Source organism: Winogradskyella sp. ABM4_392, from assembly GCF_056160445.1.
The window spans coordinates 1-57,671 of record NZ_JBSWXE010000008.1 but is presented as its reverse complement, the minus strand read 5'-3'; the positions used below and the strand labels follow the sequence as shown (position 1 = coordinate 57,671).

The window sequence follows — 57,671 nt, the reverse complement described above, 5'->3', positions numbered from 1 at the left end:
TATGAGCTACATAACCACCTTGGTTAATACCTAACATCAATCTAATAACATCCATAACCACAAAGAAAATAGCAATATGCATCCATCGTACAGTAAAGGTGTTAAATAATCTAATTTCAGAATTTGGCATGTAAATAGCTATGAACATTAGCAAGGCACTAACACCTGCAGATGCACCAACCATAATACCATTTTTAGCACCAAAGAAATTAGTTGGTATGATATTAGTAACAGCGAGATAAGCCAAACCTCCTGCTATGATACCGAGTAAATAGATGTTTAAAACCATTTTAGTTCTAAACAAATTTGATGCTGCTCTTGATAGGTAGAATAAAAACAGCATATTGAATAACAGATGAAAAAGTCCGTTGTGAAAAAAACCATAGGTTATTAATGACCAAGGCTGAAGAATAAAATCGTTAAAACTAGATGGTAGCTTAAAGTATTCTGTAATGTGTAATTTAAAAAGACTTGTAAGGACAAGTTCTATAATGAATATGACAACATTAACAGTGATAATCTTACCAAAAACATCAAGGTTATTGTAGCGATATTTTAAATTTTCAAACGTAGTCATTTTTAATTCCAACGGTATTTATCCATACTATTCTTTTTCCAATACCACATGATTATAAAACCAATGACTGCACCACCAACGTGAGCCATATAGGCTGTATTACTTGGGCTAAAAAATGATTGACCTGTAATTGCTGAAATTAAATCCAAAATAATTATCCCAGGTATGAAGTATTTCGCCTTAATTGGTATTGGTAAAAAAATCAACATTAATTTTGCATTAGGATTCATCATTCCAAAAGCAGCTAATATACCCATTATACATCCTGAGGCACCAACCATAGCACTTCTATTAATTACATTTAAATCAAAAAGTGCCTTAAATTGATTAGCATTAATATTAGTTGTATAATTATATTCACTAAGTAAGGGAGCCATTTTCTGTTGTAAAATTTCACCTCTTATATAATTACCATCTAAAGCGTTTATATTTAAAATTTTATTTAACAACTCATTATCCATTCCCAATTCAGATACTATCTGCATAGCTGGGATATAATCGAAATAATAATATCCTAGTTGAAATAAAAGTGCACCAAAACCAGCTGAAAAATATATAAACAAAAACTTTTTTGTTCCTAAACGTTCTTCTACAGGTGTTCCAAACATCCAAAGTGCGAACATATTAAAAAAGAGATGGGCAAATCCACCATGCATGAACATGTGTGTTAATACTTGCCAAGGTTTAAATAATTCATTTGTTGGGAAATACATCGTAAACAAAGAATTAAATAATTGTCCACCACCAAGAGACATAGTCCCCAAAAACATCAATACATTAATAATCAATAGATGCTTTACAGCTTCTGTTATTCCTTGTCTCATACTACATAAATTTCTTTTCAATGTCGTCTGTAGACATTGTTATGAACGTTGGTCTATTGGTTGGTGATACACTAGGTTCCTTACATGCAAACAAACTATTTACCAAATGCTCTTGCTCTGTATTGTTTAAGGCTTGTCCGTTCTTAATGGCAAGGCTTTTTGCCATAGATTTAGCCAATAAATCTGCGGCACTAAAACTCGCGTCTGGCACATCATTTTCAACATCACTAATAAGTTGCTCTAATATTATAGACACTTCACTCTCTGGCACTCCAACAGGAACACCAGTAATAGTTATTGTTTCTTCTTTAACGTCTGAAAACACAAAACCTGTATGTTCCAAATCTTCTTTTAAGTCTACTATGATATTAATTTCATTAGGTGTAAAACTCAATTGTAAAGGAAACAACAATTGTTGACTCGTAGCTTCTTTAATAGTAATGTGCTTAAGAAACCCTTCATACAAAATACGTTGGTGTGCCCTATTCTGGTCTATAATCAACATACCAGATTTTAATGTGCTTACGATATATTTTTGCTGAAGCTGAAATGTGGTTTTACTAGTTTCAACAGAAGCATCACTAAAAATTGTTTCGGTTTTTACCTCTTTTTCAAAGTTAACTTCAACTAAGTCTGCTTTTTCAGAATTTCCTTTAGACTCCAATCCTACATATAAGCTTTCCCAATTAGCTGTTGGAGCTGATTTAAAACTTGTTCTCGTTGAAGCAGATTTAGTAGAAGAGCTACCAGAAGTACTTCCCTCATCAGCAAAAGGATTAAAACTTCGATCTACCTCTATCGTTGGTGCTTTACCAGCTTTATCTTTGTAACTGTATGGCGTATCAAAACTACTTTGCTGTTCAAAATCTAGAACTGGAGCTATATTAAATTGTCCTAAACTATGCTTTACTGCTGATCTTAAAATAGCGTAAAGTGTATGCTCATCATCAAACTTAATTTCTGTTTTTGTCGGATGAATGTTAATGTCTATTGTTTTTGGATCTACATTAAGGTTTAAAAAATAACTGGCATGATATCCATCTTTTAACAAGCCTTCAAATGCTGCGCTTATAGCGTGATTTAAATACGGACTTTTTATAAACCTTTGATTTACAAAAAAGAATTGCTCAGAACGTGTTTTTTTAGAATATTCTGGCTTGCCTACAAATCCTGAAATTTTTAAAACTTCAGTTTCTTCCTCAACAGGCACTAATTTTTCATTGGTTTTATTACCAAAAATATGAACAACACGTTGTCTGTAGTTTTCATTTGGAAGATTAAAAAGCTCACTCCCATTGTGATAAAATGCAAAAGCAATATTTGGATGTGCTAATGCCACACGATGAAACTCATCTGTAATATGTCGTAATTCTACAGTATCGGACTTTAAAAAATTTCGTCTAGCCGGAATATTAAAAAATAGATTTTTAACCGCAACAGATGTACCTGTAGGTGTCACAGCAACCTCTTGAGATTTCACTGCACTACCTTCGATTTCTATAGCAGTACCCAACTCATCATCTGGTCGTTTCGTTTTTAACTCTACATGTGCAATTGCCGCAATACTAGCTAGAGCTTCGCCTCTAAATCCTTTGGTATTAAGCTGAAATAAATCTTCAGCAGATTTTATTTTTGATGTGGCATGACGCTCAAAACTTAAACGTGCATCAGTAACACTCATACCTTTGCCGTTATCTATTACCTGTACCAGTGTTTTACCAGCATCTTTGATAATGAGTTTTATTTCGTCTGCACCAGCATCAATTGCATTTTCTAAAAGTTCCTTAACTACAGAAGCAGGTCGCTGTACTACTTCACCAGCTGCAATTTGGTTGGCAACATGGTCTGGTAAAAGTTGAATGATATCTGTCATTAAAAAACTGAAATATCTAAATAACTCAAAGCAACGTATGCAGCTAAAAGAAGAAAAGCTAAGATTACTAAAAACCTAATTCTAGAATTATTATTACTTCGAATTTTACTATTCTGACTCCATTCATCCCTAAAGTTTGTTCTATGGAATCGTTTTCCATTACTATCATCCTCTATCAAGCCATGCTTCTTTTTCAAATTATCTAATCGCTCTTTTCGCTCATCATAATAGCGTGGAGTATAATTATATTGTTTATTCTTTCTTTGCTTGAAAAATGTAGAAAACATACCTAAAGGATTTAATCAAAGTTACTGAAAATAAGAGGAAATCTTCTTTAAAGATTCCTTAAAATTATCAACAAAAAGAATGCCACTATTGAACTTGGTTAGTAATTAGTGTAAAGTGATTAGCGCATAACAATAAAAGAACAGTCACTAATTACTAAAAACTAGCTCCTTGAGACTAATGTGTCTGTTTTCTAAGCTGTGCCATTTTAATGGCAGTAATAGCAGCTTCGGTACCTTTGTTACCATGCTTCCCACCAGAACGATCAATAGATTGTTGCATGTTATTATCTGTTAGTACACAGAAAATGACAGGTATATCTCCTTTTAGATTGAGATCCTTAATACCTTGGGTAACACCTTCACATACAAAATCGAAGTGTTTGGTTTCGCCTTGTATAACACAGCCTATAACAATAATAGCATCTAACATACCAGATTCGGCATAAATGCTTTTAGACATTCTGGCAGCTCCATAGGTCAACTCAAAAGTTCCTGGCACATTCCAACGTACAATGTTTTCTTTTTGTGCACCACAATCAATTAATGCATCGAAAGCACCTTGCCAGAGACCTTCTGTAATAGTATCGTTCCATTCTGAAACAACAATCCCAAACCGAAAGTCTTTCGCGTTTGGGATTGTTGCTTTATCGTAATTCGATAAATTATGATTTGCAGTAGCCATGTTTTATAAGCTTGCTTCTACTTTTCCGATTAACACATCAACTTGACCAGCTTCTGTAGAACTGTCAAATTCGGTTTCAATACGCTTTAAGTAATCTAATGCTTTTTGGTTTTCACCTAGATCCATCGCAACTCTTGCTGCTTTTAGTAAATACATAGGTGTTGTAAAATCATTAACGTTAGACTTAAATGCTTTTTCGTAGTATTCTAAGGCTTCTGGTAATTGCTCTAATTGAACAAAAGCATCACCTATTCCGCCCTTAGAAATTGGTCCTAACATCTTATCATCACTAGAAAAATCACTTAAATAACTGATAGCTTTTTCATAATCCTTTAAGTTTAAGTATGCCATACCTGCATAATAATTAGCAAGGTTTCCTGCTGGTGTACCGCTATACTCTCTTGCAATATCTTTCATACCAAACTTTCCTTCTCCGCCTTCGATAGCCATAAGGTAAAGTGAATCTGAAGAAATACCATTAGCAGCATCTTCAAAATATTTTTTTGCAGTGTACATTTCATTCATCGCCTCTTTTTCTTGAGGTTCAGCAATGAATTTGTTATATCCTAAATAACCTAAAACTATGAGTGCCACAGCTGCAATTACACCAACGATGTAATTTTGGTTTTTAACGAACCACTCTTCTGTTTTTGAAGCTCCTTCATCTAAAGTATTAAATACTTCTGCTGTTGTTGAATTTTCTTCAACAACTACTTCCTTTTCTTTTTTAGTTTTTGGTTTATAGCCTCTTTTCTTATACGTTGCCATATCTTGTCTATTATTGCGTGCGCAAAAATATAATTTTTATTGGGATTTAAAAGCCTAATTATTTGTTATTTTTCAATAATTTGCGAGAATATTCATTACATTAAAACACCGCTAAATTCAAGCAAAGGACATTTATTTTTTATGGTTCTAAACGCATTATCTTTAGTTAATTACAAAAATTTTGAAAGTCAGGTTTTTGATTTTGACAGCAAAATAAACTGCTTTGTTGGTGCTAATGGCATTGGGAAAACAAACGCTTTAGACGCTATTTATCATTTGGCTTTTGGCAAAAGCTATTTTAATCCTGTCGCTGTACAAAACATAAAACATGGTACAGAATTTTTTGTGGTTGATGGTAATTTCACAAAAAATGAGCGCAGTGAAAAAATTATTGTGTCGTTAAAAAGAGGACAGAAAAAAGTTATAAAACGCAATGGTAAAGCTTATGAAAAATTTAGCGACCACATTGGTTTTATTCCTTTGGTAATTATATCTCCAGCTGATAGAGACTTAATCATTGAAGGTAGCGACACAAGACGTAAGTTTATAGATAGTGTGATTTCGCAAAGTGATAAAGCATATTTATCTACGCTTATAGCCTACAACAAAGTACTTTCGCAACGTAATGCGCTTTTAAAATATTTTGCGCTCAACAACACCTTTAACGCAGATACGTTAGCTATTTATAATGAGCAGCTAAATACGTATAGCGCTGAAATATTTAAAAAACGTGATGAATTCTTAAATGTATTTATCCCTATTTTTAAGGAACGTTACGAAGCTATAAGTCAAAGTAAAGAAGCTATAAATTTAAAATACAAAAGCGATTTGTTTGATGGTGAATTAATTGATCTTTTAAAAACCAACATCAACAAAGACAAAGCTTTACAATATACAAGCGTAGGAACACACAAGGATGATTTAGTGTTTACAATTGATGATTTTCCCATAAAGAAATTTGGAAGTCAAGGACAGCAAAAATCTTTTTTAATTGCTTTAAAGCTCGCTCAATTCGATTTTATAAAGCAACAAAGCGGTGTCTCGCCTATTCTACTCCTCGATGATATATTTGACAAGTTAGATGAAAATAGAGTTTCGCAAATTATCAGTTTAGTAGATAACGATCATTTTGGTCAGATTTTTATTAGCGACACACATGCCGAGCGAACAGAAAATGTAGTTAAACAGATTCATCAATCTTATAAAATTTTTAAACTATGAGAAAGTTTAGCTTTATCCTACTGATTCTAATTTTCAGCTGTTCAAAAAATCCTGAAACATACATAGAACACCTTAATGGCTATTGGGAAATTGAAGAAGTCACTTTAGCTAATGGTTCCGTTAAGCAATATCAATTTAACGAAACTATAGATTATATAAGCATTAGCGATAGCCTGAAAGGGTTCAGAAAAAAATTAAAACCTGGTATTAACGATACCTATTTTACTTCTGACGATGCCGAAGCGATTACCTTAAAAATTGAAAACAGCAAACTCAACATGTATTATAAAACTTCCTATGCTGAGTGGAAAGAAACCGTTTTAGAAGCTTCAGAAAAGCATTTAAAAGTTAGGAATGAAAATAAGGACGTATATTTATACAAGCGTTATGTACCAATAAAATTAGATATTGATTAATTAAAAGAGATTACCGCTTTCGCGACAACTTTTCATGGCAAAACGAAACAACGATAACCGTCCAATTGAAGAAATCCTAAAAGAATTTGTACAAACCAATAATTTAGAAGCTGGTTTAGACAAAGTAAACATTCGTGAAGCTTGGGCAAATCTTATGGGAAATGGAGTTAACAATTACACCACTGCTATAGAGCTTAAACACGAAACACTTTATGTACAACTAAGCTCTAGCGTGTTGCGTGAAGAATTAAGCTACGGAAACGAAAAAATTATAAAAATGCTTAATGAGTCTGTTGGCAAAGAGATTATAAAAAAACTCGTTCTTCGTTAATAAAATCAATTTTTTAGGCTTAAGAATTATTTAGTATTTTTCAAAAGCAATTATTCAAGCTTTATGAAATACGCCAAACTCATCATTTCCTTCGTATTAACCATTAGTGTATTCTTTATCCTCAACACCAAACTAGGCTCCATTCCGCCAATTGGTAAATTTTTAAATCCATATTCTGGTATTTGGCAAAATGAATCAACCGAATCTATTTCTGGAAATGTTAGTATTCCGGGATTAAAAGACAAGGTTACAGTACATTATGATGATCAATTAATTCCACATGTTTTTGCTCAAAACGAAAGCGATCTCTACAAAGCGCAAGGGTACTTAACAGCCAAACATCGTTTGTGGCAACTCGAGTTTCAGACCTTTGCGGCATCTGGACGTTTATCTGAAATCATTGGCGAAAAAGCGTTGAGTTATGACCGTACAGAACGTCGCAGAGGTATGGGTTATGGAGCTGACCAAGCCATAGCTTATATGGAAAAGCACGACAAAGAAACTCTAGGCTACATTCAAGATTATGCAGATGGAGTTAATGCCTATATCAGTCAATTAAAACCTGAAGATTATCCTGTTGAATACAAACTACTAGACTATAAACCTGAAGCTTGGACTCCTAAAAAAACTGCGTTGTTATTGATGTATATGACCAAAATGCTGGCTGGTAATGATGATGATTTAGAATACACTAATGCATTACGTTTACTCGGAAAAGATAATTTCGATTTATTGTTTCCTGATTTCTTCGACATTACAGATCCTGTAATACCAAAAGAAACTGATTGGAGTTTTATAGATGTACCACAAACACCTTTGACAAACAGTCAGGCTGTATTAGATACCATCACAGAAACAATTTCAAAACCAAATCCAGATAATGGTAGTAATAACTGGGCGGTATCAGGAGCTAAATCAGCAACCGGAAATCCTATTTTGGCAAACGATCCGCATTTAGGTCTTAACCTACCTTCTATTTGGTTTGTTATGCAGCTAAGCACACCAAATCATAATGCGTTTGGAGCAACTATTCCAGGTGCGCTGAGTGTTATTTCTGGCTTTAACCAACATATAGCTTGGGGAGAAACCAACGCAACCAGAGATGTAATTGATTGGTACAAGGTTGAATTTAATAAAGACCGTACCAAATATAAGTATGATGGCCAATGGAAAGATGTTTCTATACGCGTTGAAGACATTAAAATAAGAGGAAAAGAAAACTATAAAGACACTGTACTTTATACACATCATGGCCCTGTAGTGTACGATAAAAACTTTAAGTCTGATATGGAATTGGCAGGCTATGCTATGAAATGGATTGGACACGAAGGAGGAAACAACCAAAAAACATTTATAGAACTTAATAAAGCAAAGAATTATGATGAATATGTGCAAGCATTACAATACTGGAATGCTCCTGCTCAAAACTTTGTTTTTGCTTCCACCCAAGGAGATATTGCGCTTTGGATACAAGGAAAGTTTCCGAATAAATGGGAAGGACAAGGAAAATTTTTAATGGATGGCAGCAACCCTGAAAATGATTGGCAAAGCTACATACCTCAGCAATATAATGCACATACTAAAAATCCTGAGCGTGGTTTTGTGAGTTCTGCCAATCAGCATCCTGTAGACCAAAACTACCCTTATTTTGTATTTAATGATGGCTACGAAACGTACAGAAACAGGGTTATTAATGATTACTTTAATTCTAAAGAGAAATTCAGTGTTGATGATTTTAAAAATTTACACAACAACAACTACAATCTTAAAGCTGCTGAAATTGTACCATATATGTTAGAACACATGGACACTTCGCCACTAGACGAAGAAGAAATGTCTATATACAATGAAATAAAAGCATGGAAATTTAATAATGATATAGACGAAGTTGGTCCAAGTATTTTTAGGCAATGGTATGGAAAACTCTATAATTTGGTTTGGGATGAGCTTGACTCTGAGGAATCAGAATTGGATACGCCATTTACCTATCAAACAATATATCTATTGAAAAATCATGGCGACCACAAATTTATGGATATTGTTGAAACTGAAGATAAAGTTGAAACTGCTAAAGATTTATTTTTAATTGCTTTTAGAAGTGCCGTATCTAAGCTAATTGAAATTAGAGAAGAAAAAGGCGACTACAAATGGGCAAATTATAAAGGCACCTATGCTGGTCACTTATTACAGGCACTACCTGCATTTTCAAGATATGACATTCCTGTTGGTGGAGATCGTAATATTGTTAATGCTACATCAGAAAATCATGGTCCTTCATGGCGAATGATTGTTGAGATGACCTCACCACCAACTGCCATAGGTATATATCCTGGCGGACAATCTGGAAATCCAGGAAGCAAATACTACGATAATTTTATAGATGATTGGGCTGCTGGAAAATACCATCAACTTAACTTTTTGCAATCTAACCAAGCAACTGATTCTATAATTAGCACACAAACCTTAACACCAAAAAACTAATGAAGAACAATATCATTAACTTTTTCGCAACAATATTCCTAGCATTTATACTGTCATTTGTTTTACCGTGGTGGTCCGTAATGACAGCTGGTTTGATAACTTCATTATTTATTCCGTTAAAAAAAGCTTCTGTATTTTTTGTACCCTTTTTAGCAATTCTTGTGTTTTGGGCAGTTTACAGTTTTGTTCTAAGTAGTAGTAATGATTACACTTTAGCAAAACGTATCGCTGAGTTATTACCTCTTGGAGGTAATCCTTATGTTTTAATGCTAGTGACAGGAATTGTTGGCGGGTTAGCTGCTGGAATCACAGCTGTATTTGGAAAGCAATTTGCTGCTTTAGCTGTTAAAAAATGATAAACTTTTAATTTTGACTATTGATATCAACCAGCACTCTGCTTTTTGCCCATTGAATAGCCGTTTCTAAATCACCAAACCGTCTAATCTTTTTACTGAAGAATAAATTTTCTACAACGGTATTTAAAAAACTAAAACTGTTATAACCGATAACTCCGTATCCCTTGAGATTGAAGCTGTTCTTATAAAAGTATAACCAATCCATTGGTTTAAGAGAATATGAGTTTATTCTATGAGATAAGTACACGATTTCACTACCATCATTTTTAGTGTAATCAACTACATCTGCAACAATTCTTTGTGCATGGTCTTCCCAAGAAAAGACAATTCCCTCTTTAATTTCAGAAATAACAAAGCCTTCAAAAATATAAATAACAGCAAAAGGATAGTTTATTTCCTTGAGAACATCTTTATAAAACTTTGTTTCTTTGAGGCTTAGCATGAATTAATATTGATATACCAATAACTGTTATTTTTTTTTAAATTAAAAATTTTTTCTGTGAAAAGCAGTTTTCTCTATTTGTTTATCTATCATGAGATATAATTTAACTTATCATGTAGTTAGCAAATACCAATGTAGATGTATAAAGCTATAGATCTGAATTATTTATAAAAAAACACCCACACTTTCGTGTAGGTGTTTCAACTAACAAAAAAACTCAAAAAGTATCAAGATCTCTCATGATACCGATTAACTGTAATCAGCAGTTAATCTTTCTTGCTAGCAACCAATCAATCAACCTTAATTTGCTTCCCCACAAATTAAAGGTTGACCCCTAAAAATTGTAGGTTATAATTCCTTTTATAAAAAATGGTGTTCCTGGTGTAAAATGAATTTCTTCTACAGACTCTGCTTCGTTTTGCAGACGAGATTCTGTTGCAAACTGAGTTTCGTTCCAGTCTACGTCAAATAAATTTTCTACCATGACACCTAGTGTAATATTTTTCATTCTATAATTAAGGTTAAAATCTGCCACTGTATAGCCTTCAGCTACGATAGAATTGTCTTCGTTAGCTGGTCTATCATTCAGATACCTAAATCGCAATCCACCAGAAAATCCATTTAAATCATCTATGGACAAACCACCTGTAAAAGTAAAATCTGGTGCTAATGGAATATAATCTTCACCTTCTGGTTCATCTATGCTTCTTGCATGTGTATACGTTGCATCAGAGTCTAAAAACAACCAATTGTTTATCTGATATCTTAATCCTAAATCTAGTCCGTAACGTCTTGTTTTACCACTAGGCTCCACAACACCTGCATCTCCTACATAAACAAATTCTTGTTCTAAGAATAAATACCAAAGTGCAGAGTTAACCACCAATTTTGGAAATGGTTTCCAGATAGTTCCTAAATCGGCTCCGTAGGAACGTGGTAAAATATCTTTGCCATTGTTTGCTACAACAACTCTTGCATCGTTGGAGTGAAATCCTAAACCTGATTTTAAGTACAATTGCAGATTATCTTTAGCATTGTAATAGAAATTTAACTTAGGGCTAACTATTGTCTTTGTCTCAGATTTTGTTTCATAATTGGTCTGTAAGGCATCGTTATACATAAACTTGAAATGATCTAAACGCAAAGCAGGTGCTATTCTGAATTTACCAAACTCAAAGTCTGCTTTTACAAAGGCATCAATATTAGTTTGATTTATATCTCCTAACTGAATATTTTCTAACGTAGTAGTTCGGTTTAATGTTCTAGATAATTCCACACCATCAATAATATCATGTCGTAAACCAAAACCTGAGGTTAAATTCAACTCTGTACTACTTAAAAACGTTGAATAATTTAACGCTACATTGGCACCAAAAATCTGTCTGTCTTCTTTTTGTTTTATTTGGTCTCCATTCACAGGATCTTCTAAGAAAAATGTAAAGTTAGAATACAACTCAAAAGCATATTTAGAGTAGTAAGCGTTAGCCTTTAATGTTGTATTGTCGGTAATGTATTTATCATACGTTACATTTAAATTTGTTCGAGAGGTTTCACCACCTTCGGTATCATCTATAGCACCAAATCTTGTAATATTACCGTTATCAACTTCGCGCTGTGGTATTTGCCCAGAAGCATCCCAACGACTTGTAAAATGTGAAGCTGTAAGCGTTAACTTATCATTCTCTGGAGAGTACATTACATACTTTCCAAATAAGTTAAGACGATTAAAATTTTGAGGTGAATCAAACGGTCCGTCTGTGGCTATATATTCCATAGCCATGTAAGCATTCTGATTTTTGGTATTCCCTAACAAATCAAATAAACCTACTGTTCTTAGTGTATTAAACTGACCAAGAGACAACGACACACTACTTTCATCTATATAATCTTTAGTTTTAAAGTTTACATAACCAGCAGTATTAAAATCTCCTTCAGAAGCATAGTAAGCCCCTTTACCAAAATCTATTTTATTCACTGTTTCCGGTATTACAAAGTGCAAATCACTATAACCTTGTCCATGTGCATGAGAGACCATATTTACTGGCATTCCATCTACACCTATCGCTAAATCTGTACCATGATCTATGTCAAACCCTCTAAGAAAAATTTGCTCTGCTTTACCTCCACCAGCATGCTGACCAATAAATAAACCTGGTACTTTTCTTAGCACTTCTTGTGAAGAATTTACTGGTGTAACATTTAGATCTAATCTAGTAATTGTACTTACAGGATTTAGCTCTTCTCGTATTACCATTTCATCTAACTGAAATACTTTTTCTTGTAGAATTATCTTTAAATCATTCGCATCAGTCACTTGCACTATAGCTGTCTTGTAGCCCAAAAGGCCAACTTTCAATGAATCTCCTGCTTTAGTCTGGCTTATAAAAAACACACCATTTTCTGAAGTATGTGCGTGAGTTTCTGAATTTAAGTTGTATACATAAGCTGCTTCGAGAGGTTGATTAAGTTCATTGAGAACAACACCTTTAACATTTTGTGCTTGTAAACCAAACACAAAGAGGCTTAAAAAAATGGAAAATAATGTTAACTTTTTCATGATTATAATTGATTGATTTTAGATTCCATTGTAGGCCCAAGTTCATAGAGACTGGCGACCAACTCATTTTTTAATTCTGAAACTTGATCTGTTTTGCCCACCGCTTTATATATCTCGGCAATGTGGTACAAAACAGCTGGCTCAAAAGTCTGACCTTCTACATGCTTTTCTATGATTGCATTTGCCTTTTTTATGTTTCCTTTTTTAAAATAGCTCCATGCCAATAAATCGTAAGATTGTGGTGTAGGTCTGTTTTTTACCTCAAGTTCTGCTATTTCTATGGCTCTTTCTGGCAGTAACATCTCATCTGTATACACTACAACATTGTAAGCATTATACATGTCACCATAATTTTTATCCCTTACCATATCATTGTAACGACCTATAGCAGCAATTTTAGTTGATTCATCTTCATTATACTCAGCTATTTCTGCTGTTAACAATTCATAATCAGGTGCTGTGTAATATGTCTTTACTGAGTCTAGAATTTTTTGCGCAATAATAGGATTATTTTCATGAGAGAAAGTAATCCATGCAATCCCTTTTTTTGCATACGCATCTGTAGGGTCTAGCGCTAGAGCTTTTAAGTAAAGATTGTAAGATTTTTCTATTTCGCCAGCATGACCATAAAAATCTGCAAGGTTGGTATACGACCACTGTTTCATGCCTTTTAGATTAGATGCTTCAGCTATAGATTTTGCTTTTTCCATATTTATGATAGCACCTTCAAGATTCCCTTTATGGTCTTCCCATTTTGCTAATCGAATTAAGTAATCAAAATCAGACATATTTTTAAATCCCTTTAAATAAGATTCTGCCAAAAGATAATTTCCTAACTCAAGATGCACATCAAAAAGCATTTTTTGAGTACCATTTAATTTATCTCCATTTTCTTCGGCTTGTTTCAATAATTCTAGCGCTTCTTTAAATCTATGTTGAGAAATGTAGTTTGAAGCTAAACTTTTTAGGTATGATGTGGTTTTTCCTTTAGTAATTTCAACAGCTTTCCTTAAGTCTTCTTCTGCTTTTATTAGATAATCTATATCGCCTGTAGCATCAAAAACTGTAGTATAAGCAGCAGCACGTTTTCCTAAATATGGATATTGATTTGTGTTTTTATTAAGCCTATCTGTCCATTGTTGAGCATTTGCAATAAGTGCTGATTTGTCTGCTTTTTCTGAAAGGTATTCTGAATAATCATCACTATTGGTTACTGTGTTATTACAGCTAAACATTAGTAATACTAAAATAATGGGAAAGTTTTTTTTGAGTATCATGGTTTGCGAGTTTTTGTTGTTAAAATATTCCTGAGGCAGATAAACAATCTACCTCAGGAATTTGGGTTCAGTATCTTACCAAGGCGAAGCCAAGTAAGGGAAAGAGGTTAAAAATGCTTTGTCATTGGCATCTACATTATCATTAGACAATCCTGGATTTTCAGAGAAATCCTCTCCTCCAAAGATTAGTAATAGCTCAACAGTTATAACATCATCAGCCAAAGCCCTTCCTGTTAACACGTTTGTACCATCATAAAATGTAGTTGTACCATCTAAAGAAACATTAAGCACATCTGTTGCTAACAAGCCTGTAAAGGTTGCTGCATCTAAACCTAAAGCATTAGTATCACCAGGATTTGCATACGCAGGACTTAGTGCTTCTAGGTTATTTTGAAACATTGCCTGAAACGATGCATTTTGATTTGAAGGTATTGTAGTATTAAAAGCGTCTTTCATACCAGAAGACACAAATACTGTATTTACAGCTGGTCTTCCCATTTGGTCTTGCTGTGCATAAGTGCCTGAGAAATCAGGTCCCATTGGCTGCGAGATTGAGTCGTCATCATTATTACAATTAAATGCCACTAAAGACATTAGCATTGCAATAGCATATAGTTTTATATTATTAGTTTTCATCATTATAGTTTTTAAGTTTGTTATTGTCTTCTTTTAGATTCTACCCAAGTATTTATTGTACCTGAACCACCTATCATAGATTTTGGTACCTCAACAACAACAGAAAGCACATTAGTACCTGCAAAAGTGTCTGCACCAGGATTATTAAAACTTGTAGCGTTACCTGCTATAATTTGGCTATATTGTGCAAAGTCCATAAAGAATGGATCATCTCTTGGGCCAGCAAAAGCCATCATTCCACCAGAAGTTTCTACAATAGCCGATTGTCCATAAGGTGTAATGTCTACGGAAAACTGATTGGCTGCATTAGTTGCAATTGTACTGTTTAATCCAGTTTGAGAAGGTGCAGTTGGTCCAAATACATACATTTTACCATCTCTGGCAACAGCTTGTATTACCAAATCTTCTAGATTGTCTCCTGTATTATCGATATTAAATTCAATTAATACATTTTCATCAAAAGCTGCATTTTGTGTATCGCTACCAGAACCTAAAAGTCCTTGCACATTAGCTACAAATGCAATGTTTGAAGTGTTCTCGCCCTGAAAGGCATAAAAATCTGTGATATCACTAGTACCACCTTGTACAGCAGGAGCATCTATATGATCTGCTGCAATAGCAACAAAAGTTGCAATTGCTACAATTGCTGCTGCCATTAAAAATTTTGTGTTTTTCATAATTTGAGATTTTGTTAATTATTGTGTCTCTGTTCTACCTACGGAAAAATGGAGAAGGCGGTTTTATATTTTTTTCAAAAAGTTTGAAATCTGGTTGTTTTTTGGAGATAAAAAGTATCTTTATATCATAATAGCATTGCCATGAATCCATCAGCAAAAGGCTGGATAAAAAAACTACTCAAAGACCTATCAGATAATAATCTGGCTGATATAGATACCTTAGATTTTTATGATAAGCTGAGACAAACTGGTTTTATTTATGGCAGTAATATTTCTACTTTAAAATTTATAGATCAGTCTTTTGATTTTACCGAAGAAGAGCGAAGTAAAATAAATCTGCTTCTGTGTTTTTACCATATCCATTTAAGCGAAGGGCATTCTAAAGACACCTTTATAGATAAGCTTGTGACTTATTACAAAACTGTAGGTGAAAACGAACGTTCTTTTTTTGAAGAGCTTTTTGGAGAATCTTCTAGTGATAAGTTGCTAGAAAAAATGATTCATAAGCGTATTCATATAGATGATAATTTTATTTCTAAAAGCTTCAACTACTTCTTGGTTAATGCCTTACTTTTTATAGATGTATTAGGCTATATTCAGTTTTTAAATGGTAAAAAAGATATTGAAAACTACGTAAACAATTTAGAATCTGCTTTAGAGTCTGTGGTTATTTCTGTTATGGAAACTAAGCCTGATAAATCAGATTACGACGAAAATTTAATGAAGCTTTTTGAAAGCTCCATGCGTCAAAAAGATACAGATATCAACACCTACGATGATGTAATTAAACTCATAAATCATCCTTTAGAAAAGCAATACCTTGTAGATTTGGTTTGTATGGCATCGTGGAGTGATAAAGTTATTGATACAGCTGAACAGAACTTTCTAAATAAAATGAAAGATGATCTCAACTTAGAACAGGAGGTCATTGATAAATCTATTGAATCTATAAACTCATTTTATGATGAGCATAAAGAAGAAGTTGCTTTTTTGAGTTCTAAAAACTTGGCACAGAGTTTTTATGATAACAGCAGTAAACTCGTATCTAAGCTAGTAAATCGTAACAAAAAACGTCTTTTAAAAGAACTATCTGAGAGTAAAGAAGCGATGAAATTACTTACTGCATCAACCTACAGAACACTCAATGACGAAGAACAAAAAAAGATACAGCAACAACTACTAGATATTTTTAAATCTATACCAAGTTTGGCTATTTTTATGTTACCAGGTGGTGCAATTTTATTGCCACTTTTTGTGAAAATTATTCCGAAATTATTGCCTTCTGCTTTTGATGATAATAGAATTGAAGAGGAATAAAATGTAACATTCAGTTGCAAAACAAGACATATGGATAACATCTAATGTTCAGACTATGATCACTAACTACTACCATATCTTAAAGATTGATAGATCTGCTACAAGCTATGACGTAAAAAAAGCATTTAGAAGAGAGATTAAAATATATCATCCTGATAATAATTCTTCACCTGAAGCAAAAGCACATTTTGAGAAATTGGTTGAAGCTTTTGAAATTTTATCCGACGACGCTAAGCGTTACCACTACAACCAAATGCTAGATAAAAAAGCTACCAATGAGCTCATTGCCATAGAACAAGAAAGTCAGTATAAAGAATGGCAAACAGAAGCTAAAAAGAAGTCAGAAAAATATGAACGATTAGGACTTGATGATCTTTTTGTTCTGGACACATTTAACACAGTTGATGCAGATATTACAGATAGTCTAATATCTGGAACCGAAGATATAGTCGATGGTCTAACCGAAGGGTTAGGAGATATTTTTGATTTATTCTAACCAGTTTTTAAAATCTTTAACACGCTCTCTTGCTACAATAATATCTTGCTCATTAAAGTGACTGAGCTTAATTTGTAATCTAGAGTTGGTATAGCTAATGATATCTTTTATGGCATTAATATTCACATAAAATTTTCGGCTTACCCTAAAGAACACATGTGGCTCTAACTCATCTTCAAGTTGATCTAAAGTTAAGTCTAACAGATAATTTCTACCTTCATTAGTGTATGCGTAAGTCCCTTTATTTTCGCTGTAAATACATTCTATATCTTCAATATTTATAAGCTTTAAATGTTGTCCTACTTTTACCGAAAAACGCTTTTTGTATTCACGTTCTATTGGATTAACTAACAGTTTTTTAATATCGTTAAAGTCTAACGTAACAGATTGCTTTTGTGGTGTTCTACCTTTAAACTTATTTACTGCAATTCTTAAATCGTCATCGTCAATTGGTTTTAACAGATAGTCTATACTATTAAGTTTAAAAGCCTGAAGCGCATATTCATCATAAGCTGTGGTGAAAATTACTGCAGAATTAATATCTAAAGTTTCAAAAATCTCAAAAGACAGACCATCGCTTAATTGTATGTCTAAAAAGATTAAATCTGGATGCTCGTTGTTTTGAAACCATTCTAAGGATTCTTCAACAGAATGCAGCATTGTTTCTGCTTCTACATCCAAAGATTTTAGCATACGTTGTAGTCGTCTTGCTGATGGTTTCTCGTCTTCTATAATGATTACGTTCATTTTGTATGGTTATTTTTTTGGTTGGTTAGTTTTATTCCCACATTTTGGTTTCTTCAGTTTCGTCTTTCTTTAAATAAGAGGCAATCTTTTTGTCTTCCCAGCTTTTCCTGAACACTGTTTTTTCTTTAAAAACTTTCCAGGCATGTATTATTATAGCCATTGTCCACAATACTAATACAGAGAGATTAAGACTAATTATATCATTCTTATAAACACCTTCTACAATGTAAAGGTTATATACTAATAGTGCCACAACAACGAGGTAACCTGTAAAGTGAATGTAAAAGAGTTTTAAGCGTCTTAAGCGCTTCTTAGCATTTAGTAATTTTTGCTCTTCATTATTGTGAGGTTCCATAAACTTCTGTCTTTAATGGTAACTACTCCCAATTACGTTCTTCCTTGTCCATAAATTCTTTAAGCTTACGCTTTTCCCAGTCCTTACCAAAAAAGAAATCTGGTCCAAATACTCCTATAAAGTGAAAGGCTAATCCTATTCCCCAAAAAACTGCAGTGGCATATGGACCAAAACCTCTGAAACCTTGCTCAGAATTAAGTCCTATTAACAGTATTAAAAACACATTGACAACAATATATACTGCAAAATGCCAGTAAAATCCAATTAAGGCATCGACCTTTTTCTTAGCTCTTAAATAAGCCTCTTCTTTTCTAAAATCTGAAACCTCGTCTTTATCTTTATAAGGTTCTAAACTATATTTTTCCATCTCTTTAATTTTTTAATGTGAATCGTTAGACAATTCCTTTTTCATGTATTCTTCAATCTTTCGTTCTTCCCATTTAGCACCAAACTTATATGATACAAAATGTAGAATTAGAAATACTCCCCAAATAGTCCAGGAACTCAAAACGTTAATGGTTAAAAGCGCATCAACAAAGCTGTCCCAGCTATTAAAATCTCCCCAAACTTTAACTACAGTAAGTACTGTGTTTACTAAAAAGTATATGATAAGATGTGTGTAAAACCCTTTCTCTTTTTCAACTCTGCGTTTGGCTTTTATGTAATTTAAATTCTGATCTTTCATGACTCTTAATTTTTTTAATTCCAACGATTCTTTTCATCTTCCTCACGCATATATTCTTCAATTTTGCGCTGTTCCCACTTTGCTCCTAAAGCTCCGTTGTCTACATAAACTCGGTATGCTTGAAACACCAAACTAATTCCCCATCCAAATATTGGAAACCAAAACCACTGAATGGTGTGTTGCGAATATTTATACCAGATGAAAATTAAAAATGGTATAACTAAGACATACGATATTAAACTATAGTAGAAAGCCTTTAGCTCATCTACACGCTTGCGAGCCCTAACGTAGTCGTCGTTAATACGCTCTTTTGATTTTTGTGCTGTTCTCATGATTGATACTTGTTTTGTGAGCATCGGAATTGCAACTGCAAAATCCTTCTCTCTTTGATTGATGTAAACTTTTCGTTCTGTAAGAAGTTGATAGCGTTGTTTTATGTTTTCTAAACCAACTCCACTACTCTTCTTTACAATTTGTTTTGGTTGAAGATTGTTCATCACTACTAAATGATTTCCATCTTCATAAATTTTTATATGCAATGGCTTACTCGAGGTTACCATATTGTGCTTTACAGCATTTTCTAACAATAGTTGTAGCGATAAAGGCACAACTTTACTTTCAGGATTTGAAGCCTTGTCTGGTATTTCAAAAATGATGCTGTCCTCAAATCGCATTTTTAAAAGCGACATATACGTTCTGGCAAAATTCAATTCTTCATCTACCGTCACTAATTCTTTATTTTTCTGCTCTAAAACATAGCGATACACCTTAGACAATGCTGTTGTAAACTTCTGTGCGCTATCAGGATTCTCTTCAATTAAACTGGTTAATACATTAAGACTGTTAAACAGAAAATGTGGATCTAACTGATTTTTTAAAGCATCGAACTTGGCACTGGCAGCACCTGCAATAACCTTTTGTTCTTTTATTTTACTCTTTTGATAGTGATTGTAGAAGTAAATAACATAGAATACCGAAACTATAGTTAAGGTAATCCACAACCCGAAAGAATAACCGCTCCAAGTTTCATTTTCAATGAAATGATCAAACGAATCTCCAAAAATCACAACCTCAACGATAATTCTTAGTACAAAGATGGTTAGTAAAGTCACTATTGTACTCCCTAAAATGCCATATACAATACGTTTAATTACACTGTATGACTTGTAAGTTCGCTTTTCTAAAAATTCAAAGACCAAAGTGTTAACATAGCTGATAACAAAGGTGTATAGTTGATAGATACCAAAGTATATTAAAAACTGATTAACACTTTCAAAATCAAATCCTGTAGAAAAGTAAGATCCTATTACAAAGACTACACAACCTATAAGAAATGTGGTAATAATATTTTTAATTGACTTTGACATAAACTCTAAATAATTTATTCTTTACACTCAGCTAATACTTGTTCTGCACGTTCTTTTCCCCAATTAGGATGAAAAGCGCTCTCTGGCTTAAAGGTATCAAAAAGTTCTATTGATGCTTCAATTTCTTTGCAGAATGGTTCTGTATCCTGACCAAAATATTTAGCACTTCCCATTCCCCAATCTGCTTTACAAAATGCTGCTCTGGGATTTGTTGGGTCTAATTCTAAAGCTTTTGCATAAAGTTCTGTGACCTTGCCAGCATACTTCATCCCATAGGTTGCACCATCGTAGGCTACCCAATTGGTATAAACCTGAGCTTGCATTACCAACAATTCTGAATTGTCTTCGCTTCTGGTCATTGCAATGTCTAAATGCACTTGTGCTTTGTCTAACTGTGCTTTTAAAACGGTTTCATCTTTTTCGCTCCAGCTTTTTAGGCTGTTCATTTGTGCAATGTAATAGTTTGGTAGCCACTCATCTTCTTCAGCGTTTGAAATACGCTCAAACATATTTTCGGCCTCGTCCCATTTGCCTGCTTCCCAAAGTTCAAAAGCTTTAGACATTCCTTTTTCAAAATTGGTTTGTGCTGTAGTTTGATGACTAACTAAACTCAAAACCAATATAACTGCGATTTTTACTAGTGTGTTCATGATATTTTGATTGACGTTTTATGATTACGAGACAAATATCTTTCACAACACTAGCTTTTTAAAATAGCAATTACCGAATTGTCAATTTTTAATGACGAATTGTAATTTTCTGAAAATTTCCTTTAAAAATCAGTAACTTAGAGAGTCTTTTTACTACTAACCAAATAGTTAACAAGATAAACCGTCAGTTCGAGTGTCAAGATGTTCGCATCTTGATGTATCGAGAACAAGGTTTATCAAAGAAATTCTATTCTCGACAGCTCTGCTGAGTTTATCGAAGTGCAATTTTTCATTATTTCCATAATGAAAAACCACTCGAACTGACGAATTTCAACTAAAGTTTAAAACCAAAAACCAACCAAAAAATGAAAACCAGATTTCTCATCGTAGCCCTAATCACATTCCTATCCTTTGTCTCAGCACAAACCGACAAACGTCTCAAAGGCATTGAAAAAGAATTCAATTCCGTGTTAGAATCTACAAAAGCATCTGGATTTGCAGTTGCCATTGTAGAAGGAGATAAAGTTATCTATGCCAAAGGTTTTGGCTATGCAGACTATGAAAATAAAATTCCTGTAGATGCCAATACATTGTTTGCTATTGGCTCATCTACAAAAGCTTTTACGTCTGCTTTACTCGGTATTTTAAGAGAAGATGGAAAATTATCTTTGGACGACAGCCCAATAAAACATGTACCAGACTTACGCTTTTATAATGACGAGATGAACAGCAATATCATCATTAAAGATTTGATGCGCCACAGCACAGGCTTACCAAGACACGATGGTGCTTGGTACTTTTTCCCTTCGCACAATAAAGACTCATTGGTAGCACGTATACAATACCACGAACCGTTTACAGGTGTGCGCCAACAATGGTATTACAACAATTTTGGGTTTTTATTACAAGGTGTTATTACCGAAAAAATTACAGGCGAAAGCTGGGAAAAAAATATTGAAGACAAATTCTTTAAACCCTTAGGCATGGACCGTTCTAAAACCATGATTGATGGCATGAAAAACGGCACAAACACAGCCATTGGTTACCGATTAGATGACGACCGAAACGTTAAAAAAATGGACTACTACGATATTGCAGGCATGTCGCCAGCAGGTAGTATTAACAGTAGCGTTAATGATATGAGCAAGTGGCTAATGACCTGGATTAACAAAGGTAAGTTTGGAGATACTCAAGTGATACCAGAAGCTTATGTAAAAGAAGCCATGAGCTCTCAAATGGTAGTTTCTGGTGGTATGCCAAAAGACGAAATGCCAGATGTACAGTTTGCTAATTATGGCTATGGCTGGTTGTTGCACTCATACAAAGGGCATTATATGGTAGAACATGGTGGTAATATTGATGGATTTTCTGCAAGTGTGGCATTGTACCCAACCGATAGTTTGGGCATTGTTGTACTGTCTAACCAAAATGGCTCTGCTGTACCAAGACTAATTAGAAACATTGCTGCAGATCACATGCTAAAGGTTAATAAAACCGAATGGGCAAAAGAGCACAAAGACAATGTAGAAAAAGCACTAAAAGCCAAAAAAGACACCGAAGATTTAGACAAGTCTGGTAATGTAAAAGGCACAAGACCATCGCATACCAAAATGGACTATACAGGCACTTATGAAAACAAAGGCTATGGTAAGTTTGATATTGTTGTAGAAAACGATAGTTTGTTTGCCACACTCGATGGCGAAAAAGTATACATACATCATCACCACTACGACACCTTTGAGCTAATAGATTATTCTGAAGGTAAAGCAGATACCACACAAATTGGCAAAGCCCTAAAAGTGAGTTTTACTACAAACACTACAGGAGATATAGATTTTCTTAAAGCCGATTTAGAACCTATGACAGATGCTATTGCCTTTAAGCGTACACCAAATACCTTAGATTTAGATGCTAAAACCCTAGAGCAATATGTTGGCACATACGATTTAATGGGTACTGAGATTAAAGCCTACATTAAGGACGAAAACGTACTCTATGTATTTGTGCCAGGACAGCCAGAATATGAGTTGATACCAACAGCATTACACAAGTTTAATTTTAAAGTGTTAGAAGGTTTTAAAATAGAATTTGTAGAAACCGATGGCAAAATAAACCAGGTAAAGTTTATACAACCTAATGGGACGTTTGTGGCGAAAAAGAAAGTGGATTAAGAATAAAACATAATTTAGTGATAAACAAAAAGGTAACTATAAATGATAAAATTATAGTTACCTTTCTGGTGTAAATATAATGTGGAAATATTTGACACATGTATTCTATGGGTATCAAACATTATGACTCAAAACAATATGAAAATAAAGACATTATTGTTAAGCATTTTAATATTAATAACTTCTTGTAATATTCGAGGTAGGAAACCTGAAACAAAGAAAGCCAAAACGGATTTAGATTATCATGATAAAGAAAATTTAAATTATGACCTATTTAAAGATACAAAGTGGGTTACTGGAGAAATTGGCCTAAATGGAGAAAAACCAGATACTATAATATTCAACCATCCTAAAACATTGACGTATATTAGTACTGACACTGGAAAAGAAAGTTATAAATATTCATTTGTAAGTGACACTCTTGTTTTTACATCATATGAAACTGAATATGATATAGACTCTGGTAGAGATATAACTTCTGAAAATATAAATAAGTTCCATTACAAAAATAACACCTTCAAGTTTATATTTTGTTATCAAAAAAAAACAACGCAAAAAGAATTCCAAATTACTAATATGGAAAAGTATAATTTAATATTTCGGAAAATAAAATAATGTTCGTAAACATTTTTTAGTCCAATACTTCTGATTTTCTCTTAGAAAATCCTTTCACTAAATTATAGCCCTAGTTTTTTCACTAAATTAGTCACTGTAACAAGTAACGAAATCTTACGCAAACTGGCAGCAATTTTCATGAAGCATATCCTATACATATTAATATTAGTTTTACCAACATTTTCTATCAGCCAAGAAATATCAATAGAAATTGATACTCTTAAGATTTCAGATAATGGACGCCTAGCTGAAACTGCACTTTATAAAAACAACTTTTACTTTCTATTCCATACAAATAGAAAAAATACTACTGCTGACTTCAAGACAATGAAAGTTTATGATTTGAAAGGAAAATTTGTTGAGAACGTATTTCTTCCAAAATCAGCTATTTCAATGCCATATTGCGACTTAAGAGTTAACAATGAAAGATTGTATTTAAAACAGGAATACTCATTCAGGGAAAAAACTTTTTTACTTGAAAAATATGTTGCAGATTTTAATGAAATCCAAGACACAATTGTGAACATCTATGAAGATTCAAGCTATAGAATCTATCCTAATTGCAACGGAGAATGGGGAGCTTCAACTTATTTCGAAAACAAAACAGACAACAACGTTTATGAATTTTCATCATCTTGTAATTTCAATTTTGAAAAAACAAATCAGGGTTATTTATTGACTAATAGAAATGAAATTTTAATAATTAGAAATCCCGAGAAGCTTTATAAATCTCAAATTACATTTGATAGAAGTTATTTAGACAAGGAAAATCAAGGTGTTGAGACTTTTTTCAAATCTGACTTTGATTTATACACAACATTCTCAAAAAATAACGAATTGAATGTTATTTATGGAGATTCCACAAATTCCCATATCGGGAAACTTAAAAATGGTGAGTTAAAATCAATTTATGATTTTGGACAACCTTTTAGGTTTTCATATTGGTTTAAAGACAACAATTCAAACACTCAAATTTTGAAAATGTATACTTATGAAAGTGAATCTGATTTTGGAATTCTGGAAGGATATAAAATTTTAGGGCTTCTATTGATTAAAGACGAAAAAATAAAACTGTATTTTATAAAATAAACACTTTAAAAGTCTAGTATAGCCATAAATAATTACTTGTTCTAGCCTACTTCCAAAATAACAAAACAAAAAGACCATCCTAACAGATGGTCTTTTTAATATTATATAAAGTGTATGCTCTTAAAACATCTCTCTACCAGCAAAGTGAAACGCACCTTCAATAGCAGCGTTTTCATCACTATCACTACCATGTACAGCGTTTTCACCAATAGAAGCTGCATATAACTTACGGATAGTACCTTCAGCAGCATCCGCAGGATTTGTAGCACCAATTAAAGTTCTAAAATCTTCAACAGCGTTGTCTTTTTCTAAGATAGCTGCAACGATTGGGCCACGTGTCATGTACTCAACTAGTTCACCAAAGAATGGACGCTCTTTGTGGATTCCGTAAAATTCCTCAGCATCTGCCTTAGTCATTTGAGTTAACTTCATTGCTACGATTCTAAATCCTGAAGCTGTAATTTTTTCTAATATTGCGCCAATGTGTCCTTTTTCAACAGCATCTGGCTTTAACATTGTAAATGTTCTGTTAGTTGCCATGTGTAATTTTTTAATTGGGTGCAAAAGTAATGCATTTCTTTAATTTATCAAGCACCTCAATTATTAAATTAATGTTACTACATACTGTCACACTGAGCGCAGTCGAAGTGCAATTGAAACAAATAGCTAATTAGGCTTCGACTGCGCTCAGCCTGACACCAAAATCAAAGAAAATAAAGGATTCTTAATTTCATATTAAAAACGTTTTCAAAAACACTAAAAATTGTAAATTCGCTTCCTATGATTAAAACACAAATTCCAGAACTAAAAACACTACTTAGCACACCACAAGACATTGTGATTGTGCCACACAAAAATCCAGATGGTGATGCCATGGGTTCTACATTAGGCCTATTTCATTATCTAAAAGCTTACAATCACCAAGTAACCGTTATTGCACCTAACGATTATCCAGATTTTTTAAAGTGGTTACCTGGAAATGACAGCGTTTTAATCTTTGAGTCTCATCAAGACCAATGCGAAGCCTTAATAAACAAAGCGCAGCTTATTTTCACTTTAGACTTTAATGCTTTTCATCGTGCTGGTGATATGGAAATATCTTTAGAACAGTCGTCGGCTACCAAAATTATGATAGACCATCATCAACAACCAGATGATTATGCTAAGTACACCTACTCTGATGTGAGTATGTCTTCTACCTGCGAAATGGTTTACAATTTTATAGAAATGCTAGGCGATTTAAATAAAATAGACAGTGCTATTGCGACCTGTTTGTACACAGGAATTATGACAGATACTGGCTCGTTTCGTTTTCCATCAACCACGAGTAGAACACATCAAGTAGTTGGAGACTTAATGAAGCGTGGTGCTAAGAATTCAGACATTCATAATAACATTTACGATACCAATAGCTATAGTCGTTTGCAGCTTTTGGGCAGAGCGCTTCAAAACCTAAAGGTCATACCAGAATTACGCACAGCTTATATTACCTTATCGCAGGCTGAGTTGGATGAATTCAACTTTAAAAAAGGAGATACCGAAGGATTTGTTAACTATGGATTATCATTAAAGGATATCATCTTTGCTGCCATCTTTATTGAAAACCAGCAAGAAGGTATCGTAAAAGTATCATTACGAAGTAAAGGAACGTTTTCTGTAAATGAATTTTCGAGATCACATTTTAATGGTGGAGGCCATACCAATGCTGCTGGTGGACGCAGTGAAGACAGCTTAGAAGCTACGATTGAGAAATTTATTAGTATATTACCACAATATAAAAATGAATTGTCCCAGTAATGAAACACCTACTCTACATACTAATTGCGGCTTTTCTTTTGGTGGGTTGTAAATCGCCCGAAGCCAGAATGCCAGAAACGGTACAGTCTGGTTCATTCCTTAAAGAATCGGCAGAGCGCAATAAAAAGCTAAACGAAAAAGAGCAAGAGATTATTCAAACGATTATAAAGAATAATCCAGATAAAGACTATATCGCTTCAGAAAGTGGTTTTTGGTACTACTACAATACTAAAGCAGAAAAAGACACTATTCAACCAGATTTTGGAGACATTATTAATTTTGAATACAACGTGTCTGACCTTAGTGGAAATGAAATCTACGCGAATGCAGAAAGAACCTATGTAATGGATAAGCAAGAACTATTCACAGGTCTGCGTGAAGGTTTAAAACTAATGACTGCAGGAGATGAAATAACATTTATCTTTCCATCACAAAAAGCCTATGGCTACTATGGTGATGAAAACAGAATAGGAACAAATGTTCCGTTAATATGTGAAGTAACTTTAAACACTATAACCCAAGAAAATGATTAAAAAAGCACTTACAACGTTTATAATATTAGTTGTATTGGCAAATATCTCTTGCCAAGAGAAGTATCCTAATTTAGAAGACGGACTTTATGCAGAATTTGTTACCAATAAAGGTACAATGGTAGCAGAATTATATTATGAAGATGTACCTGTAACAGTAGCAAACTTTGTGGCTTTAGCTGAAGGTAATCATCCTATGGTATCTGAAGAATACAAAGGAAAACGTTATTATGACAGTGTTACTTTTCACAGAGTAATCGACAAATTTATGATTCAAGGTGGTGACCCAACTGCTACAGGTATGGGAGATCCTGGCTATAAATTTGCAGCAGACTTTAACAAAAAATACTCTCATGATGCTCCTGGAATGTTATCTATGGCAAATGGTGGGAATATCAATACAAACGGAAGTCAATTTTTCATTACAGAAGTACCGATACAACGTTTAGACTTTTTTGATGCAGAAGGAAATTTAAAACCATGTGATCAACCTAGAGTTAGTTGTCACTCTGTTTTTGGTAAATTGGTAAAAGGTCTAGAAGTACAAGATTCAATTTCTAATGTAAAAGTTATTGATCCTGCCAGAAGAAACCATAAACCAGTGGAAGATGTTATTATTACAGAACTAAACATTATTAGAATCGGTAAAGACGCTAAATTCTTTGATGCACCAAAAGTATTTGAAGAAGGCATGCCAAAAGTAGAAGCAGAATTTGCTCGCATTAAAGAGGAAGCGAAAAAAGAAGCTGAAGAAAAAGCTAAAATTGCTAAAGAAGAGTTTTTAAAGAAAAATGAAGAATTAACTGGTCGTCGTATTGAGTCTCCAACAGGAATGGCTATGATTTTTACACACGAAAGTGATGGTGTGCAACCAAAATCTACAGACCGTGTAAATATTGACTGTGCTGGTTATTTTGAAAACGGTGAGTTATTCTGGACAACTTGGGAAGAAGTTGCCAAGAAAAACGGTAAGTTAGACGAGAGACAAGCGCAATCAGGACAATATAAACCTTTTACAATGCCTTACAATGAAACTGCTAGTTTAGTTGCTGGTTTTAGAGAAGCAATGTTAAACATGAAAGTTGGTGACAAAGCCAGAGTATTTATTCCGTATTACTTAGGTTATGGAGATGCTGGTAGAGCACCTTTAATCCCACCAAAAACAAACCTAGTTTTTGACATAGAAATTGCAAGTATTGCTGAATAAGTAAACAACTTAACAACAATATAAAAAGGCAGCTGGTCACTGAGCGTAGTCGAAGTGCAGCTGCCTTTTTTTGTACTATCACTATGTCATGCTGAACTTGATTCAGCATCTAAAAATATTAAGCTCTCTTAGGAATGTTTTTCAAAATCTCTAAAACAAACTCCCAATACTTTTGAGCTGACGAAATTTGAGCGCGTTCATCTGGTGAGTGTGCTCCTTTAATATTTGGACCAAAACTAATCATATCCATTTCTGGATAATTCTGCCCAAGAATTCCACACTCTAAACCTGCATGGCAAGCTGCAACATGAGGTTTATCTCCATTATTAAGGCGTTCGTAAATTGGAACCATTACTTTTAAAATAGCAGAATCCATATTTGGTGTCCAACCAGGATAACTTCCTGAGAATTCAACCTCACAACCAGCAAGTTCAAACGTAGACTTTAAAGCATTTGCCAAATCCATTTTAGAAGACTCTACAGAGCTACGTGTTAAGCAACCTACTTTAATATTACCATCTTTTACAATTACTCTAGCTATATTATTAGAGGTTTCTACCAAATCTTTGATATCTGCACTCATTCTATATACTCCATTGTGTGCAGCATATAATGCTTTTAATAATTGAGATTGCGCTTCAAATGGCATTACGTTTTCTGGTAAATCAGTTTCTGTAAAGACCATTTGTAAATCTGACTCCATAGTTTTGTATTCCTTCTTAATCGTTTCAGATAAAGCTTTTAAGACATTTAACAGCACCTCTTCTTTATCTGATTTTAAAACTACAACAGCAACACTCTCTCTTGGTATGGCATTACGTAAACTACCTCCATCAATCTCAGCCACTTTAATATCTTCGATAATAGCATAGAGCAAGCGATTCATAATTTTATTGGCATTACCCAAACCTTCATGAATTTGCATACCAGAATGACCACCTTGTAAACCTTTCACTTCAACTTTATAAGCTTTGTAGCCATCTTTAGAAACCGGTTGCTCATTATATGAACCTGTTGCTGTGACATCTACTCCACCTGCACAACCAACACCTATTTCATCATCTTCTTCGGTATCTAAATTCAGTAGTATTTCACCATTAAGCAAACCACCTTTGAGTCCCATTGCACCTGTCATACCAGTTTCTTCATCTATGGTAAACAAGGCTTCTAAAGCAGGATGTACTATACTATCACTTTCTAAAATGGCCATAATTGTAGCCACACCCAGACCGTTATCTGCACCAAGTGTAGTACCTTTTGCCTTTACCCAATCACCATCTACATACATGTCGATACCTTGAGTATCAAAATCAAAAACGGTATCGTTATTTTTTTGATGCACCATATCTAAATGCGATTGCATCACAATGGCTTTTCGGTCTTCCATTCCTGCTGTTGCAGGCTTTCTAATGATGACGTTACCAACCTCATCTTCTATAGTTTCTAAACCTAATCCTTCACCAAAATCCTTCATAAATTTTATAACACGTTCTTCCTTTTTTGAAGGACGAGGTACAGCATTAAGATCTGCAAATTTGTTCCATAGTGCCTTTGGTTCAAGGCTTCTTATATCTTGACTCATATTACTTACCCACAGAAGTGGGTATCTTTTTAAATTAATACTTAATTTTTCGATTACAAAAGTACAAAAAGACTTATTGTTTTTTGTCATCCTGAACTTGTTTCAGGATCTCATATAGATATTCAACCTTCTGCAAATATAGATTCCGCATCAAGTGCGGAATGACAAGTTTTTCCTATTTTTGAGTCATGCTGAAAAACAAAAAACTCATCATTGCGCTTTTCTTGATTGTTCAGATTGTTGTTATTCAAATCTTAAAGCAATTTCCTGTATTTGTAGAGCAATTTTATAGTAATGGTGTTTATGTTTTCACCTCTAAATTAATGCGCTATGCCTTTGGTTGGTTGCCATTTTCAATAGGTGATGTTTTTTATACTTTAGCTGGTATTTATATAATTCGTTGGATTATCATTAACCGAAAACGTCTTTATAAGGATACTAAAGACTGGTTATTAGACATTTTAGCAACCTTGTCCTTGGCTTATTTTGCGTTTCATGTGTTGTGGGCATTTAACTACTACAGACTTCCACTATACAAATCGTTAGATCTTGAAGCCGAATACACCACAGAACAGTTGGTTAATTTCACAAAGCGATTAATTGAAAAATCGAATAATCTACATCATCAATTAGCCATAAATGATTCAGCAAAAGTGGACATGCCTTTTACCAAATCTGAAGTTTTTGATATGGTAAAAGACAGTTACAAAACATTGTCTGAAACCTATCCGCATTTAGATTATAATCCTGTAAGTATCAAAAAATCAATTTACAGCGTACCACTAACTTACATGGGATTTTCAGGGTATTTGAACCCTTTTACAAATGAAGCACAGGTAGATGGATTAATCCCAACCTACAAATTTCCAACCACATCGTGCCATGAGGTTGCGCATCAATTGGGCTATGCCGCAGAAAACGAAGCTAATTTTATTGGTTGCTTGGCCGCTATTAATAACAATGATCTTCATTTTAAATATTCTGGTTACACCTTTGGTTTACGCTACTGTTTGGTAGAAATCTTTAAACGCGATAAAGATTTATACTACGAGATTCTTGCTACAGTAAATAAAGGTATTTTAATGAATTACCAAGAGGTGCAAGACTTTTGGAAATCTTACGAAAACCCAATTGAACCTCTTTTTGAAAAAACCTTTGATAATTTTCTTAAAGCAAATAATCAAGCTGACGGTATGAAAAGCTACAGTTATGTTGTAGCCTTATTGGTAAACTACTTCGAAAATAAATCGCTTTAAAAGTTAAAAAATCTTAATTCAATTTTTCAATAGCCTTTAATCGCTATCTTTAGAATTCAAATTAACTAACCATTTTATGACAAAAGTATTTTTACGGCTGCTCATTTTTATGTGCAGTTTTTCGCTATTTGCACAAGATTATTTTCCTAGTAATACTGGTGTAAAATCTAAAAACACTAATTACACTGCGCTTACAAATGCTACAATTTACGTTTCTCCAACAGAGGTTTTAAACAATGCCACTTTATTAATTAAAGACGGTAAAGTTGTAAACGTAGGCACTTCAGTAAACATTCCGAAAAACACCACAACCATTGATGTTTCAGGAAAAACCATTTACCCTTCTTTTATAGATATCTATACAACGTTTGGTGTAAAAAATCCAGAACGTGGTGGCAATGGCCCAAGATATGGTGCCAGCAGAAGTGGCTTTTACTGGAATGACCACGTGATGCCAGAGCAAGATGTGATGGCAAGTTTTAACTACGATTCTAAATCAGCAACAGAACTACATCAACTTGGTTTTGGTGTGGTTAACACGCATATGCCAGATGGTATTGTAAGAGGAACTGGTGCTCTTATTGCCTTAAATAATGATGCGGATAATTCACTACGCGTTGTAGATGGCGAAACCACTCAGCATTTTTCGTTTCGTAAAAGTGTAAAATCGCGTCAATCTTACCCTTCTTCAATTATGGGAAGCATGGCTTTATTGAGACAGATGTACAACGATGCCAAATGGTATGCAGGTGGCAATGTAAATACTAAAGATTTATCATTAGAAGCCTTAAACAAAAACACATCGCTTTTACAAATTTTTGAAGCTGGTAGTAGAGCCAATCTTTTAAGGGCTGACAAAGTTGGTGATGAATCTAATGTGCAATATACCATTGTTGGTGGTGGTGATGAATATGAACGCATTAACGAAGTAAAGCAAACTAATGCTACAATTATTCTCCCAATTGACTTTAGATTAGCTTACGAAGTAGAAAATGCACACTTAGCTTCAACATTATCATTGAGCGATATGCGTGCTTGGAATCAAGAGCCTCATAACCCAAGATTATTGGCTGAGAATGGTATTAATTTCGCCTTAACAACACATGGTTTAAAGTCTAAAAAATCATTTAAATCTAATTTACTAAAAGCCATAGAAAGCGGACTTTCTAAGCAAAAAGCACTTGAAGCGTTAACTACAGTTCCTGCTTCGTTATTAGGAAAATCTGATGTTTTAGGTACTTTAAAAGCTGGTAGCTATGCCAACTTTTTAATTACTTCTGGAGATATTTTTGAAAAGAACACAAAACTCTTCGAAAACTGGGTTCAAGGTGAAGCGCATGTAATTGAAGACATGAACAACAGAGATATTGATGGTGATTACAAATTTAAATTAGCAGGCGAAGATTACAAACTCTCTATTTCTGGAAGTACATCAAAACCTAATGCAAAACTTGAAAGTGGAGACCATCAATTAGGCTCTAAATTAAACTACGCGAATGATTGGGTTAACCTAACCTTTAAAACTGCAGATAGTACAAAAAGTGAATTTATTAGAGTAGTAGCCAATGCTGCAAATAGCAATAGCCTAAATGGTAAAGCCATTTTACCAAATGGTAATGAATTGTCATTTTTTGCAAGTAAGGCAAGTTCAAACGAGCAAAAGGACTCTAAGAAAAACGATAAGAAAGCCTCAGAAGCTTCAAGCGAAAGTATGCATCCTATTACCTATCCTAATTTAGCTTTCGGGTTTACTGAACAACCAAAATCTGAAACCTTATTATTTAAAAATGCAACGGTTTGGACCAATGAAAATGATGGTGTTTTAGAAAATACCGATTTACTCATTAAAAACGGTAGGATTTCAAAAATTGGTAAAAACCTTTCAGACAAAAATGCTACCGTAATTGATGCTACAGGAAAACACATTACTGCTGGAATCATTGACGAGCATTCACATATTGCAGCTGCTTCTATTAACGAAGGAGGACAAAATTCTTCTGCCGAAGTTACTATAGAAGATGTTATAGATGATGAAGACATCAACATTTACCGAAACCTTGCTGGTGGAGTGACTTCGATTCAGATTTTACATGGATCTGCAAATCCAATTGGTGGTCGTTCGGCAATTATTAAATTAAAATGGGGAGAATCTGCTGATAACCTCATCTACGAGAATTCACCAAAGTTTATAAAATTCGCTTTAGGTGAAAACGTGAAGCAATCCAGATTTAGTAATAATGAGCGTTTCCCACAATCTCGTATGGGAGTTGAGCAAGTGTTTGTAGATTATTTCACAAGAGCAAAAGCTTATGACGATGCCAAAAAAAGTGGTAAACCTTATCGTAAGGATTATGAGATGGAAGTTTTAGCTGAAATTTTAAATAAAGAACGTTTCATTTCTTGCCACTCTTATGTGCAAAGTGAAATAAATATGTTGATGAAAATTGCAGAGCAATTCAACTTCAACATTAACACATTTACACACATACTTGAAGGTTACAAAGTTGCTGATAAAATGAAAGATCATGGTGTTGGTGGCTCAACCTTTAGCGATTGGTGGGCATACAAATACGAAGTAAATGATGCTATACCTTACAACGCGTCTATAATGCACAATGCTGGTGTAGTTACTGCGATTAATAGTGATGATGCTGAGATGTCTCGTCGATTGAATCAAGAAGCTGCAAAGTCTGTAAAATATGGTAATGTTAGCGAAGAGGATGCATTAAAGTTTGTGACTTTAAATCCGGCGAAACTACTTCATTTAGATGATAGAGTTGGTAGTCTTAAAGTTGGTAAAGATGCTGATGTTGTTTTATGGTCAGACCATCCACTTTCAGTATACGCAAAAGCAGAAAAGACAATCATTGAAGGTGTAACTTACTTTGATTTAGAACGCGACAAACAAATGCGAAAAGCCGTTCAAAAAGAAAAAAGCGAGCTTATTAACAGCATGCTTCAAGAGAAAAATAAAGGGTTGAAAACACAGCCTATCCAAAAGAAAGAAAAAGAGTTATTGCATTGCGATTCTATGGATGGAGAGCATACAACACATCACCATTAAAACTTATTAAAATGAAAACATTAAAATCTATAAATATTGTTCTTTTAATGCTGTGTGTTACTTTCAATTTTGCACAGCAAACACCTGCACCAAAGCAAACTAAGGATTTTGCTATTGTTGGTGCAACAGCACATATTGGCAACGGAGACGTTATTGAAAACAGCATCATTGTGGTGAGCAATGGTAAAATAACAACGATTGGACCTGAAGCTTCTACTCCACTAACCAGACAAGCTATGGATATCATTGATGCCAAAGGCAAACACGTGTATCCTGGATTTATAGTTTCTAACGGAACCTTAGGTTTGGTTGAAGTCGATGCTGTAAAAGCGTCTAACGATCTTTCGGAAATCGGTACTTTTAATCCTAATGTTCGTAGTATCATTGCTTATAATGCAGAGTCTAAAGTTATAGAATCTATGCGACCGAATGGTGTTTTACTTGGGCAAGTAGTGCCTCGAGGTGGACGTATTACAGGAACCTCTTCTATTGTACACTACGATGCTTGGAACTGGGAAGACGCGTCTATTAAAACAGACGATGGTTTACACATTAACTGGCCAAGTAGTTTTAGTCGTGGTCGTTGGTGGCTAGGTGAAGATCCTGGATTAAAACCAAACAAAAACTATAGTACTCAGGTAAAAGAATTATCAGACTATTTTGCTGAAGCTAAAGCTTACAATAAAGGCAGTAAAAAAGACAAACACTTGCCGTATGAAGCGATGTCTAGTTTATTTGATGGTTCTAAATATTTATATATTAATGCAGATGATGCTAAAAGTATTACGGACGCTGTAAACTTTGCGAAAAATCAAGGTATAGAAAAGCTAACTATTGTTGGTGGTTACCAAGCTGGCGATGTTGCCGATGTGTTAAAACAAAATAATGTATCTGTTATGTTGCAACGCGTACATTCATTACCAGAATTAGAAGACCATGATTATGATTACACATTTAAGCAAGCTAAAATATTAGTGGATGCAGGTGTATTGGTATCTTTAGAAACTAGCGGACAAATGGAACGTATGAACTCTAGAAATTTACCATTTTACGCAGGTACTACAGTAGCTCATGGCTTAACAAAAGAGCAAGCGCTTCAATTAATAACATTGAATCCTGCAAAAATAATGGGTATAGACGATATGTATGGTAGTTTAGAAGTTGGTAAAAGTGCAACACTTTTTATTAGTGAAGGTGATGCCTTAGATATGCGAACCAACAAATTAACTCATGCCTTTATTGATGGTAGAAATGTTAGTTTAGAAACACATCAAACTAAGCTTTGGAAGCGTTATTCTGAAAAGTATAATCAACAAGATTAATCCAAAATGTATCCATAACATTGAAAAAAGTTTTAGGTTACTTTATGTTAATATTTGGCATTTTATGCTTTCTTATCATTGGAGGTGGCTCAATGAGATATAGAAACAAGAGTGTCTATTTTGGTTATGACATAGATGAATTATTAATTATTCTCTTATTTTACATTCTTACACCTATTATTGGATTTTTCTTGATAAAATTTGGGCTTAAGTTCATTAATAAAAAACAAAGTTAAAAATTGAAAGCGAGCTGAACAGCTCGCTTTTTTATTTGTTATCATTCTGAAATGGTTTTAGAATCTAGAACAAAAATGAGAATCTGAAACAAGTTCAGATTGGCAGATTTTCATCACTTTACGATATTGGCACCTTCTGGCATTTTAAACATTGTTACTTCTGGTGCTTTTTTAGACAACAAAACATCGGTAAACGCTACTGTATTTCGCTTTTCTGTTGGCAAGCTGTTTTCATACTTATACCAATCTATTGATTTAGGTAATTTCAAACCATTAATGGTTTGCCAATTGTTATAACGAATAAAATGAAAATCTTTACTCTTTTCATCCTTACCGAAAGTTACCGTATATCCTAACCATGCCATTTCACCTGTGGCTTCATCATAGTAAATTTTATATTGGTCGTCTGGAGACTCACCAACTCCAGATTCGTAAGAAATTAGAATTCCTGGATAGGTTTTTCCATCAAAAGTAAGTGATTCAATATCATCATATATAATACCATCGTCACCTAAAACAAAAGGCATCGCATAAAAATAAAACATTAGACCTTTGTAAAACTTAGCATTGCCTTTGTACGGTTTATTATCCTTCTCTAAAACCCATTGCGCTGTACCATCATAACCCATTTTATAATCTGGTGTTTCAATAACTTCTGCTCTGGTTTTTAGATTTAAGGTGGTCACTTCTTTTCCGTTTGGTTTTTCCATTGTAAAGGAAAGTGACTTCATGGTATTCCAAGCATCTATTCCGCCATGTGCATTAAACACTTTGGTAATTGATTCAGGATAAATACTTGTAATTATGTCTTCTTTTGATATTTCATTTACAACTGTAGATTCTGTTTGTTTTTCATTTTTACATGCTGAAAATAATACGGTAAAAAGTAAAAGATAAATTGCTTTTTTCATGGTTAGATTTATTAATTGCTGAATTGGACGAAATCTATTTTTAAACATTACAAAAAAAGCTTCAGAATTAATCTGAAGCTTTTTGTAAAATATTATAATCTAACGTTTATTCAATAATCAACTTTTCAATAATTAAGTTGTTTCCACTTCTAAGTTGAATAAAATACAAGCCAGCATTTAAAGAGGACACATCTAATTCTACAGTACTATTAAATTCCTTTTTTGGAATATTAATCGTCTTACCTTGAATGTCTACTAAAGATACCGTTGTTGTATTTAAAACATTTTGACTTAAAGTAACCTTTACTTTGTCTTTTGCTGGGTTTGGATAAATCTGCACTTCAACATTATCAAAGTCATTGATAGATAATGGCTCTACAAATTCAGAATCAAAACGGTTGGTTATAACTGGTGCATTGAAATCAAAATAAATAGCTGCAGTATTTGGTATAATATCACCAACTGCATAACCTGGAAGAGGCTTTATTCTAAAGTATACAAAACCTATACTTCCTGCCGCATCATCTTGCTCTGCTGGTAAATTAATATTGTCAAAATACCACTCTAAATCTCTTCCTGTTCTAGTAACCACATAATCGTGGCTAGAGCGCAACATTTGAAATGTTGACTCATCTAGTTGAGCATTTAAGGCATCTTCAATTCTAACAAAAATGGCTTCTGCTGTTCCTAAGTTTTGGAATCGTATCGTATAATATAACCACTCATCTGAAACTACAAAATCATCATATACTATATCTGGTCCGTGAGCTTCCATTTTATCATTTGGATCCCAAGACCCAACTACAACCTCAGACAATGTTGAGTAATTATTATCTGGTACTAAATCATTAGTGTCAGTAAGATATGTTGCAGTATTTGTTACAATATCATCTAGTGCTACACTTGCAGGACACGTCATTGAAATTCCAATACTCTCAACGTCTCCTGGTTGTAGGTTTACAAAATCTACCGTAAAACCATTGGCAGTATTTGTTATGGTGTAAGCAGGATTTACACTAAATGTATTATTAAAAATTAGTTGAGAATCTAGAGTAAACTCAACAGATCCAGAAGCTATAGTCGTAAAGCCTAAATTCTCTAAATACAAGTAATTAGTGTGAGTAAATCCAGGTCTTGGAGGTGCCCAATTATTGATTAGGTATACCGCTAAGTCTTCACAACTTTGCTCTTCAACAACAGGAAAATCTACAGTTACAGTGCTACCAGTTGCCACAGAAACACCGTTAAAACTCGTTGTAGTTATATCATAACAAGCTTCTGATTCATCATATAAATTAAAGGTAATATCATATGAATCTGTTTCGTTAGCACTAATTATTTGAAAACTTCCTGATGAAGAATTTACTGTATTAATTACACCATCTCCATTAACTTCATAAGTAAAATAACCGTTAGTAAAACCAAACTCGTTAGCATCAAAGACACTATTAGTATTGGCATCTACAAAGGCATTAACTTGAATAAAACCAACAGATGAAGCGCAAAAGACATCAAAGTCAAACTGCGCAGTACAACAACTACTACCAGACGTACAACTCACTGTACCATCGGTATCAAATCTAATAGATAAAGTATCACCTGTGGAGGTATATGTTAATCCTGCAAAATCACCACCATTACCATACGGTAAATCAGGGTTTAAAACTGTGCCGTCAGAATCTTCAATATAAAGTTCGTCCCAATTAACCTCAATACCACCAGTATTAAACACTACTGTTAAAGGCTGACCATCCGAACTTTGAAAATTGAATTCTGTAGTATCATTATTACCATAGCAATATGTTGTATTTACAGGTCCATCCTGACAAATAATTGTTTGATTTGGATTTGCTCTGGTCGTAAAACTAAACTCATTACAATTTTCGGCCGGACCATTTGTATTGTAAGGTACAACTGTTACATAATACGTAGTTTCATAATCTAGTGTTTCTAAATCATATTCATATACTGCACCTACATCTACATTATCAATAACTTCGGTTCCTCCAGAAGTAAGACCAACAGACACTGTATAGCCTGTTACAAAACCAACTGCTGGACTCCAACTTAAATCTACATTTTCACTAACATCAATAGCACCATCTAAGGGTTCGGATAAGGCTTGTAGACAATCTGGAATTACACTTGTATCTACACAAGACACTTCGTACGTTATTGACGTATAGTTTTGAGTTTGACATGAGATACTTCCATCAGCCTGAACGAAAATAGTGATATTATCTCCTGAAGAGGTAAATACTAAACCAGACAAATCACCATTATTACCGTACGTTGTTTCGGATGGGTTAAGATTAGTAACACCATCAGAATCTAAAATGACTAACTCGTCCCAATTGTTTTCTACAATTCCTTCTATAAAATTAACTTGAAGTGGAGTTCCATCAGTACTTTGATATATGTATTGTATTTGAGTGTTATTTTCGTAGCAAAAAGTATTTGTTATTGGTCCTTCTTCACAACTAAACTCTAATGGACATGAAGCATCAGTAGATATATTGAAGCTAGAAATTGAATAACAATCGTCATTTAGATTTTGAACTCTAACATATATTGTCTCTAATGTAGATTGCAACGAATAACTTTCTGGCGAAGCAATAGCATTGTTATTAGTATTAGCTAAAACAATATCATTGAAATACCCAATTATAAATTGAGATGCGTCTAATCCATTTAAAATTTCGGGTAAATTAGAGGTTAAATCAAAAACAGCATTAGGCTCACAACTTGTTAAGTCAGTTGCAACTTCACTTATTGACGGAGAGTCAGTTACTACAACCTCAAAAGTTACAGTCTCCGAACAGCTTTCTTCTGATGAACGTACTTCTACAGTGTAGATTCCAGCTTCACTTACAACAATTTCTGGAGTGGTTTGAAATGTACTCCAATCAAAAATCCAATTTCCATTAGAATTTGGCGCAGGATTCAATACGACCTCTTGCCCATCACAAATCGTATAGGTCGTGTCTGAAATAACTTCAGGTATTTCTAATATATTTAATGTTATTGTAGTTAAATCATTAACACCCGTTGCAATTTCTTCAACCCTTACATGAATAGTTTGAGTACTATCCGTATTCATATAATTTGTAGGATTGGCAATTTCATTTATTTGCGCTTCTGCATCAGTCTGAGAAGTAAAATACGAAAAGAGGAAATTTGACACATCTGCTCCATTTACAATTTCAGAATTTAAAGATGTTAAATCAAAAGTTACGATATTGTTTATAGTTTCTGAACATTCATTCATCGTAACAGCACTCAGTGAAATACAATTAACATCTGCAACAAGATCTAAAGGTAATACTTGATAACAATTACCAAAATAAGACCTTATACGTACATAAATAGTTTGATTGAAAGCAACAATATTAGTGTAATATTGATTTATTGCATTTGAAAAAGACTCGGCATCGGCCAAAGTTTCATGATAAGTTATACCGTATAAATCAGGATCTTGCTGACCAAGAATCTCTTGATTTTTAGAGAATAAATCAAACTCTTCAAAGCCATCATTATTTGTATCACAAACAACTAATGGTGAAGGAGAATTGAAATTTGGAACATCGCTTACACTAAGATATAGATTATTATTAGAACTAGCAGTATAGCAACCTGTTACGTCATTCTCTACTCGCACATATAGTGTTTGGAAGTAAGGTGTAGTGTTTGTAAAAGCTTCTGGGTTGGCAATTGCATTAACATTAGTAATAGCATCTTGAGCAGTTAAAAAGTATGAAACTGTCAGATTAGGTTCACCTCCCATAAATACATAAGAACTTTCTGTTAGATCAAACACAGCAAAACCATCTACACCACATGAAATCTGCTCTGCGCCAAAATTATCAACAATATTCGGGTTTACTCTAAGATTAAAATTAGTTATCTCATAATTCCCTGTAGATAATTCAAAAACCCTGACAAAGATTGTTTGTGGATTTGTTACATTATAATAAGGACTCGCTAATGGATTAACATCTAGTTCAGCACTATTTAAAGATTCATGATAAGAGACAATATAGTTTGCTGCATCTAAACTTCCTAGTATTTCAGCATCCTTTATGGTTAGATCAAAAGCATTTGTACCATCTCCATCATCATCACAAACCTCATAATCTGTAGGTTGATTAATGCCTATTTGGCTGTAGGATTTTAAAGAAAAGAAAAGGGGAATAAGGAAAAAGAGTAATGTTTTTTTCATGAATGATTGATTTTTAGTTTATCAAACTAAGTTTATAGCACCTTAATATAAGACATCTATTTGACTTACAGATATAAAACAGATAAACACATAAAATTCCTACCTGTGATGTAGACTTAGATTTCTAATATTGAAAATCTGTTTGTAGTAATTATTACTTCACAATCAATTTTTCAATAAATGAGTTGTTTCCTTTTCTAAATTTTATGAAATAAAGCCCTGAATTTAAAGAAGACACATTCAATTCAATACTATTGCCCAATTCCTTTTGTGGAACATTAATCATTTTACCTTGAATATCAAACAATGATAAATCAGTAGACTTTACTACATTCTGATTTACCGTAATAATCACTTTCTCTTCAGATGGATTTGGAAAAACACTTACTTGTGTAGCATCCAACTCATTAACTGAAAGTGTCTCTACAAAAGTTGTATTAAATGTGTTGGTTATAATTGGTGCATTAAAATCGAAATAAATTGCCGCATTGTTTGGAATAACATCTCCTATAGCATAACCTGACTTAGGCTTTAGTCTAAAATATACAAAACCTACACTACCAGCAGGATCATCTTGTTCTGCAGGTAAATTTATGTTATCAAAATACCACTCTAAATTATTACCAACTCTTGTTACAGAATAATCATGACTTGATCGCAACATCTGAAATGTCCTTTCATCTAACAGAACATCTAATTCATCTTCAATTCTAACAAAAATGGCTTCAGCAGTGCCTATATTTTGAAAACGAATGGTGTAATATAACCATTCATCACTATTAATAAAATCATCATAAATCAAACTGGGACCATGGGACTCCATTTTATCATTAGGGTCATATGAACCAACAACTGCTAAAGTAAGACTAGAATTATTATTTATCGGATTAAAATCGGTAGAATCTGTTGTATAAGTAGCATTACTAATTAGAATAGTACCTAATGGCACATCAGAAGGTAATAAAAAATTAAAGTCTACATAAACTTCTTCTCCTGCTTCTAAACTGGTAAAATCTACACTAAAACCATTAGTTAGCGGTGAGGCACTTAAATTAGGACTAGAAAAACTCATATCCTGAAACAAAAGCTGATCTCCATACAAAAATTCCACATTCCCATTTTCTACTGTAGTTGTATGCTCATTAGAAATATATAGTCTATTTGAATAGGCAAAACCAGGTCTTGGAGGTGCAGAAATTCTTACAATATCTACAGAGATATCTTCACATTGCGAACCATTGACTATTAAATCTAATTCAACAATTTCCCTACAATTATATTCAACCGGAAATGGGTTAAGAGATACACACGCAAATATAGTTTGATTATTAGGTGTAACATTTGTGTATTCTAAAGGTAAAGGATTAATTAGATTAATAGCGTCATCATATGTTTCATAAAATGTTAAATAATTACCTAAATCTGATGGTTCAGATATAATTTCTTGACTTTTTGAATATAAATCAAAAACCGAAAAACCCGAGTCATCAAATTCACAATTAAATAAAGGCGTAGGCCAATTTGCCGTAGGTGCTGTTCCAATAATTAAAGGTTCACCTGCAATCAAAACATTATGCTCTTCACTATTAATAGGATCAGCTCTTCTGTAAATATCTTGGTATTCAGATGCCAAAAAACTTTCTGCATTAAGAGCATTAGCAGAATTTAAAGCATCTTCTTCACTTAAATAATAAGTTAAAGGATAATAATTAGAAGCTTCACTTGATGTTATACTGCAAAAATTAAATGGAAAAATCTCACTTAAATCTACCAAAACAACACCATCTAAATCTTGGTCGCAAATTACTATTGGTGTTATACCACAAGGTGGTGGTATTTGAGCATCTAAATTAAAAGTAATTAGAATAAGCAATAAGATATTAAGTAGTTTTATCCTCATTTTTAAAGTATTTTTACTCTTTAAATTTATAACAATAATATGTCAAAAGTTATAAACAGTGTTAATAATCCACTTATAAAACAACTTTATCAGTTAAAGGAAAAATCGAGGCAACGCAAAAAGACAGGACAATTTTTAATTGAAGGCAAACGAGAACTATCACTTGCTATTAAAGGTGGTTACAACATTGAAACACTTTTATTTTTTCCTGATTTATTTTCTGAAAGTGAAGCACAATCAATGAGTCGTTATGGTATTGATATTATTGAAATTTCGAAAGAAGTATTTCAAAAATTGGCACATCGAGACACAACTGAAGGTGTTATTGCAGTAGTAAATAGCAAAACACATTTGCTTGAAGACTTAAAACTAACCAATAAAAATCCTCTGATTTTAGTTGCAGAAGCACCAGAAAAACCTGGTAATGTTGGCGCACTTTTAAGAACAGCTGATGCTGCTAATGTTGATGCCGTGATTATTGCCAATCCAAAATCAGACTTATACAACCCAAATATTATTCGCTCTAGTGTTGGCTGTGTCTTTACAACTGAAATTGCTATGGCAAGCACTACCGAAGCTATCGATTTTTTAAAACATTACAATTTCAATATTTTTTCGGCTATTCTACAAGAATCTGAGCCTTATCATACGCAAGATTACACTTTACCAACAGCTATTGTGGTTGGTACAGAAGCCACAGGTTTAACCCAAGAGTGGCGCGATGCTGCAACCCAGAATATCAGCATACCAATGCAAGGTGTTATCGATTCTATGAATGTATCTGTTGCCGCAGGAATCCTTATTTTTGAGGCCAAAAGACAGCGAGACTTTAAATAAAACTAACATCGTCAGTTCGAGTGATTTTCGAAGGATGAGAAAATCGTATCGAGAACATTATAAGTTAAAAAAGCTTCTCTATACAAAATTCCTAAGGGAATTTCACTCGAAGTGACGGAACAAAACATATCACAAAGAAATGACCTCAGACATTCTTTTCTACATCATCATAGCCATTATCCTTATCAATTTTATGAAGGATAAAATTCTAGATGCATTAAATGCCAAACATTTTAATGATGCCATTCCAACAGAATTAAATGATGTTTACGATGAAGATGAGTACAAAAAATCGCAAGCCTATAAAGCCACTAACTACAGATTTGGCATTTGGTCATCGCTTTTCTCATTAGTGTTAACCTTAGGTTTTCTGTTTTTGGATGGTTTTGAATATGTAGATAATATAGCCAGAAGCTACTCGGACAAACCAATTATAGTTGGTTTAATTTTCTTCGGTATTATTATGATTGCCAGTGATATTATTACAACACCATTTGCATACTATAAAACCTTTGTTATTGAAGAAAAATTTGGCTTTAACAAAACCACAAAAAAGACTTTTATTCTAGACAAACTAAAAGGTTTACTAATGATGGCTATTCTTGGAGGTGCCATTATTGCTTTAATCATTTGGTTTTATCAACTTACCAAAAATCAATTCTGGCTGTATGCTTGGGGAATTGTAACGGTATTCACGGTATTCATGAATATGTTTTATTCTAAGCTCATTGTACCAATGTTCAACAAACAAACACCTTTAGAAGACGGAGAACTGCGCAACAAGATTTCCGACTATGCAAAGTCTGTAGGCTTTAGCCTTAACAAAATTTTTATTATCGATGGCTCAAAACGTAGTACCAAAGCCAATGCCTACTTCTCTGGTTTTGGAAGTGAAAAACGCGTTACGCTCTACGACACTTTGGTTAATGATTTAGACGATGAAGAAATTGTAGCGGTTTTAGCGCACGAAGTTGGGCACTACAAGCGCAAGCATATCATTTTCAATCTGGTGTCTTCTGTTTTACTTACAGGACTAACGCTTTATATACTATCAATTTTCATTTCAAATCCGTTGTTATCTAATGCTATTGGAGTTGAAAAACCAAGTTTCCATGTTGGCTTGATTGCTTTTGGACTGCTCTACTCACCTATTTCAGAACTTACAGGTTTAATAATGAATTACGTCTCACGAGTTTTTGAATACCAAGCAGACGACTATGCCAAAAACACTTACAAAGCTGAGCCTTTAATTACCTCATTAAAAAAACTGTCTAAAAATAGTTTAAGCAACCTCACACCTCACAAAGCCTATGTGTTTATGCATTATTCACATCCTACGTTGTTGGACAGAGTTAGGAATTTGAGAAAATGATGGACTTGACTTTGTAAAATAAAAAAACGAACTTCGTTAACGTCTGACATAGACAATTAAAAAAGTCCATATCATGAAAGTTGTGCACGGGCTGAAAAAATGGATACCGCAAAAGACGAAAAATATTGGAAAGATTACACGGAATTTATTAATGAAGTGGAAAAGCTGACTGAATTAAGTCCAGCGGAATTACTATCGCGATATAAAATGCTGATTGAGGAATTGAAGGACGCTGACGAAGATTATTATTTGGAATGGCAATATGAATTAGACTATGATTTGTGGACAAGACAAAAAATTCAAAATGTCATTGACCACAAACAGATTTCAGAGAATGTTCTCTTAAATGATTTTAAGGAACAAATCGAGAAAATGGACTCGGAATTGAAAAAACATATTCTGAATTCTGACCAAACTGACTGGTGGAATAAGATTGAATTAAAATTTCAGCGTAAATAAAAGCTAGCAGTAAACAAATGAAATACTTTAAACGAAATTGGAATGAAACACGCGGAGACCAATATGACAGTTGGGGAAAATCAGTTTGGTTTTTCGAGACGGACAATAATGGAGAAGTTTTAAGACAAATTGAGGTTTATGATAATGGAAAAATCTTAAGATATGATAACCAAAATATTGAGGACGAATTTGGAGGTCTTGCCGACCAAAATCTTGATTTGAACGAATTTAATGAGTTTTCAATAGAAAAAGAAGAGTTTGAAAATAAATGGAAATAAAAGCATGCGTACAACAATATACAACAGCAATTACGGCGGATTCGACTGCGTCCGAATCCATCTAAAATTGCTAACGTCAGTGCCAAACCGAAAAATAGTAATTTAAAACCCCTAACTGACAGTTATACAAAACCGTTAACGAAAACACTAAAAATTTCCTTCAAAAAATCCATTGCTCAATTCATAGACTTTGTTTACTTTAGTTGCTATGACGGAAGTAGAAATTGAAAAAGAAAATGCAGCCATTGCACAAGCTTACAAAGAGTTACTCAGAGTAAGTTATCAGACCTTAAGCAAAGACGATAAAAAATTAATTCGTCATGCTTTTGAGGTCGCTCTAGATGCGCACAAAGATCAACGTCGCAAATCTGGTGAGGCTTATATTTTTCATCCTATTGCTGTTGCAAAAATTGTTGCCCAAGAGATAGGTTTAGACGCTACTTCTATAGCTGCTGCATTGCTTCATGATGTGGTTGAAGACAATCCTAATTATACTATTGCAGATATGGAGCGTCTTTTTGGCGAAACTGTTGCGCGTATTGTAGATGGTCTTACAAAAATATCTGTCCTCAATAAGGAAATGGATGTATCGCTACAGGCAGAGAATTTCCGTAAGATGTTGCTAACGCTTAATGAAGATGTACGTGTTATCATCATTAAAATTGCAGATCGTTTGCACAACATGCAAACGATGGACTCTATGCGTGCAGATAAGCAAGTAAAAATAGCATCAGAAACCTTATACATTTATGCTCCATTAGCACATAGAATTGGGCTTTATAATATTAAAACAGAACTTGAAGATTTAGGTTTAAAGTATACCGAGCCCGAAGTCTACAATGACATTTTAGAAAAAATGCAAGAAAGTAAGGAAGAACAAGATGCTTACATTAAAGCCTTTTCTAAAGTCATTGAAAAATCCTTAAATAAAGAAGGTCTTAACTACGAAATTAAAGGTCGACCAAAATCCATTTTCAGTATAAGACGGAAAATGGTAAAACAAGGTGTTTCGTTTGACGAGGTGTACGACAAGTTTGCAGTTAGAATTATTTACAAATCAGACTTTGAAAACGAAAAGTTTCTGGCATGGAAAATTTACTCTATCGTAACAGACCACTTTACACCAAACCCAATTCGTTTGCGCGATTGGATTTCGTCACCAAAATCTACAGGCTACGAAGCATTGCACATTACTGTTGTAGGACCTAAAAGCCGTTGGGTAGAAGTACAAATTCGTAGTGAGCGCATGAACGAGATTGCCGAAAAAGGCTACGCTGCACACTACAAATACAAAAATGCCAACGACAAAGAGGATAATTTAGATTTATGGATTAACAGACTTCAAGAAGCTTTAGAAAATAACGAAGCTAATGCGGTGGATTTTGTAGAGCAGTTTAAACTCAATTTATATTCAAAAGAAATCTTTGTGTTTTCACCCAAAGGTGACTTAAAATCTTTACCCAAAGGTGCTACTCCACTAGACTTTGCATTTAGTATTCATACAGAAGTTGGTATGAAAACTCGTGGTGCAAAAGTCAACGGAAAACTCGTACCGCTTAGTCACGAGCTACAAAGTGGTGATCGTGTAGAAATATTAACCTCAGATAATGCCAAACCAAACGCCAACTGGTTAGATTACGCAACCACTGCCAGAGCACGTAGCAAAATTAAATCGGCATTAAACGCACACACCAAAGAAATTGCGGAAGAAGGCAAGGAAATTCTTAGACGTAAGTTAAAGCAACTTAAAATTACACTCAATGAAAAAAGTGTGAATGAGTTGGTGAATTACTTTAAGCTAAAAACCTCTTTAGATTTATTTTATCGTGTGGGTATTGGCACTATAGACAACACCAAACTCAAAGCTTTTGCTTCATCAAGGAGCAACGCCTTTATGAGTTATATAAAGAGTAAAATCCGTAAGCCAGACGTACCTAATAAAGATATAGACAAGGAAGAGATTACCTCTAAGTATGATATGCTTGTTTTTGGTAAGGAGGAAGAGCGTCTAAACTATACGCTTGCCAATTGTTGCAACCCTATTCCTGGCGACAAAGTGTTCGGTTTTGTGACTATTAATGATGGCATTAAAGTTCATAAAAAGAACTGTCCAAATGCGGTGAGTTTACAGTCTAATTATGCTTACCGAATTATGTCTGCTAAGTGGATAGATTCCTCTCAACAGACCTACACATCGCATATTAAGTTATCTGGCATAGACAATCTTGGTTTGGTAAACGATATCACAAAACTTATTTCTGAAAACCTTCATGTAAACATGAAAAGTATAAGTTTTTCTAGTGATGATGGCATTTTTAATGGAGACATAACTGTTGAAGTAAAAAACCAAACCATGCTTAAAAACCTTATTGATAAGCTTAAAAAAATCAATGGTATTGATAAAGTAGTAAGGGTTTGATTTTAACGGATTAAAAAGTCTTGAAAACTTGTTCATTTCTTTCAACTTTAATCGTAAATTAAATCATCCTTATCCTATATTTTTACGTAAATTTGCACCTTAATTATGAATGCAACAACAGAAGAAAGTAATCAGGAAATTGTAAAACGTGTTTTTACACAATTCCTTGAAGATAAAGGTCATAGAAAAACACCTGAACGTTACGCTATACTTCAGGAAATCTACGATAGTGAGGAACATTTTGATATAGAATCTTTGTACATCAAAATGAAAAATAAAAACTATCGTGTGAGTAGAGCAACACTTTACAATACCATAGAATTACTTTTAGAATGTAGCCTTGTTAGAAAACATCAATTTGGTCAAAACCAAGCGCATTACGAAAAATCTTATTTTGATAAGCAACACGACCATGTTATTCTTACTGATACAGGAGAGGTTATAGAATTCTGCGATCCTCGTATTCAATCTATTAAAAAAACCATAGAAGAGGTTTTTGATATCGAAATAACTAATCACTCACTATATTTTTACGGCAACCGTAAAAAAGACGACTAACTAATTTTTTAAAATGGCAGTAGACTTACTACTTGGATTACAATGGGGAGATGAAGGCAAAGGAAAAATTGTCGATGTATTTACCTCTAAATACGATATTATTGCACGCTTTCAAGGTGGCCCAAACGCTGGTCATACTTTAGTTTTTAATGGCAGAAAGCATGTATTACATACTATACCTTCTGGTATTTTTCATGACAACACTGTAAACCTTGTTGGTAATGGTGTAGTTATAGATCCTGTGATTTTTAAAAAGGAATTAGACAAATTAGACGAACAAAATGTTGATTATAAAAAATCCCTCTGCATCTCGCGTAAGGCACATATCATTTTACCTACGCATCGCTTACTGGATGCTGCGAGCGAAGCTTCAAAAGGAAAAGCAAAAATAGGCTCTACACTTAAAGGTATTGGTCCAACTTACATGGACAAAACTGGTAGAAATGGTATTAGAGTTGGTGATATTGAGTTAGCCAACTGGAAAGATAAATATAGAGCTTTAGCAGATAAGCATGAAGCTATGATTGCTTTCTACGATGTAGATATACAGTATGATTTAAAAGAGCTTGAAGCAGATTTCTTTGAGGCCATTGAAACGCTTAAAACATTAAAGTTTATAGATTCTGAAGAGTATGTTCACCAAGCACAACAATCTGGTAAAACTATTTTGGCAGAAGGTGCTCAAGGATCGCTTTTAGATATAGATTTTGGTACATACCCATTTGTAACATCATCTAATACAACTGCTGCTGGTGCTTGTACAGGTTTAGGTGTTGCTCCAAGCCAAATAGGTGAAGTCTTTGGTATTTTTAAAGCATATACAACACGTGTTGGTTCTGGTCCTTTTCCAACGGAATTGTTTGATGAAGACGGAGAAACCATGGGTCGTGTTGGTCACGAATTCGGTGCTACAACGGGTCGTCCTAGACGTTGTGGTTGGTTAGATTTGGTCGCATTACGTTATGCTTGCCAAGTTAATGGAGTTACACAATTAATTATGATGAAAGGCGACGTACTTTCTGGTTTTAATAAATTAAAAGTATGTACAGCTTACAATTATAAAGGTGAAACCATCACGCACCTACCATACAACATTGAAGAAGAGAACGTATCACCAATTTATACAGAAGTAAAAGGCTGGTCCGAAGATTTAACTGGTATGACAGAAGCATCTCAATTACCAGACGCTTTTAATGCATATGTTGAGTTTTTAGAAAAAGAGCTTAACATTCCTATTACGATAGTATCTGTTGGTCCAGACCGTAAGCAGACCATCGTTAGGAAAACGGTATAATTTTTGAATTTTTAGATTCTGTTAAAAAAACTGTTAACCCATACTAAAGCTAATTGATTAGTGTTATTTTTTAAAAACCATATGGCTTTGAATAGTTTGAAGAATCTAATTTATATTATCATTCTTTGTGTTTCTGCATTAAGTTTTGCACAAGAAAAACAAAAAATCACCATAGAGTATGCTGGTATTGCAACGTCTGATCCTGAAATTGAAGATGGAGCTTTAGTGTTTCTACGAGATGAATCTCAGCAAGTACATTTTATTCATAAAGGAGTAAATATGTGGTGCGATAAAGCTGTATATTTTGAAGACCAAGACTACATAGAAGCATACAGCAACGTTAACATGAAACAAGGCGATTCGATTACTATGGTCGCCAAATACATAGATTATAGTGGTAAAACAGAGATTGCTGTTGCAAAAGGTGATGTAGTATTAACCGAACCGAATTCAGTTTTAACAACCGATAAATTATACTTCGACAGAACTCGGCAATTAGCATATTATAATACAAGTGGTAAAGTTGTAAGAGATTCTTCTGGTACTATTACAAGCCAGATCGGTCGTTACTATATGAATTCTAAAAAGTATCAGTTTACAAAAGATGTAGTACTAGTAAATCCTGATTATACTTTAAACACAGAGCGCCTCGATTTTTTTCCTGATAATGGCCATGCTTATTTGTTTGGCCCTTCAACAATTGTTGGCGAGGAAAGTAATATTTATACTGAGCGTGGTTTTTATGATACAAATGCCAATACTGGTTATTTTCAACGTAATGCAAAAATAGATTATGACAATCGCACCATAGAAGGAGATAGTATCTACTTTGACCGTGATCGTAGTTTTGCTTCTGCTACTAATAACATTACCGTTACAGATACAATTAATAATAGCATCGTAAAAGGCCATTATGCCGAAGTTTGGCGCGATAAAGATTCGGTTTTTATTACCAAACGTGCTTTAGCAATTACTGTACAAGAAAAAGATTCGGTGTATTTACATGCAGATACATTGATGGTAACTGGTAAAGAAGATCATCGCATCACAAGAGCTTATTACAATGCCAGACTTTATAAAAGCGATTTGGCAGGTAAGGCAGATTCTATACATGTAGACCACAAAACAGGATTAACTGAACTTATTAATCTTAGCAGATATAGTTCTACAGATGCTTTTGCTACAGCTCGAAAGCCTATACTATGGAATATTGGCAACCAAATGACAGGTGATACTATTCATCTAATTTCTAATACCGAAACTGAAAAACTAGACTCTCTAAAAGTATTCAATAATGCATTTTTGGTTAGTAAGGACACCATTAGTGAAGATGGCTACAATCAAATAAAAGGTCAGCGACTCATTGGTTTGTTTAGAGATAATGAATTATATAATGTAGATATCATTAAAAATGCCGAAACCATTAGGTACATGCGAAATGAAACCAATGAACTAATTGGTATTCAAAAATCAAAATCTGGTAGTATTAATATTCAAATTGTAGAACAAGCCATAGAAGAAGTGAGATTCATCAATCAAATTGATGGCAATATTTTCCCAGAACCTGATTTTCCTAGAAACGCAAGACGTCTAAGAGGTTTTGATTGGCGTGGTGAAGAACGCCCAGGATCTGTTGAGGATTTGTTTAAAGATGATCCACCTTTAGTATTACCTAAAATTTCTGGATTAGAGGATTATGTTCCACCTGAAGATTTTGTGGATGACAGCTTAGCGGAACGTGTTGAAGAAGCTGGTAAAGTTACACCAAACAAACCTAATAAGGCTGCACAAAATCTTCCAAAAAAGGAAGAAAAGAAAACTGATTCAAAAGAAAGCAAACCCCAAAAAGAACAAATTACAACACCACCAAAAGTGGATTGGACACCAAAAAATAAACCTACTGAGGTTTCTGAAAAAAAGAAAAAACTGAAAGCAAAAGGAGGACTATAATTGCTAAACGATTTTTTTAAATATCAAGCACAAACCACACCTCATCCTTTAGCTATGGAAATTAGCCATGCCAAAGGTTCGTATATTTTTGATAAAAACGGAAAATCCTATTTAGACTTTGTAGCTGGTGTTTCGGCTTGTTCCTTAGGTCATTCGCACCCTAAAGTAGTGAATGCTGTAAAAAAGCAACTAGACCAGTACTTACATGTAATGGTTTATGGAGAATATATTCAAGAACCAGCATTAGAACTTACTAAACTTATAGCAAAGCATCTTCCAGAACCTCTAGAAACCACATATCTTGTAAACTCTGGGACTGAAGCTATAGAAGGTAGTTTAAAACTTGCTAGACGCTTCACAAGCAGAACAGAAATTATTGCTGCTAAAAATTCGTATCATGGCAATACAATGGGTTCCTTAAGTCTTATGGATTATGAAGAACGTAAGGCACCTTTTTTACCGCTAATTCCAGATATAAAACATATAACATTCAATTCTGAAGCTAACCTAAAACAGATTACAAATAAAACAGCTGCCGTCATTTTAGAAACCATACAAGGTGGTGCTGGTTTTATTGAACCTGAAAACAATTATCTTAAAAAAGCACAACAACGTTGTAACGAGGTTGGTGCAGTTTTAATTTTAGATGAAATTCAGCCAGGAATTGGAAGAACAGGTAAACTATTTGGCTTTGAAAACTATAATTGTCAACCAGATATTGTTGTTACTGGTAAAGGTCTTGGTGGAGGTCTGCCTATTGGTGCATTTACGGCATCTAGAGATATGATGCTAACACTAAGCGATAATCCGAAACTAGGACACATAACTACCTTTGGAGGTAATCCTGTAATTGCAGCAGCAGCTTTAGCCACTTTAAAAGAAATAACAGAGTCAACTATTATTGAAGACACGCTCAAAAAAGAAAAATTAATAAGACAACACCTTAACCACAAACACATCAAAGAAATTAGAGGAAAAGGATTAATGTTAGCTGCAATGGTAGATAATTCAGAAATAACTAATGACGTTATCCTTAAAGCTAAAGAAGAAGGATTGATTTTATTTTGGTTACTTTTTGAACCAAAAGCCATAAGAATTACACCTCCACTTACTATTTCTAACGAAGAAATTATTAAAGGTTGTAAAATAATCACTTCAATATTAGACAGTATCTAATCCTTACTTTTTATTTTAATTTACTGATTTACAAACAATAACAAACTTTAATCAAAGTTTAAATCAATGTTAATTAATTTGTTAAAAACAAAAACGCAATTGACCTCTAACATTTGATGATAACTGTAATTTAGATTAGTGAATCTTAAAACCGCTTATGAATTATAGTCACGAAGACGAAAACTATCCGCTTACAAGATTTGAATCCATGTTAAAAACAAATGATATTTTGTTTTTCGATTCAAATGAATTTGAAAACATCATCCATCATTATCTCGAAAATGGAAAAATTGCTTTAGCAAAACGTGCCATTAAACTTGGATTAGAACAACACCCAACGTCTATCAATCTCAGACTATTTCAAGTAGAAATTTTAGTGATTGAAAATAAATTCAGTGAAGCAGATGAGATATTAGACATGCTACATGAGATAGAACCTAATAACGAAGAGATTTACATTCAAAAAGCCAATGTGCTTTCTAAACAAGACGAGCATGAAAAAGCGATTAATACACTTTTAATTGCCATAGATATATCTTCAACACCAGAGGACGATTCTGATTTGTATGCCCTTGTTGGTATGGAATATTTGTTCCTAGATCAGTTTGAAAATGCTGTGATTTACTTTAAAAAATGTTTGGAAAGCGACACTTCAGACTATTCTGCGTTGCATAATATAGTTTATTGTTATGATTTCCTTGATCAAAATCAAGAAGCTATAAGCTATCTCAATAACTTTTTAGATTCTAATCCTTATTGTGAAGTGGCTTGGCATCAGTTAGGACGTCAGTATTTCACCATAAAGGATTATGCAAAAGCTAATGCTGCTTTCGATTTCGCAATCATCTCTGATGATACTTTTGTAGGTGCTTATATTGAGAAAGGTAAAGTTTTAGAAAAACTAAAGCAATACGAAGAAGCTATAGAAAACTACAAAGTAACTTTAGCTCTTGATGAACCTACATCATTCGCTTTACTTAGAATTGGGTATTGTTATGAAAAACTTGGTCAAGATGATTTAGCTGTACAGTTTTTTAATAAAACTATTGAAGATGATGCCTTGTTAGATAAAGGCTGGATTGCTATTACCAAATTCTACATGAAGCGCTTAGACTACAATAAAGCGCTGAAGTTTATTAAAAAAGCTGTAAATATTGATGGTGAAAATGTATTGTACTGGAAGCTTTATGCCACCATCAACAAGCGACTAAATTTCTTGGAAGAAGCCGAAATAGGATATAAACGTACACTAGAACTTGGTAACTATGAACTAGACACGTGGTTAGATCGTTCCGATATTCTAATTGCTTTAGGAGAATACGATGCCTCTATTTATAACCTTATTCAAGCGGCAGAATTTTATCCTGAAAACCCTGAAATTGAGTACAGACTTGGTGGTTTATACTTTACAACACATCAAACTCAAGAAGGACGTTTTCACCTAAAAAATGCTCTGAGGCTAAATATAGATTATAGTTTCATTGTTTCAGAACTCTTTCCTATGCTTAACGATAGACCAATGATTAAAGCTATAATTTCGGAAGCAAAGAAGACTTCAGACTAAAAAAATCCATACCTTAGCACTTCTTATAAAAAAAGAAATGCAACGACGTTTTTTAGACTATCTTATTATCGCTTTTAAAGGTGTAGCCATGGGAGCTGCTGATGTTGTTCCAGGTGTTTCTGGTGGTACTATAGCCTTTATTTCTGGTATTTACGAAGAACTTATTGAAAGCATAGACAAAGTAAATCTTGGTGTTTTTAAAGTGTGGAAACAACAAGGTTTTAAAGTTGCTTGGAAATCTATCAATGGCTCTTTCCTTTTGGCATTATTTTCTGGAATAGCTATTAGTATTTTGTCTTTAGCAAAACTTATAAAATGGCTTTTACACAACGAGCCTGTTTTGTTGTGGTCTTTCTTTTTTGGGCTGGTCTTAGCAAGTATACTCTATATCGCAAAGCAAATAAAAGGTTGGTCGCCAAAAATAATCATTGCCATAATAGCAACTTCTGCCCTATCCTACTACATTACATTAGCAGAACCATTTGCGTCACCAGACAGTCCTTTTTATTTATTATTCTGTGGATTCATTGCCATCATTGCTATGATTTTACCAGGAGTTTCAGGTGCATTTATACTTTTAATTTTAGGTGCCTATCAAACTGCAATTGACACCATAAACAATTTACGAGATGGATTGGTTACAGGTAATATGGAATTATTTAAAGACGCCTTGTTAAAGTTTGTATTACTTGCTATTGGTGCAGTAGTTGGATTAAAAGTGTTTTCAAAAGCACTTAACTGGATGTTTAAACATCAAAAAAACCTAACACTTGCCATATTAACCGGTTTTATGATTGGCTCTCTCAACAAAATTTGGCCGTGGAAAAAAATCTTAAAAACCAGAATTAATTCCGAGGGAGAAGAAGTAACACTATTAGACCAAAGCATCTTACCGTCAGCTTATGAAGGAGATAACCAAATGATGTTAGCCGTTATATTTATTGTGGTTGGTTTTGTAGCTATTTTAATTTTAGAGCGTTTAGGAGATCAAAAGAATAAAATCTAATGCAAAGCACCAGAACTTTTAAGGATCGTATTTTTTTGGTCATAAAAGGGCTGGCAATGGGAGCTGCCAACAAAGTTCCTGGTGTATCTGGTGGTGTTGTAGCCTTTGTAGCCGGTTTTTACGAAGAGTTTATTTACTCGCTTCAGCGTGTTAATAAAACTGCTTTTAAGTTACTTTTCAATGGTCGTTTTAAAAGTTTTTATCAGTATATCAATGGTAAATTCCTAGGGCTTTTATTCTTAGGAATGGTGGTTAGTTATTTTAGTGTTTCTAAAATACTTGATTACCTCATTGTTAACTTTCAGCTTTATGTTTGGAGCGCATTTTTCGGGATGATACTAGGCTCTATCTATTACATCAGTAAAGACTTTAAAGCCTGGAACAGTAAAACAATTATAGCACTAATCCTTGGTGCAGTTGTTGGTATAAGTATTAGTTTTTTAGATCCTGCAAAAGAAAACGACAATCTATGGTTTGTATTTTTCTGTGGTATTATTAGCGTCTCTGGTATGACGCTTCCCGGATTTTCGGGCTCGTTTATATTAATTCTACTCGGAAATTATGTGCTTCTTCTAGTGGACTCTGTTAATGCACTTTATGATACTATTTCAGATATATTTACTGGTAATTTTGAGTTTATTAAAAATGAAGCTCGAATTAGAATGCTTAAAGTGCTTGGCATATTTACCTTAGGTTCTGTAACAGGTTTGGTGACCTTTTCGCATGTATTAAATTACATTTTACATCATTATAAAAATATTACACTGGCAACTATTGTTGGCTTTATTATTGGATCGCTTGGTGTGGTTTGGCCATGGAAAGAAACTGTCTACAAAACAAGCATGGATGGTAGTTATATTTTAGATTCTACTGGTAAACAAGTCATTGCAAATTACAAGCGTTTTTTCCCAGAAGCGACTACCGAAACTTATATTGCAATTGCGTATATTGGCTTAGGAATTCTCATTGTTTTGGGATTAGAATGGTATGGACAACGCACAAGACAAATCAAAGCTTAAATTCGGACTGGTAGGAAAAAACATTTCCTATTCATTTTCAAGAGGATATTTTGCAGACAAATTTTCAAACGAAGGTTTACCGCATACTTATGTGAATTTTGATTTAGAATCAATTGACGAACTAAAGGAGATAATTGAAAATACTTCAAACTTAAAAGGTCTTAACGTTACCATTCCTTACAAAGAAGAAGTGATTACGCTACTAGACAAATTGAATAAACGTGCCAAAAAGATAGGTGCAGTTAATACTATAAAAATAAAAAAAGGCAAATTAATTGGTTTTAACACCGATTATGATGGTTTCAAAAACTCATTAAAGCCACATTTAAAAAAATATCATAAAAATTCTTTAATTCTGGGTACAGGTGGAGCTTCTAAAGCTATTGCTCATGCCTTAAAGAAACTTGGCATTAAATATCATTATGTATCACGTACCAAAAAAGAAGGAGTTACCTATACCTATTCTGAATTGACTGAAGATATTATTGCTTCATTTCAAATCATTATAAACTGTACACCAATAGGTACTTTTCCCAATATAAATGAATGTCCTGATATTCCTTACAATGGTATTACAGACAAACATATTTTGTATGATCTTATCTATAATCCTGAAGAAACTAAGTTCCTTAATTGTGGGAAATTAAAAGGAGCTACAATTATTAATGGTTTAGAAATGCTAAAACTACAGGCCGAAAAATCTTGGCAAATCTGGAATAAGTAGTGATTAGTGATTAGTGATTAGTGATTAGTGATTAGTGATTAGTGATTAGTGATTAGTGATTAGTGATTAGTGATTAGTGATTAGTGATTAGTGA

At 33.7% G+C, this 57,671-nt stretch carries 51 protein-coding genes (1 of these 51 running past the window's edge); 29 read left to right on the top strand and 22 right to left on the bottom strand.

All coding sequences use genetic code 11. The features are described 5' to 3' along the window. The 6 genes from ACXAFS_RS14080 to ACXAFS_RS14055 all read right to left on the bottom strand — a co-directional run. On the bottom strand, window positions 1-577 hold the 5' portion of the coding sequence (locus tag ACXAFS_RS14080) for a rhomboid family intramembrane serine protease (protein ID WP_475307741.1). The gene continues 302 nt to the left of window position 1, outside the view; only the first 577 of its 879 coding nucleotides appear in the window; the start codon lies at window positions 575-577; the stop codon falls past the left edge of the window. Window positions 578-579: 2 nt separating this feature from the next. Beyond that, window positions 580-1,401 (bottom strand): rhomboid family intramembrane serine protease, encoded by an 822-nt coding sequence (locus ACXAFS_RS14075; RefSeq protein ID WP_475307740.1) that lies wholly within the window; start codon window positions 1,399-1,401, stop codon window positions 580-582. 1 nt (window position 1,402) lies between these two features. Continuing rightward, window positions 1,403-3,274 (bottom strand): DNA mismatch repair endonuclease MutL, encoded by a 1,872-nt coding sequence (mutL, locus tag ACXAFS_RS14070; protein ID WP_475307739.1) that lies wholly within the window; start codon window positions 3,272-3,274, stop codon window positions 1,403-1,405. Then, a complete protein-coding gene (locus tag ACXAFS_RS14065; RefSeq protein WP_475307737.1) occupies window positions 3,274-3,561 on the bottom strand; it encodes a hypothetical protein in 288 nt (95 codons plus the stop codon). Before ACXAFS_RS14065 ends, mutL begins: the two co-directional genes overlap by 1 nt. A 175-nt stretch (window positions 3,562-3,736) precedes the next feature. Beyond that, entirely contained in the window at window positions 3,737-4,243 is a 507-nt protein-coding gene (gene ribH / locus ACXAFS_RS14060; protein WP_475307736.1) for a 6,7-dimethyl-8-ribityllumazine synthase, read from the bottom strand. A 3-nt stretch (window positions 4,244-4,246) separates the two neighbouring features. After that, window positions 4,247-5,011, bottom strand: a complete 765-nt coding sequence (locus ACXAFS_RS14055) for a tetratricopeptide repeat protein (RefSeq protein ID WP_475307734.1) — start codon at window positions 5,009-5,011, stop codon at window positions 4,247-4,249. Between the two features lie 141 nt (window positions 5,012-5,152). Here ACXAFS_RS14055 and recF point away from each other — a divergent pair, with 141 nt between their 5' ends. From recF to ACXAFS_RS14030, 5 genes are all read left to right on the top strand, one after another. Next, the gene (gene recF / locus ACXAFS_RS14050) at window positions 5,153-6,232 is read left to right on the top strand and encodes a DNA replication/repair protein RecF (RefSeq protein ID WP_475307733.1); all 1,080 of its coding nucleotides are present in this window, start codon (window positions 5,153-5,155) and stop codon (window positions 6,230-6,232) included. Beyond that, window positions 6,229-6,648 (top strand): lipocalin family protein, encoded by a 420-nt coding sequence (locus ACXAFS_RS14045; RefSeq protein ID WP_475307732.1) that lies wholly within the window; start codon window positions 6,229-6,231, stop codon window positions 6,646-6,648. Before recF ends, ACXAFS_RS14045 begins: the two co-directional genes overlap by 4 nt. A 34-nt stretch (window positions 6,649-6,682) precedes the next feature. Further along, window positions 6,683-6,979 (top strand): DciA family protein, encoded by a 297-nt coding sequence (locus ACXAFS_RS14040; RefSeq protein ID WP_475307730.1) that lies wholly within the window; start codon window positions 6,683-6,685, stop codon window positions 6,977-6,979. Between the two features lie 63 nt (window positions 6,980-7,042). Further along, a complete protein-coding gene (locus ACXAFS_RS14035; protein WP_475307729.1) occupies window positions 7,043-9,460 on the top strand; it encodes a penicillin acylase family protein in 2,418 nt (805 codons plus the stop codon). Beyond that, window positions 9,460-9,816, top strand: coding sequence for a hypothetical protein (locus ACXAFS_RS14030; protein ID WP_475307728.1), 357 nt, complete (start codon window positions 9,460-9,462; stop codon window positions 9,814-9,816). The genes ACXAFS_RS14035 and ACXAFS_RS14030 overlap by 1 nt, the downstream gene beginning before the upstream one ends. Window positions 9,817-9,823: 7 nt before the next feature. Here the strand turns inward: ACXAFS_RS14030 and ACXAFS_RS14025 are convergent, their stop codons facing one another. The 5 genes from ACXAFS_RS14025 to ACXAFS_RS14005 form a co-directional block, all read right to left on the bottom strand. After that, the gene (locus tag ACXAFS_RS14025) at window positions 9,824-10,258 is read right to left on the bottom strand and encodes a hypothetical protein (protein ID WP_475307727.1); all 435 of its coding nucleotides are present in this window, start codon (window positions 10,256-10,258) and stop codon (window positions 9,824-9,826) included. 334 nt (window positions 10,259-10,592) lie between these two features. Then, window positions 10,593-12,815 carry a TonB-dependent receptor gene (locus ACXAFS_RS14020; RefSeq protein WP_475307725.1) on the bottom strand — a complete coding sequence of 741 codons (2,223 nt, stop codon included), beginning with the start codon at window positions 12,813-12,815 and terminating at the stop codon, window positions 10,593-10,595. A 2-nt stretch (window positions 12,816-12,817) separates the two neighbouring features. Continuing rightward, window positions 12,818-14,092 (bottom strand): tetratricopeptide repeat protein, encoded by a 1,275-nt coding sequence (locus tag ACXAFS_RS14015; RefSeq protein ID WP_475307724.1) that lies wholly within the window; start codon window positions 14,090-14,092, stop codon window positions 12,818-12,820. A 75-nt stretch (window positions 14,093-14,167) separates the two neighbouring features. Then, the gene (locus ACXAFS_RS14010; protein WP_475307827.1) at window positions 14,168-14,686 is read right to left on the bottom strand and encodes a DUF4331 family protein; all 519 of its coding nucleotides are present in this window, start codon (window positions 14,684-14,686) and stop codon (window positions 14,168-14,170) included. 62 nt (window positions 14,687-14,748) lie between these two features. Beyond that, a complete protein-coding gene (locus tag ACXAFS_RS14005; RefSeq protein WP_475307723.1) occupies window positions 14,749-15,405 on the bottom strand; it encodes a DUF4331 family protein in 657 nt (218 codons plus the stop codon). A gap of 141 nt (window positions 15,406-15,546) precedes the next feature. Between ACXAFS_RS14005 and ACXAFS_RS14000 the strand changes: the two genes are divergently transcribed. Both ACXAFS_RS14000 and ACXAFS_RS13995 read left to right on the top strand, forming a co-directional pair. Further along, entirely contained in the window at window positions 15,547-16,722 is a 1,176-nt protein-coding gene (locus ACXAFS_RS14000) for an LETM1-related biofilm-associated protein (RefSeq protein ID WP_475307722.1), read from the top strand. Between the two features lie 55 nt (window positions 16,723-16,777). Then, window positions 16,778-17,218 carry a J domain-containing protein gene (locus ACXAFS_RS13995; RefSeq protein WP_475307720.1) on the top strand — a complete coding sequence of 147 codons (441 nt, stop codon included), beginning with the start codon at window positions 16,778-16,780 and terminating at the stop codon, window positions 17,216-17,218. Here the strand turns inward: ACXAFS_RS13995 and ACXAFS_RS13990 are convergent. Genes ACXAFS_RS13990 through ACXAFS_RS13965 form a run of 6 tightly spaced genes read right to left on the bottom strand, consistent with a single transcriptional unit; the run spans window position 17,210 to window position 21,022 of the window. Continuing rightward, entirely contained in the window at window positions 17,210-17,965 is a 756-nt protein-coding gene (locus ACXAFS_RS13990) for a LytR/AlgR family response regulator transcription factor (protein WP_475307719.1), read from the bottom strand. The two genes, ACXAFS_RS13995 and ACXAFS_RS13990, sit on opposite strands and share 9 nt — an antisense overlap. Before the next feature lie 31 nt (window positions 17,966-17,996). After that, window positions 17,997-18,320, bottom strand: a complete 324-nt coding sequence (locus tag ACXAFS_RS13985) for a 2TM domain-containing protein (protein WP_475307718.1) — start codon at window positions 18,318-18,320, stop codon at window positions 17,997-17,999. Between the two features lie 22 nt (window positions 18,321-18,342). Then, complete coding sequence (locus ACXAFS_RS13980; protein ID WP_475307717.1) at window positions 18,343-18,687, bottom strand: 2TM domain-containing protein; 345 nt, start codon at window positions 18,685-18,687, stop codon at window positions 18,343-18,345. 12 nt (window positions 18,688-18,699) lie between these two features. After that, window positions 18,700-19,005 (bottom strand): 2TM domain-containing protein, encoded by a 306-nt coding sequence (locus tag ACXAFS_RS13975; protein WP_475307715.1) that lies wholly within the window; start codon window positions 19,003-19,005, stop codon window positions 18,700-18,702. 14 nt (window positions 19,006-19,019) lie between these two features. Beyond that, window positions 19,020-20,372 (bottom strand): histidine kinase, encoded by a 1,353-nt coding sequence (locus tag ACXAFS_RS13970; RefSeq protein WP_475307714.1) that lies wholly within the window; start codon window positions 20,370-20,372, stop codon window positions 19,020-19,022. A gap of 14 nt (window positions 20,373-20,386) precedes the next feature. Further along, complete coding sequence (locus ACXAFS_RS13965) at window positions 20,387-21,022, bottom strand: tetratricopeptide repeat protein (protein WP_475307713.1); 636 nt, start codon at window positions 21,020-21,022, stop codon at window positions 20,387-20,389. Window positions 21,023-21,387: 365 nt separating this feature from the next. On the opposite strand from ACXAFS_RS13965, the gene ACXAFS_RS13960 reads away from it, so the two are divergent. The 3 genes from ACXAFS_RS13960 (at window position 21,388) to ACXAFS_RS13950 (ending at window position 24,897) form a co-directional block, all read left to right on the top strand. Next, entirely contained in the window at window positions 21,388-23,193 is a 1,806-nt protein-coding gene (locus tag ACXAFS_RS13960; RefSeq protein WP_475307711.1) for a serine hydrolase, read from the top strand. 138 nt (window positions 23,194-23,331) lie between these two features. Continuing rightward, a complete protein-coding gene (locus ACXAFS_RS13955; protein WP_475307710.1) occupies window positions 23,332-23,808 on the top strand; it encodes a hypothetical protein in 477 nt (158 codons plus the stop codon). A 138-nt stretch (window positions 23,809-23,946) separates the two neighbouring features. Continuing rightward, a complete protein-coding gene (locus ACXAFS_RS13950; protein ID WP_475307709.1) occupies window positions 23,947-24,897 on the top strand; it encodes a hypothetical protein in 951 nt (316 codons plus the stop codon). Between the two features lie 120 nt (window positions 24,898-25,017). Here the strand turns inward: ACXAFS_RS13950 and ACXAFS_RS13945 are convergent, their stop codons facing one another. Then, window positions 25,018-25,437: a nucleoside-diphosphate kinase gene (locus tag ACXAFS_RS13945; RefSeq protein ID WP_331809424.1), complete on the bottom strand. Its 420-nt coding sequence runs from the start codon at window positions 25,435-25,437 to the stop codon at window positions 25,018-25,020. A gap of 240 nt (window positions 25,438-25,677) precedes the next feature. Between ACXAFS_RS13945 and ACXAFS_RS13940 the strand changes: the two genes are divergently transcribed. The 3 genes from ACXAFS_RS13940 to ACXAFS_RS13930 are packed head-to-tail and all read left to right on the top strand — an operon-like array spanning window position 25,678 to window position 28,431. Next, on the top strand, window positions 25,678-26,694 hold the full coding sequence (locus tag ACXAFS_RS13940) for a DHH family phosphoesterase (protein WP_475307707.1): 1,017 nt from the start codon (window positions 25,678-25,680) through the stop codon (window positions 26,692-26,694). Continuing rightward, complete coding sequence (gene gldI, locus ACXAFS_RS13935; protein WP_475307706.1) at window positions 26,694-27,227, top strand: gliding motility-associated peptidyl-prolyl isomerase GldI; 534 nt, start codon at window positions 26,694-26,696, stop codon at window positions 27,225-27,227. Before ACXAFS_RS13940 ends, gldI begins: the two co-directional genes overlap by 1 nt. Next, window positions 27,220-28,431, top strand: coding sequence for a peptidylprolyl isomerase (locus ACXAFS_RS13930; RefSeq protein ID WP_475307705.1), 1,212 nt, complete (start codon window positions 27,220-27,222; stop codon window positions 28,429-28,431). Before gldI ends, ACXAFS_RS13930 begins: the two co-directional genes overlap by 8 nt. 118 nt (window positions 28,432-28,549) lie before the next feature. On the opposite strand, the gene ACXAFS_RS13925 is transcribed toward ACXAFS_RS13930, so the two are convergent. Continuing rightward, a complete protein-coding gene (locus tag ACXAFS_RS13925; RefSeq protein WP_475307703.1) occupies window positions 28,550-30,013 on the bottom strand; it encodes an aminoacyl-histidine dipeptidase in 1,464 nt (487 codons plus the stop codon). A 188-nt stretch (window positions 30,014-30,201) separates the two neighbouring features. On the opposite strand from ACXAFS_RS13925, the gene ACXAFS_RS13920 reads away from it, so the two are divergent. From ACXAFS_RS13920 to ACXAFS_RS13910, 3 genes are all read left to right on the top strand, one after another. Continuing rightward, entirely contained in the window at window positions 30,202-31,269 is a 1,068-nt protein-coding gene (locus tag ACXAFS_RS13920) for a DUF3810 domain-containing protein (RefSeq protein ID WP_475307702.1), read from the top strand. 76 nt (window positions 31,270-31,345) lie between these two features. After that, complete coding sequence (locus ACXAFS_RS13915; protein ID WP_475307701.1) at window positions 31,346-34,333, top strand: amidohydrolase family protein; 2,988 nt, start codon at window positions 31,346-31,348, stop codon at window positions 34,331-34,333. A gap of 11 nt (window positions 34,334-34,344) precedes the next feature. Further along, window positions 34,345-35,655 carry an amidohydrolase family protein gene (locus tag ACXAFS_RS13910; RefSeq protein WP_475307700.1) on the top strand — a complete coding sequence of 437 codons (1,311 nt, stop codon included), beginning with the start codon at window positions 34,345-34,347 and terminating at the stop codon, window positions 35,653-35,655. A 349-nt stretch (window positions 35,656-36,004) separates the two neighbouring features. On the opposite strand, the gene ACXAFS_RS13905 is transcribed toward ACXAFS_RS13910, so the two are convergent. The 3 genes from ACXAFS_RS13905 to ACXAFS_RS13895 form a co-directional block, all read right to left on the bottom strand. Continuing rightward, window positions 36,005-36,802, bottom strand: coding sequence for a DUF6503 family protein (locus ACXAFS_RS13905; protein ID WP_475307698.1), 798 nt, complete (start codon window positions 36,800-36,802; stop codon window positions 36,005-36,007). A 106-nt stretch (window positions 36,803-36,908) separates the two neighbouring features. Beyond that, complete coding sequence (locus ACXAFS_RS13900; RefSeq protein ID WP_475307697.1) at window positions 36,909-41,021, bottom strand: T9SS type A sorting domain-containing protein; 4,113 nt, start codon at window positions 41,019-41,021, stop codon at window positions 36,909-36,911. A gap of 154 nt (window positions 41,022-41,175) precedes the next feature. Continuing rightward, entirely contained in the window at window positions 41,176-42,921 is a 1,746-nt protein-coding gene (locus ACXAFS_RS13895) for a T9SS type A sorting domain-containing protein (protein WP_475307696.1), read from the bottom strand. 39 nt (window positions 42,922-42,960) lie between these two features. Between ACXAFS_RS13895 and ACXAFS_RS13890 the strand changes: the two genes are divergently transcribed. The 13 genes from ACXAFS_RS13890 to ACXAFS_RS13830 all read left to right on the top strand — a co-directional run bounded on the left by ACXAFS_RS13890 (window position 42,961) and on the right by ACXAFS_RS13830 (window position 57,577). Further along, window positions 42,961-43,758 carry a TrmH family RNA methyltransferase gene (locus ACXAFS_RS13890; RefSeq protein WP_475307694.1) on the top strand — a complete coding sequence of 266 codons (798 nt, stop codon included), beginning with the start codon at window positions 42,961-42,963 and terminating at the stop codon, window positions 43,756-43,758. Between the two features lie 139 nt (window positions 43,759-43,897). Beyond that, the gene (locus tag ACXAFS_RS13885; protein WP_475307693.1) at window positions 43,898-45,130 is read left to right on the top strand and encodes a M48 family metallopeptidase; all 1,233 of its coding nucleotides are present in this window, start codon (window positions 43,898-43,900) and stop codon (window positions 45,128-45,130) included. A 99-nt stretch (window positions 45,131-45,229) separates the two neighbouring features. After that, on the top strand, window positions 45,230-45,589 hold the full coding sequence (locus ACXAFS_RS13880; protein WP_475307692.1) for a hypothetical protein: 360 nt from the start codon (window positions 45,230-45,232) through the stop codon (window positions 45,587-45,589). Window positions 45,590-45,606: 17 nt separating this feature from the next. Continuing rightward, window positions 45,607-45,867: a hypothetical protein gene (locus tag ACXAFS_RS13875; RefSeq protein ID WP_475307691.1), complete on the top strand. Its 261-nt coding sequence runs from the start codon at window positions 45,607-45,609 to the stop codon at window positions 45,865-45,867. A gap of 208 nt (window positions 45,868-46,075) precedes the next feature. Then, window positions 46,076-48,286, top strand: coding sequence for a RelA/SpoT family protein (locus ACXAFS_RS13870; RefSeq protein ID WP_475307689.1), 2,211 nt, complete (start codon window positions 46,076-46,078; stop codon window positions 48,284-48,286). Between the two features lie 105 nt (window positions 48,287-48,391). Beyond that, entirely contained in the window at window positions 48,392-48,844 is a 453-nt protein-coding gene (locus ACXAFS_RS13865) for a Fur family transcriptional regulator (RefSeq protein ID WP_475307688.1), read from the top strand. Between the two features lie 13 nt (window positions 48,845-48,857). Next, the gene (locus ACXAFS_RS13860; RefSeq protein WP_475307687.1) at window positions 48,858-50,138 is read left to right on the top strand and encodes an adenylosuccinate synthase; all 1,281 of its coding nucleotides are present in this window, start codon (window positions 48,858-48,860) and stop codon (window positions 50,136-50,138) included. A gap of 96 nt (window positions 50,139-50,234) precedes the next feature. Then, window positions 50,235-52,088 (top strand): OstA-like protein, encoded by a 1,854-nt coding sequence (locus tag ACXAFS_RS13855; RefSeq protein WP_475307685.1) that lies wholly within the window; start codon window positions 50,235-50,237, stop codon window positions 52,086-52,088. Further along, complete coding sequence (locus tag ACXAFS_RS13850; protein WP_475307684.1) at window positions 52,089-53,264, top strand: aspartate aminotransferase family protein; 1,176 nt, start codon at window positions 52,089-52,091, stop codon at window positions 53,262-53,264. A 157-nt stretch (window positions 53,265-53,421) separates the two neighbouring features. Then, window positions 53,422-54,828 carry a tetratricopeptide repeat protein gene (locus ACXAFS_RS13845; protein WP_475307682.1) on the top strand — a complete coding sequence of 469 codons (1,407 nt, stop codon included), beginning with the start codon at window positions 53,422-53,424 and terminating at the stop codon, window positions 54,826-54,828. 37 nt (window positions 54,829-54,865) lie between these two features. Continuing rightward, window positions 54,866-55,834, top strand: coding sequence for a DUF368 domain-containing protein (locus tag ACXAFS_RS13840; protein WP_475307681.1), 969 nt, complete (start codon window positions 54,866-54,868; stop codon window positions 55,832-55,834). After that, window positions 55,834-56,853 (top strand): DUF368 domain-containing protein, encoded by a 1,020-nt coding sequence (locus ACXAFS_RS13835; protein ID WP_475307680.1) that lies wholly within the window; start codon window positions 55,834-55,836, stop codon window positions 56,851-56,853. The genes ACXAFS_RS13840 and ACXAFS_RS13835 overlap by 1 nt, the downstream gene beginning before the upstream one ends. Further along, complete coding sequence (locus tag ACXAFS_RS13830) at window positions 56,822-57,577, top strand: shikimate dehydrogenase family protein (RefSeq protein WP_475307678.1); 756 nt, start codon at window positions 56,822-56,824, stop codon at window positions 57,575-57,577. The genes ACXAFS_RS13835 and ACXAFS_RS13830 overlap by 32 nt, the downstream gene beginning before the upstream one ends. The last annotated feature ends 94 nt before the right edge of the window (window positions 57,578-57,671 follow it).

Bases quoted from the DNA above. Each gene is read 5' to 3' on its own strand.
- ACXAFS_RS14075 (WP_475307740.1), bottom strand. From the start codon at position 1,401: ATGAGACAAGGAATAACAGAAGCTGTAAAGCATCTATTGATTATTAAT.
- mutL (WP_475307739.1), bottom strand. From the start codon at position 3,274: ATGACAGATATCATTCAACTTTTACCAGACCATGTTGCCAACCAAATT.
- ACXAFS_RS14065 (WP_475307737.1), bottom strand. From the start codon at position 3,561: ATGTTTTCTACATTTTTCAAGCAAAGAAAGAATAAACAATATAATTAT.
- ribH (WP_475307736.1), bottom strand. From the start codon at position 4,243: ATGGCTACTGCAAATCATAATTTATCGAATTACGATAAAGCAACAATC.
- ACXAFS_RS14055 (WP_475307734.1), bottom strand. From the start codon at position 5,011: ATGGCAACGTATAAGAAAAGAGGCTATAAACCAAAAACTAAAAAAGAA.
- recF (WP_475307733.1), top strand. From the start codon at position 5,153: ATGGTTCTAAACGCATTATCTTTAGTTAATTACAAAAATTTTGAAAGT.
- ACXAFS_RS14045 (WP_475307732.1), top strand. From the start codon at position 6,229: ATGAGAAAGTTTAGCTTTATCCTACTGATTCTAATTTTCAGCTGTTCA.
- ACXAFS_RS14040 (WP_475307730.1), top strand. From the start codon at position 6,683: ATGGCAAAACGAAACAACGATAACCGTCCAATTGAAGAAATCCTAAAA.
- ACXAFS_RS14035 (WP_475307729.1), top strand. From the start codon at position 7,043: ATGAAATACGCCAAACTCATCATTTCCTTCGTATTAACCATTAGTGTA.
- ACXAFS_RS14030 (WP_475307728.1), top strand. From the start codon at position 9,460: ATGAAGAACAATATCATTAACTTTTTCGCAACAATATTCCTAGCATTT.
- ACXAFS_RS14025 (WP_475307727.1), bottom strand. From the start codon at position 10,258: ATGCTAAGCCTCAAAGAAACAAAGTTTTATAAAGATGTTCTCAAGGAA.
- ACXAFS_RS14020 (WP_475307725.1), bottom strand. From the start codon at position 12,815: ATGAAAAAGTTAACATTATTTTCCATTTTTTTAAGCCTCTTTGTGTTT.
- ACXAFS_RS14015 (WP_475307724.1), bottom strand. From the start codon at position 14,092: ATGATACTCAAAAAAAACTTTCCCATTATTTTAGTATTACTAATGTTT.
- ACXAFS_RS14010 (WP_475307827.1), bottom strand. From the start codon at position 14,686: ATGTCTTTAGTGGCATTTAATTGTAATAATGATGACGACTCAATCTCG.
- ACXAFS_RS14005 (WP_475307723.1), bottom strand. From the start codon at position 15,405: ATGAAAAACACAAAATTTTTAATGGCAGCAGCAATTGTAGCAATTGCA.
- ACXAFS_RS14000 (WP_475307722.1), top strand. From the start codon at position 15,547: ATGAATCCATCAGCAAAAGGCTGGATAAAAAAACTACTCAAAGACCTA.
- ACXAFS_RS13995 (WP_475307720.1), top strand. From the start codon at position 16,778: ATGATCACTAACTACTACCATATCTTAAAGATTGATAGATCTGCTACA.
- ACXAFS_RS13990 (WP_475307719.1), bottom strand. From the start codon at position 17,965: ATGAACGTAATCATTATAGAAGACGAGAAACCATCAGCAAGACGACTA.
- ACXAFS_RS13985 (WP_475307718.1), bottom strand. From the start codon at position 18,320: ATGGAACCTCACAATAATGAAGAGCAAAAATTACTAAATGCTAAGAAG.
- ACXAFS_RS13980 (WP_475307717.1), bottom strand. From the start codon at position 18,687: ATGGAAAAATATAGTTTAGAACCTTATAAAGATAAAGACGAGGTTTCA.
- ACXAFS_RS13975 (WP_475307715.1), bottom strand. From the start codon at position 19,005: ATGAAAGATCAGAATTTAAATTACATAAAAGCCAAACGCAGAGTTGAA.
- ACXAFS_RS13970 (WP_475307714.1), bottom strand. From the start codon at position 20,372: ATGTCAAAGTCAATTAAAAATATTATTACCACATTTCTTATAGGTTGT.
- ACXAFS_RS13965 (WP_475307713.1), bottom strand. From the start codon at position 21,022: ATGAACACACTAGTAAAAATCGCAGTTATATTGGTTTTGAGTTTAGTT.
- ACXAFS_RS13960 (WP_475307711.1), top strand. From the start codon at position 21,388: ATGAAAACCAGATTTCTCATCGTAGCCCTAATCACATTCCTATCCTTT.
- ACXAFS_RS13955 (WP_475307710.1), top strand. From the start codon at position 23,332: ATGAAAATAAAGACATTATTGTTAAGCATTTTAATATTAATAACTTCT.
- ACXAFS_RS13950 (WP_475307709.1), top strand. From the start codon at position 23,947: ATGAAGCATATCCTATACATATTAATATTAGTTTTACCAACATTTTCT.
- ACXAFS_RS13945 (WP_331809424.1), bottom strand. From the start codon at position 25,437: ATGGCAACTAACAGAACATTTACAATGTTAAAGCCAGATGCTGTTGAA.
- ACXAFS_RS13940 (WP_475307707.1), top strand. From the start codon at position 25,678: ATGATTAAAACACAAATTCCAGAACTAAAAACACTACTTAGCACACCA.
- gldI (WP_475307706.1), top strand. From the start codon at position 26,694: ATGAAACACCTACTCTACATACTAATTGCGGCTTTTCTTTTGGTGGGT.
- ACXAFS_RS13930 (WP_475307705.1), top strand. From the start codon at position 27,220: ATGATTAAAAAAGCACTTACAACGTTTATAATATTAGTTGTATTGGCA.
- ACXAFS_RS13925 (WP_475307703.1), bottom strand. From the start codon at position 30,013: ATGAGTCAAGATATAAGAAGCCTTGAACCAAAGGCACTATGGAACAAA.
- ACXAFS_RS13920 (WP_475307702.1), top strand. From the start codon at position 30,202: ATGCTGAAAAACAAAAAACTCATCATTGCGCTTTTCTTGATTGTTCAG.
- ACXAFS_RS13915 (WP_475307701.1), top strand. From the start codon at position 31,346: ATGACAAAAGTATTTTTACGGCTGCTCATTTTTATGTGCAGTTTTTCG.
- ACXAFS_RS13910 (WP_475307700.1), top strand. From the start codon at position 34,345: ATGAAAACATTAAAATCTATAAATATTGTTCTTTTAATGCTGTGTGTT.
- ACXAFS_RS13905 (WP_475307698.1), bottom strand. From the start codon at position 36,802: ATGAAAAAAGCAATTTATCTTTTACTTTTTACCGTATTATTTTCAGCA.
- ACXAFS_RS13900 (WP_475307697.1), bottom strand. From the start codon at position 41,021: ATGAAAAAAACATTACTCTTTTTCCTTATTCCCCTTTTCTTTTCTTTA.
- ACXAFS_RS13895 (WP_475307696.1), bottom strand. From the start codon at position 42,921: ATGAGGATAAAACTACTTAATATCTTATTGCTTATTCTAATTACTTTT.
- ACXAFS_RS13890 (WP_475307694.1), top strand. From the start codon at position 42,961: ATGTCAAAAGTTATAAACAGTGTTAATAATCCACTTATAAAACAACTT.
- ACXAFS_RS13885 (WP_475307693.1), top strand. From the start codon at position 43,898: ATGACCTCAGACATTCTTTTCTACATCATCATAGCCATTATCCTTATC.
- ACXAFS_RS13880 (WP_475307692.1), top strand. From the start codon at position 45,230: ATGGATACCGCAAAAGACGAAAAATATTGGAAAGATTACACGGAATTT.
- ACXAFS_RS13875 (WP_475307691.1), top strand. From the start codon at position 45,607: ATGAAATACTTTAAACGAAATTGGAATGAAACACGCGGAGACCAATAT.
- ACXAFS_RS13870 (WP_475307689.1), top strand. From the start codon at position 46,076: ATGACGGAAGTAGAAATTGAAAAAGAAAATGCAGCCATTGCACAAGCT.
- ACXAFS_RS13865 (WP_475307688.1), top strand. From the start codon at position 48,392: ATGAATGCAACAACAGAAGAAAGTAATCAGGAAATTGTAAAACGTGTT.
- ACXAFS_RS13860 (WP_475307687.1), top strand. From the start codon at position 48,858: ATGGCAGTAGACTTACTACTTGGATTACAATGGGGAGATGAAGGCAAA.
- ACXAFS_RS13845 (WP_475307682.1), top strand. From the start codon at position 53,422: ATGAATTATAGTCACGAAGACGAAAACTATCCGCTTACAAGATTTGAA.
- ACXAFS_RS13840 (WP_475307681.1), top strand. From the start codon at position 54,866: ATGCAACGACGTTTTTTAGACTATCTTATTATCGCTTTTAAAGGTGTA.
- ACXAFS_RS13835 (WP_475307680.1), top strand. From the start codon at position 55,834: ATGCAAAGCACCAGAACTTTTAAGGATCGTATTTTTTTGGTCATAAAA.
- ACXAFS_RS13830 (WP_475307678.1), top strand. From the start codon at position 56,822: ATGGACAACGCACAAGACAAATCAAAGCTTAAATTCGGACTGGTAGGA.